The organism is Shewanella sp. SM87, assembly GCF_025653705.1.
GTDB classification, from domain to species: domain Bacteria; phylum Pseudomonadota; class Gammaproteobacteria; order Enterobacterales; family Shewanellaceae; genus Shewanella; species Shewanella oncorhynchi.
The window spans coordinates 1-57,671 of record NZ_JAKKSC010000025.1; the positions used below are offsets into that span (position 1 = coordinate 1).

The window sequence follows — 57,671 nt, forward strand, 5'->3', positions numbered from 1 at the left end:
CGAAAAGCCTTAGACAGAATACAGATACTTGATAAAGTTAAAGACTCAACAGAAAATCAGCTTTCCGAATTATTATTAACGTGGTCCAGAGATGGACACGGTAATAAACAGAATTTGCTTGGTGACAATAGCCTTGTGGAACCACCTGATCCCATCCCGAACTCAGAAGTGAAACGCAAACGCGCCGATGGTAGTGTGGGGTCTCCCCATGTGAGAGTAGGTCATCGCCAAGCGCCTAATTTAGGTTAATGTGTAGACGTTAAGCTAAAGGAGCGGTAGTTCAGTTGGTTAGAATACCGGCCTGTCACGCCGGGGGTCGCGGGTTCGAGTCCCGTCCGCTCCGCCAACATTAAGAGATAAGCCTCATCGAAAGATGAGGCTTTTTTCGTTATGGCGTCGTGGATAATTCGTGTCAGTGACGCACATGCTTCGGGCTCGAAGCATGTGGTTATCGTCATAGTCGGCCATCATGTAGATGACATCCTTATCAGAATATGAAATTTTTGTTTTAAAGCTAAACCAATTCTATTAATTAGCAAAATTTACCCATTCCCGAAAGCACAACTGAGTCATCCTCTTTAGCTCCTCAATGCATTCAGGCTATCGAGCATTACATAACAATATCGCCATACCTATTGAAACAACGATTTGCCAATGTGTGCTGCCTTGGCCATGACTACGTCTGCTCTATCGGATTCAATTTGATTCAAACGGTTGCTGTCTAATGGAACTAGGACGTGTTCCAGTAGTCGCCCAAAGCGATGCTACTTCATTTTCAAAACGATTGAGGGGAAAAGATAGATAAGCGCACAGATGCCGCAAGGTGCGCTTATGAAGGAGGACTACTGGTTATGCTCAGAATGTTTGCGATGGAGAACTTCAAGTAGTTCATCTTCGAGTTCGAAGCGTGTTTCCATGTTATGGGCGAGCTCAGATAGGTCTTTATCGAGTTGATATAATACGAAATCGTCTTGTGTTTCCGCATATTTATCGTTGAAATCTAATGCTGCATTTGTGGTTGGCGTTATCTTGGGCAATACTTGTTGCGCGAGCGTTTTGCTTGTTTCGCCATATTCACTGCAGGCATTAACGACTTTATCATAGACCTCGAAATGTCCTTCGGAGACATAGTCAACTAATAAGTCACAGAAAGATTTAACATGTTCGAACGAGGGAAGTGATTTTTCTGATTTACTGTAAGGAGGAAGCCCAGCAATTTGGCAGTAATGCACTAACAGTTTTCGACGGTTTTTTAGCCATTGATCAATAAGCTTATTTGAACCGCCCCACTTCTGTTCTGCTTTTTCGAGTTCTCTCAGCATGATGCATTCCATTTAAGTGCCAGCACATAACTCTAATGTAGGGACAAGTTGCTAATCGATCAACTCTTTTCATGCGAATTTGCGAGAATGACGAAATGGACAAACCAGCTGTTTCGTATCGAAAAATGCCAATAAAAAGCCCAACGATAGAAACCTATCGTTGGGCGAGTAAAGTTTATAGCAGGCTCGATGCGACGAGCTTCTTGATTGTTCTTGCTAGCGCAGACTTTTTATACCAAAGGCGGGGAACCGGCGCAACTTTTTTCTGTCTGAGTGTGACTTCGTTACGAATAAATGAGCAGTATGTTAGCTGGATAACATTTTCCGGTTTATGCGGTCAAATCGACGCCAATGATGGGGAATAGCTCACATAAATTTGCACATAAAGGTTACATTATTCGCGTAAATGCTAAACTACCGACCCAGCGGATCTCAATAAGACTAGGAACCAAGCCCAATGGCAGAATTAAAGAATGATCGTTATTTACGCGCCCTACTAAAAGAGCCTGTCGATGTGACCCCTGTGTGGATGATGCGTCAAGCTGGCCGTTATCTTCCTGAATATAAAGCCACTCGCGCTCAAGCGGGTGACTTCATGTCTTTGTGTAAAAATCATGAGCTTGCCTGTGAAGTCACGCTGCAACCTTTACGTCGTTATGATCTCGATGCGGCGATTTTGTTTTCCGATATCCTAACTGTGCCCGATGCTATGGGTTTAGGTTTGTATTTTGAGGCGGGTGAAGGCCCACGTTTTGAGCGCCCAACAGACACTATCGATGCGATCAAAAAGCTCTCAATTCCTGATCCAGAAGATGAGCTGGGTTATGTGATGAAAGCCGTTAGCACTATTCGCCGTGAACTTAATGGCGCAGTGCCGTTAATTGGCTTTTCTGGTTCACCTTGGACCTTAGCGACTTACATGGTTGAAGGTGGTTCGAGCAAAACCTTCGAAAAAATTAAGAAGATGGCTTACGCTGAGCCAATGGCATTACACATGCTGTTAGATAAATTAGCCGATTCAGTGATCTTATACCTGAATGCTCAAGTTGCTAACGGTGCGCAATCTTTGATGATATTTGACTCATGGGGCGGTGCGTTATCGCATTCTGCTTACCGTGAGTTCTCTTTGCGTTATATGCAGAAGATTATTGATGGTCTGACACGCTTTGCCGATGGCCGTAAAGTGCCTGTGACTCTGTTCACTAAAGGCGGTGGTTTGTGGCTAGAAGCGATGGCAGAAACTGGCTGTGATGCACTAGGTTTGGATTGGACGGTAGACATTGCCGATGCCCGTCGTCGTGTAGGCCATAAGGTTGCATTGCAAGGCAACATGGACCCATCCATGTTGTATGCGCCAATTCCACGTATCGAAGAGGAAGTTGGTCATATTCTAGCGGGTTATGGTGAAGGTACTGGCCATGTATTTAACCTAGGCCATGGTATTCATCAGCATGTCGATCCAGAACATGCTGGCGCCTTTATCAAGGCGGTTCATGCACAATCAAAGCAATACCATAAGTAATTTTTGGTTTGCGAAACAGGCCCGCTTGCGGGCCTGTTTTATATCCGACATTTGAATTTGATAGCGTTGGAGCTTCTGGCGAAGATATCTTTATGGATTAGCGTATGCGGTGGTTTCTATCGTCTGCGAGCTTAATGAGTCTTACTTTTAAACAACGACTTGAATTCCCTATATTCACATACTGATTATGTGTGAATTATCTTGATAAAAAAGTAAAATTTATAATCGTTTAATTTATAAATTTTAATTTAAATCAAAGGTATAAAATTGATTTAATTGCATGAAAATGTCTACTTTAGCAACGACTAAAGCGAAGTGATGTTTAATACTATTCGCAAATAAGATATGTTGCATGGCGCAGTGAAGGATTATGCAAGGCCGTCAATCAATTTAGTCATAACAAGCCGTGGTAAGAGATGCACATTGGCAAGAAAATAATGGTATTTATTGCGGGCTTTTGTCTCCCTGCGGTGGTAATTGTCTCCTATTGTCTTGGTTATTGGTACGACCATCGCGTCGAGCTATTACGTCAAGATAGTGCTAACCGTGAGCTTGCCAATATCCAGCAGCAGTTTCAAATTGATGTCGATCGCTTAACCTTTCTCACTAATATTTATGCCTTACCTTTGTCTCAATTAGATGAAGACCAACTTAAAAAGCTTGAATCCTCGTGGCGCGATAGCTCAATGTCAGCCAATCTGAGTTGGTATATTCTACGGCAGGGTGAATTGCACCCTTTTTTCCCCAATGAACGTCCCTTTGAGAATGATAAGTTACGAGAAATCGCCAGTGCTATTGTCAGTGCCGATAAGCCCAGTGTTGCTGGCGCTTATTTGATGGGCAAGTATGCTTATGTCGTTACTTCCGTGGCTTCTGCGCCCAATGAATCTGTGCTGCTGGTACGCCAACTGACTGATAAAGACTTACTGGAATATGCTCAGGCCTTATTGGTGACTAAGGTGAGCATGAGTCATTCTCGCGACGTTACGCCAACAGTTGATGGTGTGCACAGTGACGCGATTAACATTCCAAGCCTGCTAAAAGATAAGCCTGTCTACCTGCAAGTACTGTTTTCCGATGGTCCCTTTAGGGAGGTTAAATTTCAACTCGATTGGGTATCGCTTGGATTTATTCTCTTTGGTGTGTTTATTGTTGGTCTTGGTTATATTTGGCTGCGTTCGGGCTTACTCAAACCCTTTAAAAATCTGATGCATCAATTGGCGCTGGTCGATCCTATGTCCAGTGTCTATCAACCCGTTACAAGCGAGGGTAATGAAGAATTAGAAGTGCTCGCCAGCCGTGTTAATAGCTTGCTGGCAAGAATTTATCAGCAAAAAGAACGTGCGAAAATCACCTTAGAATCCATTGCTGAAGCGGTGATTTTGACCGATGTCGATGCCAACGTGATTTATATGAATCCGCGGGCCGAGTTGCTTCTCGATGTTGCTAGTTGCTATGCCATAGGTCAGAGCCTTGCGAGTCTGTTAAAGGCTGGGGAGCAGTTGAATCAGGCGGTTTTTACCTGCATTCGTCTCGAAGAATCAGCGCCGCAGGTCGAGAAAATCAAGCTATTAACTGCTTCGCCTCGGATTATGGAGCGCAGTATTAGCAATCTGCGCAATCACGATAAAGAAATTGTTGGTACTGTCGTGGTATTGCGGGATATCACTCAAGAAGAGTTGCTTAAACACCAGCTACAAAAAAGGGCAAATTTCGATAGCATTACAGGGCTGCTAAACCGTCAGGCATTTGATGAGCAGTTACCCCAATTTGCCGCCTCAGCTAAAACCATCGCCGTTTGTTACCTCGATTTGGAGCAATTCAAGTTGATTAACGACAGCTGTGGCCATACTGCAGGCGATCGTATGCTTGCTATGGTGGCCAAGGCAATGCAGGCTTGTCTTGGGCCACAGGAGCTATTGGCGCGCCTTGGTGGCGATGAGTTTGGGTTAGTGATTTGTAATCGCAGTGCCTTATCTGTGGCGCAATTACTGAAGCAAATGATCGCGCAAGTCTCCATGCAAGTGTTGAACGATAAAAACTGTAATTATAAAGTTGGTCTCAGCATAGGTGTCGCTTTTGGTCGTGCGCCCTATATTGATGCGCAAGAATTATTGAAAGACGCGGACATTGCCTGCATTGCCGCTAAAGCTAAGGGGGCTAATCAAATTCATTTTTACGATGATAAAGATAAAGAACTCACCTACCAAAGAAATGCGCCTAAGTGGGCGGTACGTATCGCGCAAGCGATTGAAGAAAACGAGTTGATCCTGTATTACCAACCGATCCGCGGACTAGGCAGTGGTCCGCAGCGACAACGAATGGAAATTCTGTTACGAATTCAAGAGCCCTGTGGCCGCATTTTGGCGCCTGCGCAGTTTATAGCCGCCGCAGAACGTTTTAAGTTGATGCCTGATATCGATAAAGAAGTCATCCGCAAAGCTTTTTTATGGTTGTCTTTGAACCCCGTGCTTTGGCCTGATCATTATATTTCGATCAACCTTTCGGGCAATAGTTTAGGTGCCGAAGGTATGGTGGAATATATCGCCCAGCAGCAACACATTTTTGATATTCCAAGCCAATGTATTTGTTTTGAAATTACTGAAACCACCGCGATCCAAAATCGCAATCGTGGTATGGAAATGTTGAAGCAGTTACGTAAACTCGGTTTTTCATTTGCACTGGATGATTTTGGCAGTGGTTTTGCCTCTTATGGTTATCTGCGTGAGCTGCCGGTGGATTATGTCAAAATCGACGGCTGTTTTATTAAGAACCTCGCCGTGAATGCTAAAGACTACGCCATCGTTAAATCGATTCAGGATGTTTGTCGGGTTATGGGAATCGAGACTGTTGCTGAATTTGTTGAGAATCAGGATATTATTGACAGGTTGTTGAGTATAGGCATTAACTATGCGCAAGGTTATGCGATAGGGCGCCCGCAACCCTTAGCTAATTATCGTGAGCAATACGAGATGAGGCTTGCACAACGCGCGTGAAGGATTGCGCTTTTAGCGTGATTATGCCAATTTAGCAAAAGGCGTAATTAACATAGCGATAACAAAGGAATGACTATGGATGGACTCACAGGCAAGGTCGTGATCATCACGGGTGCCTCAGAAGGTATTGGTCGGGCGCTCGCAGTGGCAATGGCGCGAATGGGCTGCCAACTGGTGCTCAGTGCGCGTAATGAAACACGTCTCGCCTCACTCGCTTTAGAAATCGCTAATTATGGTCCGCCTCCTTTTGTATTTGCCGCCGATGTCTCCAGCCCAGAACAGTGTGAAGCCTTAGTTGAAGCTGCAGTTGCGCATTATGGCCATCTCGATATTTTGATTAACAATGCTGGCATGACTATGTGGTCACGTTTTGATGAACTGACTCAGCTCTCGGTGCTTGAAGACATAATGCGGGTGAATTATCTTGGTCCTGCGTATTTAACCCATGCCGCGTTACCGCACTTGAAAGCCAGTAAAGGCCAAGTGGTGGTTGTGGCGTCAGTCGCTGGATTAACGGGCGTTCCTACTCGCAGCGGTTATGCCGCTTCTAAACATGCTGTGATTGGCTTTTTCGATTCTTTGCGGATTGAATTAGTGGATGACAATGTGGCCGTAACTGTCATTTGCCCCGATTTTGTGGTGTCACAAATTCACAAACGCGCCCTCGATGGTGCAGGTAATCCTTTAGGCAAGTCACCGATGCAAGAAGCTAAGATACTGACTGCTGAGCAATGCGCTAATATGATGTTGCCAGTGATTGCAACTCGAGGCCGTCAACTGATTACTTCACTTCGCGGTCGTTTGGGGCGTTGGCTTAAGCTGATCGCGCCAGGCTTAATCGACAAAATTGCCCGCAGGGCGATCGCCTCCGGGCACTAAAGTCTTTGCCACTACAAGCTATTTGCCACTCTTATTGAGATGCTTAATGATGGATTGTTCAGCTTCACTTTGAGTCGCTTTGTCCCCATCGATATCGATAGTCACAGTCGCGTTATGGCCCGTCATATCCTCTGCAATATGAAACCAATCTGGATGCCAGTAAAAGCTGGCTCCTTCTAGGGTTTGCCAGTTATGCACGCCTGATTTTTCACCTTGATAAATAAGATCTTTTATCGAATAACCCATATATTTACCCCATTAATTTCATGATTGTTAAAAATATAAGAAGCTAGATGGTGCACGTCATCTGAACCTAGGTATGTGCTTTACATCACATTTTCAGGCAAACATAAACCCCGCCAGAGCGAGGTTTATGAATAGAGTTAGTATCTTAGCGAGATTAAGATTTATTAGTGCAATTAAGGTTTAGCACACTGGGTTGGCGAACCCATGCCTTTCCACAGGGTTTTACCATCAGTGAGTGACAGGGGCACAAAGGTTAAACCTTGGCTCATATTGGCAGGTGGCAAGTCGGTTTCTAACTCATACATGCCCATGGGGATAGCCCCTGATGTGGCATTGGCGGCTGTTTGCGCGGCCGCAAGGCTTGAGTAGTGCAGGCCTAACATATCGAAATGGCTGCGCCAATCTTTGCCTGTGAGTTTACTCAAAGACACCAGCATAAAGTCGTTGCCCGGAATATCTTTCACCGTTTTGCCACCGTAGACACTATTGCCTTCAAACGAAAATTGGCTAAAGCCCAGTTTGCTACGATTCGCTTCCCAATCACTGGCGTTATTCGCATATTTACCGAAAATACGACTGTGTTGATACAGCAAGTTAAAGAGATTAAAGCCATTGTTCAGAGTGGTGCCGTCACTGAGAGTCATGCCGTGAGCCTTAAGCGCCATTTGGATGTAAAACGCCATGCGATAACCGTTATGCACAGCATAAGCATTGCTGGCCCAAGGCGCAGTGTATCTGTCTTCACCAGCATCGAGCACCTTACAATTGGCGCCAAACACTACGCGTTTACCACTGGTGTTTGTTGTACCTGCGGCATCGGACATAAACACATAAAAGAGATCCTTGTGGTTCATGTGACCATCGGTCACTGTGCCTGTATTGCCGTCGCGCAGATAATGGGTTTTCCACTTCACCACATAGGGGAAGATATTGTTGGAGTTTTCCCCTGCGCGGCTGCCATAACCTGCCCAGTTTTCATTATCACTTGCCGCAGCATATTGCACATTGAGACGGTTAGTTTGCAGATTGTGGCCTAACTCATGGTTATCACCCCAACCCGTTGGGTCGATATTCCATGCTGCGTCCCAAGGATTACCGCTACAACCTCCACCGCACTGGGCATTTTGGTCATAATTCGCGTGTTGAATGATAGTGCGGGTATGCAGACTATTATCGATACAGTCGTCGCCAAACAGTCCTTTGCAAGCCGCTAGCACATCGGCGGGTAAGGATTCACTTAAGCTCTTGCCTTGGCTCTTAAGTCCCGCAAGGGTGTAAACTCTGTTGATATGGTCATCGACAATACTTTTGAGTAGCGCGTTTACATCGGGCACATCCCCGCCGATGGCGTTTAAAAAGCGGTCGCGACGCAGATGCTGCTCGGCACCATCGGTACGCAAGTCCACATGGGGTAATTCGGTATTTTGGATGCGATCGTTAAAGGCTGCTATTTCTGCAGGGTTTGAAAAATCCATAATGGTCGGATGTTTAGCCACATGCTCAGCGTTGACTTCGACACTTAACGCGCCGCCATCAGTACTCGAAGTATCACCACTGATATACAGATAAATCGGCCCGCCGTAGGGGGAAGAAAATTCAAGACTTTGTCCTTGAGCTAAGCGCAGGCGTTGCTGCGCCAACTCCAATGGGCCGCGGTAGATTTTCTGCTCATAGGCACGGTTAGTATTGCGTCTGTGGTAGTTGAGTTTGATCTCCACATTCGCAGCGCTGCTATCGAGACGAGTCAGCTTAATGGTTTGTCCTGGCAGTGCATACCAGCCAGTGGTCGTCCATTGGCCTGCATAGGGCACGCTAATGGTTTTACGTTCAGTGACAGTCGCAGGATAAGCGTAGTGCGCATTGCTGCCCTTGCTGAGGTTAGCTCTGTCGGTAACATATTCACCTAAATCTGGCTGGGCTAAGTTATGGCTACGGGCATAGCTGACGGTCCAATCGGCAAACAGGGCCTGCTGCCACTGGGCGTATTCGCTGTAGGCTATGGGGTAGTCAATCTCGCTGCGATACTTATCGGCGAGCAGCAGTCCGGCCTTCATCAAGGGGAAGTCTGTTTTGGTAAACACATCGATAGCATGGGTATCTAAGGTTTCAGCATTGGCTCGATACCAATCGGCACCCGCCTTGAATGAGTCAACAAAGGCGGCAGCATTACAGCTCAAGTAATTACCGCCGCAGTCGTTGAGTACTGAGGTGTCGAAGCGGTCTTCGTTAAGCTTACCGAGCAAATTATTCACCTTGGCCAGGGCGGTGTCTTCGACCAAAATGTCGGTCACACTGAGGTTATTGGCATTGAGTTTTGACCAGTAATTGCCAGAGGTAGAAAGCCCCATCTCAAGGTAAAGTGGCGACAGTATTGGGCTTTCATTACGCCAGTAGTTAGAGAGCAACAAGGGAATTCTTGCCGCTTTGGCCTTAGCGATCGCGGCTTTTATGCCTGCAAAACCCAAGGACTGACGGTCTATGTCACTAATGATAATCAGATCCGGTTTCAGTGTGTTGATACAGTTGCTTAACTCGCTGTAGTCACAGGTATTTGCTGTATTAATGCTATGGGCTGCGGGGTAGTTGTTTGTGAGCCAAGTGCGGATCCCTTCATTATGGGGAAAGTACCAACTGTCAGCCTTGCTCGGCATTTGGGCGGTCACTATGCTGATGCCGTCGGTTTTATCGGCACCTTTGGTCAGCCAGCCTAAAAGATTTTTCAATAAAGTATCGGTTTGAGCCGAAGTGTTGACGGAAAACAGATTCCCCGCCATGGCCGCATATCTTTGCCCCTGTTGCTCGCCCGCCATCACTAACCCACGAACGGCGCTTGCCCCACTGCCATCGACATTTGATGGTAAGACAGTAAAAGTGTTCTCCGGCATAAAGCTCGAAAAGGTAATTGAGTCATGGGTTGGATGCCAAGAGATGCTGCTACCGACACCTTGATATAGCTGATTTATCTGGGCTTTACGTTTGATGTCGATATTAGCGAGTTCGGCGATGCTGAAATCAATTAACTCACTCGCACTGGCAAGCCTGTGGTCTTGGTGCTTAATGGCATTTTCGGCATTACTGATGAATGTCGGCGTGATAGTGCAATCGGCCGTCATGGCCGCAGTGGTGTAAGTCAGCACATTGAGCGTGCCACCACAGCCAGTAATGCCCTCAAGCGTAAAGCCGGTATCGGCAGTAACGCTAAAAATAGCGCTTTTGCCAGACTCCACTTTTTGGCTGCTTGGACTCAGTGCGCCACCTATTACCGATAGGCTGTTGGCGGTGTATTGTACCAGCGCGGGAGGTTGGACTGGCGGCTGAGTGGGTGGTGGTGTCGTGCCAGCATCTTCTGAGCCGCCACCGCATCCGCTAAGCTGTATGGCAATGGAGGCATAAAGTAGTCTAATCCTCATGGGGAGTCCTTGATCTTTGTGTATTTAACATTTGGTTGACATTGTATCTTGTCGCCCCTGTTTTCAATAGAATTAATTGCATAATTTTATTGAAAATCATGACGTTATATTTGGCACTTGTCAAAAAGCAGGCACAAAAAAACCGGCTTCTTGCCGGTTTTTTTAATAGAGATATTAATTAATCTTGCTGTTCACGTGCGATCGCGCGATAACCAATATCGGTACGGAAATACACATCATCCCAGTGGATTTCATCAACCAATTTATAGGCGGCTTTTTGCGCTTCGGTGACTGTGTTACCCAATGCCGTCGCACACAATACGCGACCGCCGTTGGTAACGACGTGGCCGTTTTTCATCTCAGTGCCCGCATGGAAAACTTTACCGTCGTTATCGCCAAGGCTGAGACCGTCAATCACATCAAATTTGCGATACTCATCTGGGTAACCGCCAGCGGCTAATACTACGCCCACGGCTGCGCGCTCGTCGTATTCAGCTGTCACTTTATCTAACTCGCCACGGGTGGCGGCTAAACACAGTTCCACTAAGTCAGACTTTAAACGCATCATGATGGGCTGAGTTTCTGGATCGCCAAAGCGGCAGTTGTACTCGAGCACTTTGGCACTGCCATCGGGTGATATCATCAAGCCAGCATACAAAAAGCCTGTGTAGATATTGCCTTCTGCCGCCATGCCATCAACCGTTGGGCGAATCACGTTTGCCACAGTCCAATCGTGTACCGCTTGGGTTACCACAGGTGCTGGCGAGTAAGCGCCCATACCACCCGTGTTTGGACCATAGTCGCCGTTATCGCGGGCTTTATGATCTTGGCTGGTTGCCATTGGCAGAATGTTTTTACCATCTACCATCACGATAAAGCTAGCTTCTTCGCCCTTGAGAAACTCTTCAATCACTACGCGTGAACCCGCTTCGCCAAACTTGTTACCGGCGAGCATGTCATCAATTGCGGCATCGGCTTCGGCTTGGTTTTGGGCGATGATCACGCCTTTTCCCGCGGCTAAACCGTCGGCTTTGATGACCACTGGATAACCTGTTGTGGCCGTTAATTCACGCACGAAGGCTTTGGCGTCGCTGATCTCAGTGCAGTTTTTGTAACCCGCCGTTGGAATATTGTGGCGGGCTAAAAAGTCTTTAGTGAAGGCTTTTGAACCTTCGAGCTGAGCTGCGGCCTTAGTTGGGCCAAAAATCGCTAAACCTGCGGCGTTGAAGGCATCGACGACACCGATCACGAGCGGCGCTTCAGGGCCGACTATGGTCAGTTCAATCTTATTGGTTTTGGCAAAACCCAGCAGGGCAGGAATGTCGGTGGCGCTGATCGCCAGATTCTCAACATTAGGTTCTAGGGCTGTGCCCGCATTGCCCGGTGCTACATAAACGGTATCAACTTGAGCCGATTGAGCGGCTTTCCAAGCTAGGGCATGTTCGCGGCCGCCGCCACCAATGATTAACACTTTCATGGTTAAAACTCCCACACATCGCAAAGGAAAAGGCCCTAATCGCTAGGGCCAAGTTTGATTTAAGTTGTTATCAATGACGGAAGTGGCGCATGCCTGTCATCACCATGGCCATGCCGTGCTCGTCTGCTGCTGCGATGATTTCAGCATCGCGCATTGAGCCACCCGGTTGGATGATGCAGCTAATGCCCGCAGCCGCTGCGGCATCGATACCGTCACGGAAGGGGAAGAAAGCATCGGATGCCATTACAGAGTTCACCACTTCTAAGCCTTCATCGGCGGCCTTGATGCCAGCGATTTTCGCGCTGTAAACGCGGCTCATTTGGCCTGCGCCGACACCGATAGTCATGCCGTCTTTGGCATAAACGATGGCGTTAGATTTAACGAACTTCGCCACTTTCCAGCAGAACATTAAGTCTTTCAGTTCGCTTGCAGTAGGTTGACGTTTAGAAACCACTTTGATGTCTTCTAAACCGACCATACCTTGATCGCGATCTTGCACTAGTAAGCCGCCGTTAACACGTTTGTAGTCTAAGGTTTGGGTCTTAGTGCTCCACTGACCACATTCCAATAAACGCACGTTGGTCTTCTTGGCAACCACATCGCGCGCCGCTTGGCTAACGCTTGGGGCGATAATCACTTCAACGAATTGACGCTCAACGATCGCACTCGCCGTCGCAGCATCTAATTCGCCGTTGAAGGCGATAATGCCACCGAAGGCTGAGGTTGGGTCAGTTTGATAAGCGCGGTTATAGGCATCGAGTAAGTCTTTACCTAAGGCCACACCACAGGGGTTAGCGTGTTTAACGATAACACAGGCGGGTTCCAAGAATTCTTTTACGCACTCAAGGGCGGCATCGGTATCGGCAATGTTGTTATAAGACAAGGCTTTGCCTTGCAACTGAATCGCGGTAGCCACAGAAGCTTCATCAATTTTAGTGTCAACATAGAAAGCCGCTGCTTGATGGCTGTTTTCGCCATAGCGTAAGTCTTGTTTCTTCACTAATTGGGTGTTGAAAGTGCGTGGGAACTTAGAATCAGCAAAGCATTCGTCCGTGCTGTGTGCAGGAACCATAGTGCCGAAGTAGTTGGCGATCATGCCATCGTAACCCGCAGTGTGCTCAAAGGCCGCAATCGCTAAGTCGAAACGCGTCGCATGGGTCGTGCTGCCATTGTTAGCCGTCATTTCTGCCAGTACGCGTGAGTAATCGGCGGCATTAACGACTATGGTAACGTCTTTGTGGTTTTTTGCCGCCGCGCGCACCATAGTTGGGCCGCCAATATCGATATTTTCGATAGCGTCTTCTAAGGTACAACCGGCTTTAGCCACAGTTTCAGCGAAGGGATAAAGGTTAACCACAACCAGATCGATGGCATTGATATTGTTATCGGTCATCACGCTTTCATCAAGACCGCGGCGCGCTAAAATGCCGCCGTGCACTTTAGGGTGCAGCGTCTTAACGCGACCGTCCATGATCTCAGGGTGTCCTGTGTAATCAGATACTTCGATAACAGGCACGCCATTATCTGCTAACAAGCGAGCGGTGCCGCCAGTTGATAACAATTCTACACCTTGGGCGTGAAGTGCTTTGGCGAACTCGAGAATTCCGGTTTTATCTGAAACGCTTAACAGCGCGCGACGAATGGGTCTGGCATTATTTGCAGCAGTCATTTGGGTACAGGGTCCAGTTATTTTAGTTTCAAGGATCTTTCGGAAAACAGAACAGCCTTAACGCTGTACTGCTTTCCAAAAGTCCCTTGGTCCTATTTTTACTTTATTAGCTAACTTTTTATCCCTTCGTCACAGCGCGCGTATTCTAGCGTAAAACTCGATTTACGGGTGTTTTTTCTGCGTGATTTCACAATATTCATATCAGAACAAAGCGGCATTGCCGTGTTGGCTTTCAGTAAAGTTAAAATTACCTCTTGACCTTGGAGTAGGCTCCAAGGTTTATACTTGCATTATTGAGTTGTATGCTGGAAATGATCCCTGAGTTGTGGGCTATTTCGCAAAGGATGAAGACATGTATCGTATTGGTGAATTGGCGGATTTATGTGAGGTGAAAGCCGACACGTTAAGATTCTACGAGAAGCACGGCCTACTCGCGCCTTCGAGCCGTACTGAGTCTGGCTATCGAGTATATACCGAGGCCGATGCTGCGCGATTACGCTTTATTTTACGGGCGAAAGCTGTGGGTTTTACCCTCAATGAAATCAGTGAATTGCTGTCAATTGAACTCGATAAATCTAACCGAGTCTGTGCCGATGTAAAAGGCATGGTTGATTGTAAATTGGCTCAAGTACAGGCCAAAATTGCTGAGCTGAATCATTTTCAAGCGAGTTTACAAAGCTTGTCTGATGCTTGCTGTGGTGGGCCACGTAGCGCCGAACATTGCTCTATTTTAGAGGCGTTGGAGTCCAGCACTGAGCGGGTACGCGTTGAGCATCACTCTCATAATGTAAATCAGTACCAAGCGCAGAATAATCACGGCAAAGCCATTTATGAAGAGTCAGGGAATTAATTATGTTACTGAAGAATTTTATTGATCTGTTTTTAGACTCGGCGCCTTGGTTGTTACTGGGCCTGATTTTAGCTGGGCTATTAAAAGTATTCGTGCCAATGGCGTGGATGCAAAAGCAGCTCGGTGGTCACGGTTTTAAAACCGTAGTGAAAGCGGCGCTGCTTGGCGCACCTTTACCTTTGTGTTCTTGTGGCGTTATTCCTGCGGCGGTAGGATTGCGCCGTTCTGGTGCCTCTAAAGCAGCAACGACTTCCTTTTTAGTGTCGACGCCAGAAACGGGCGTCGATTCAATCGCCGTTTCCTACGTGTTACTCGGCCCCTTTATGGCGATCGTCAGACCGATTGCAGCGATTACCAGTGCGATAGTGGCGGGCTTACTCGTTGGTCGCGATGATGACGATGGCAAGTCAGTGGTTAAGGTAGATACTCAATCAGATAAGCCATTAGAGGGTGAGGCGTCTTGCTGCGCTTCAAAATCAGTGGCTCAGCCAGAGATGGTAAAAGCCGAAGCGGTTAAAAGCTGCTGCTCATCGACTACGCCTACGATAACGCCCGTAAAGTCTTCCTGCTGTGGTAATGACAATGTTGATGCACCTGCAGCCGAGCCAAAGCCGAAGATCAAAATGACGCCTATGGCGGTGCCGAGCTTAATGGCGGGTTCTTCAAGTGTTATGGCTGTTGGCGGTCAAACCATGGGATCTGCTCAAACTATGGGTTCTGTGGTTAAGGTTAACGCTGTTAAAGTAGAAAGCGTGGGGTCATGTTGTGGCAGTCAAACCACAGAGCCAGAAACAATAGTGGTGGTGAAAAAAGGCGCTTGCTGTGGTGGCAGTGCTAAGGTTGCTGAGCAGGTTAGTGCTAACACTGCAGGCGATAGCTGCTGTGCGTCTACTCAAGATATGGCGACTGAATTTAAGTCGCAATCGGTACTAAGCCGTGTCGGAATTGGCCTTAAATATGCGGCAACGGATTTAGTGCGTGATACTACGCTGTGGCTGCTGGTGGGCTTATTTTTCGCAGCTCTGGTACAAACCTATGTGCCGGCTGACTTTTTGGCTAAATGGGGCGATGGCATTCTGGCTATGCTAGTGATGGTGCTCGTTTCTGTGCCTATGTATATTTGCGCGACCGCATCGACACCGATTGCCGCTGGATTATTACTGGCGGGAGTGTCACCGGGTGCTGTACTCGTGTTTATGATGGCAGGTCCGGCAACCAATATCGCGACTTTAGGCATAGTGGCTAAAGAGCTAGGTAAACGTGCGCTGTGGGGCTATCTTGGCGGTGTGATTGGCGTGGCTTTAGTGGCCGGTATGTTGGTCAATTATCTGGTTAATACCTTTGGTTTTGTGGTGATGCCACAAATTGGTGAAGAGCACCAAATGTTACCTCAATGGTTAGTGGCAAGCTCGGGCATATTGCTGGCGTTACTCATGGCAAAAGTGGTTTTTGAGAAGATCCCAAGAAGCTGGGTTCGCCGCAACGATTGCTGTTCTTAGTCGATTCATATTCTGCTAAGCAGTATCAAACAAATAAACATCCCAGTGTTGTTGCTAACACTGGGATTTTTTATGGGATTGATTTGCAAACTTATTAGTATTTGTTTGCTTTTTTAACGTCGATAAACGTAGGCGGCCTGTCTGCTTCAGCCTTGTTAATCAATTAGGATGTGAAGGAGCTTATCTCCGCCAAGGTTAAGTTGCGCCATTCTCCAACATCGACATCTAAGGTCACTGCGCCAATTTGCGCCCTGTGTAGGGCAACCACTTTATTGCCCACGGCGGCAAACATCCTTTTGACTTGATGAAACTTGCCTTCGGTGAGTGTGAGTAGCACGGTTTTTTCATCCACTTGCTGCAGTGTTGCTGGCAGAGTGAGGGCGGTTTCGCCCTGTAGATTTAGCCCTGCGGCAAACTTTGCGGCTATGGCTGCAGTCGCTTCGCTGTTGAGTGGATCTCGCAGTTGGACACGATAGATTTTTTCGCACTGATATTGAGGCGAGATAATATTAAACGACCAGCGGCCATCGTCAGTCAGTAGCACTAAGCCTGTGGTATCAGCATCTAGGCGGCCAACGATGTGCAGGTCAAATGCGCGATCGATATCGAGCAGATGAAATAGCGAAGGGTAGGCTCCATCCACATTTGAGCACAAGGTATTAGCAGGTTTGTGCAACATGATATAGCGAGATGGGCGTGGTGCTAGCGGCTTTCCATTAAGGCTGACAGTATTATTTTCATGCACTTGCATTGCGCAGTCTGTCACGATAGCGCCATTGACTGTGATTGAGCCGCTAAGAATGGTGACTCTTGCGGCTTTGCGATCAAGATCTGTGCTTTTACAGAGGAATTTATCGAGGCGCATAGTGAAATCTCAGGAAAAACAGTCAGCACAGGTGTTTAAGTAAGCTGCATTATCGCGACTTAGGGAGGATAAGCAACTGCCCTGTCTGAATGTTAAAACTGAGCGTACTGATTTTTAACGTTATGACCTTTGTGGATCATTTTGCTGTTCGTTTTGTATTGATTTGACTGCAGATGTTTTCTATTTGAGCCACTCGATGAGCATATCGTTCATTAAGTGGCTGATTATTGAGTCGCAGTGCAATGTATTTTATGGGACTTGTTAAGGCGAGGAAAAACTTGGCTTAGTGTTAATAAGTAATTGAGCAAAAATGTAAATACTGCTCAGAATACAACATATGCCTAAATACATGAGTAAGCCGAACTCCGTTTGGCCAAAACAGCTGGCAACTAATGGGCCTATTACTGACCCCACCGAATAGCTCAGTAGCATCACTTGAGTCGCTGAAACAATTTGGCTAGCAGGCAAGTCGTCACAAGCTAAGCTGATTGCAATCGGGTAAAGGGCAAAAGCGCTGGCGCCAAGCAAGAGAAATCCAATAATCAGCGTCATATTTGAATGCTGAGTGAGCAGTAATAATGCTGCGAGACCCAGTAGGCAAAAGCTTACTATCAAGCCACTTTTGTTAACTCGAGGAGATAAATAACTGACTAAAGGTTGTACCAGCATGCCACCCACTATGATGAGGGCCATAAATTGTCCTGTTTGCTGATCAAGCCCCATATCCAGTGCCACATAGATGGGAAGTAAACCATAGATAGGGCCAAGCAATAATCCAGAGACTAAACATCCCATAATGGCAGGCTGACTTAGGTTTTTTAGCGCAGACAATGACATTGATTGTTGTTCGCTTACCTGAGGTTGACCGCGTTTTACCAGTAGCGCGGGTAAACTTGCCGCGGCTAATAATCCCATGATCACTAGGTAAGGTAGATTGCCCTTTGTACCTAAATAATCAATGGCTAATTGTCCTAAGGCAGTGCCTCCATAAAGCGCTGTCATATAAAGTCCAAGCCGCTTAGCGCGTTGCTTTTGGGTATCGGCCATTAATAGCCATGATTCAACAACCACAAAAATCCCTGCAACCGCAAATCCCGCTATAAGTCGAGAGGCTAACCAGACTCCACTTTTGGGGATTAATATCATAGCGACAACACTGCAAAGAAGGATATTCAAAAAAAGGATAAAGGCTTTACTGTGGCCGATACGGGCAACAACAGGAGCAATACAAGGCGCCCCCAGTAATAAACCTAAATAAAAAATACTGGCCAGTAATGGAGCAAGTGAGGTGCTGAGTTCGAAAAAAGTGAGCGACAGTGGGATTAAGCTCATTAAGTAGCCTGATGCCAAAGCAAACAAACTTAACCCTGCTACGGGGACGAAAAGGCTGGGCTTTTGAGCCGACTGAGTTAAGGCAATTTTTTCCACGGCGGTTCCGAAAACAGACAAATATTATACGCTAGGCGGGGTTGCGGTCGCGACTTTAGGCTGGATCGCTGACAGGGTAAAGTGAGTTAGATTGACTGTGGTGGTGAATAATATTTGTGTTTACTATTCATGTAGATATTGGGTTTTCTATGTTGCCTTGTTGCAATACGTTTGTGTTGTTCGCTTGCTGTTCACTGCGTCGCAGTTTTAGTGCACATTCAACGATATCTAGATTCGATTTAGCGCTACACACATTCAATTTAGTGCCAAATTGGGGGAATAATACCTAATCCTACCAATGATCAGAAGGTATGATTAATTAGTTGATTATCACCTTGGTAGAAAGTGTGGCGTGATCTATATCTCAGTTTTAAACATTAATTAAATTACAACGTGGGCAAGGTTTTGTTCGATCTTTGTCCGTTTGAAATTTTAAAACAAAGGTGTCGATCAGAATTTGGTGATTATTGTCGCTAATCGGCCGTTTGTGCGTGCTATCTCAGCAATAAATGTTGTTGCCAAGTGATAAAGTTACAAAATAAACCGCTTTGCCAAGTGTGATCTATGCCCTAAATTTGCGTCAAAATAAAATGGTATTAAGGTTGTAACCATGTCTTTAACAGATTCAAGTACTGCTCCACCTAATAAAGCTCCCGTCAGTGAGGGGCTCGATAAGAAAAAAATGCTGATCCTAGTGGCTGATATTGTGCTGTTATTTGCACTTTATTACGGTTTACCTTTCGAGCAAGGGGTGAATACTGGGCTGGCCATTTTGTTCTTTGCAGCGATTCTTTGGCTGACCGAAGCGATTCATATCAGTATCACTGCGATTCTCGTTCCTATACTCGCCGTATTCTTTGGGGTGTTTGAAACCAAGGAGGCGATGAGTAACTTTGCCAATCCCATCATTTACTTATTCTTTGGTGGTTTCGTATTGGCTGCGGCCTTGCATCATCAAAAGATTGATACCCTGATAGCGCAAAAGCTGCTGCTAGCCTCTAAGGGCAAACTCAGTATCGCCTGTTTGATGCTGTTTGGAGTAACTGCGCTGCTATCGATGTGGATCAGCAATACCGCGACCACGGCGATGATGTTGCCATTGGCACTCGGGATTTTGCAGCAGCTCGACCGCGAAAAATACCACAGCACCTATGTATTCCTTCTGCTCGGTATTGCCTATTCAGCCAACATCGGCGGTATCGGTACTTTAGTGGGTAGCCCACCGAATGCGATTGCTGCGGCTCAAGTGGGCTTAAGTTTTAGTGATTGGCTGAAGTTTGGTATTCCAACCGTTATCCTCATGCTACCTATGATGTTGATTGCCTTGTATTGGTATTTTAAGCCTGATCTTTCTGCCAAATTCGATGTGAATGTTGAAGCTCAGAAGCTGACATTTCAGGGGAAATTTACTCTGCTTATCTTTCTGACTACCGTATGTTGCTGGATTTTCAGTGTGCCGTTAGCCAAGGCATTAGGTGGCATCACTCAGTTTGATACCGTAGTCGCCTTAGGTGCCGTCGTTTTACTCTCGGGTTTAGGCTTGGTCGGCTGGAAGAAAATTGAATCGACCACAGATTGGGGCGTACTCATATTGTTTGGTGGTGGTTTAACACTGAGCGCAGTACTAAAAACGACTGGCACCAGCGTATTTTTAGCTCACTGGATGACAGATATTTTCGGTAGCACTCACATGTCGTTGTTCGTCTTTGCTGTGATTGCTTTTGTGGTGATGTTGACTGAATTTGCCAGTAACACCGCCAGTGCTGCACTGTTAGTGCCTGTATTTGCTGCGATTGCTGAGGCATTAGGCATATCGCCTGTAATGTTATCTGTACTGATTGGTATTGCAGCTTCTTGCGCCTTTATGCTGCCGGTGGCGACACCGCCCAATGCTATCGTTTATGGTTCTGGCCATATCAAGCAATCGGAAATGGTGCGAGTGGGTATGATCATCAACTTTATCAGTATGATAGTCTTGGGTATTATCGCCCATACCTTCTGGGATATTTAACACTGATATAGTTCATGGCAACTTTGTGTTTCAACGTTGCCGCTATAATAGTATTCGCCTTATGAAGAGCATAGGGCGGATACGCATTTTTCCTAGCAGAGTCGTCGTACCGAGTTTTTGGGCTTAGTGTTTCGAAGCTTACTCTATGCTTATGTTTTGCACTTAATTTGAGGTTAAGTTGCGACTAAAAGTATTTGCGCTATAAATTGCTTGATGTTGATAACGTAGATAAAAGATTTCTTTTACGTTGATGATATCAATCTGTTCAATGTCATTTTTATATAATACGGGAGCGGTATCGCCTTCAGTGACAGTAACGGCTTGTAAAATAATAGGATTATCTGTCATGGCAAAAAACACTTCTGCTTGCTGTAAATTCTCTGAAAGATAAACATAAGCTGTCTGCGGCTCGGCAGAATTATGATCACTGCGAGTAAAGGCTATCCCTTGCTCGAATGGGCGAATGCATTGCTGAGTTTCATCGTTCCAAGTCCCTCCCTTGTCGAGACAAGTATCAATTGTGAGATATTGTTGTAAACCCCATCCTGTCACCACTAGCAAGAGCACTGCGCCCAGTAAGAACATTGCTTTTTTCAATTTTCGTTACCTTTACAAATTAGCTCGGCTGAGCGTTTGTATCTTAGCTCAATCCTCTTATTTATAGGCATTTAACCATTGGTTTAACGCTGAGGAGGGCAAAGCTCCGGCTTGCTGGGCGAGTATGTGGCCTTGTTTAAAAATCATTAAGGTTGGAATAGATCGAATGTTAAATTGAGCCGCGAGGGCTTGCTGTTCTTCAGTATTGATTTTACCGAAGCGAAATTGAGGTTCCCATGTCTTAGCTACTGCAGAAAATATGGGCGCAAAACTTTTACAGGGCCCACACCAGCTGGCCCAAAAGTCAACGACAAGGGGGAGCTCTGATTTATTGGCATGGTTGGCAAAGTTTGCGCTAGTGAGTTCAATCGGCGCAGCCGTAAAGACACTGAGCTTACATTTACCGCAAGTGGGTTGTTGGTTTAAACGCTCATCGGGAACGCGGTTTAACGTATCGCAATGGGGGCAGGCAATAATCATGGTAAAGCTCCAAAATAAAACGTTTATACGACTTATATATTGGGCTAACCGATAGTAATTTAAAGGGCGAGTGATGATGTTATCGCCCATGATGACTTTATTATTAAGGATTAAGCAGTGAACCGAGCCGCAGAAATGTTTAGATTGCGCCGACAAGCCCGCTTGTCGGTGATAAAATCCTGCGCAAAGTTGAATATCACGCCCTAAGTGCGAACAAGAAAAGAGAATGAATATATGACTGAATTAGAAGTAATCGATCTGCAAGTGGGCGAAGGAAAAGAAGCGGTAAAAGGTGCGCTGATCACCACCCAATATCGTGGATTTTTGCAGGATGGTACCCAATTCGATTCATCCTATGATCGTGGTCAGGCGTTTCAATGTGTAATTGGTACTGGCCGAGTCATTAAAGGCTGGGATCAAGGTATTATGGGGATGAAAGTGGGTGGCAAACGTAAGTTGTTAGTCCCAGCTCACTTAGCCTATGGCGAGCGCCAAGTGGGGGCTCATATCAAACCAAATTCTGATCTTACCTTTGAGATCGAATTGCTCGAAGTGCTGACTCGCGATTAAGCGTGACAGGACTGCGAGAGTCTGTGTAAGCTCGATTGAGCCAATATGATTCTGGCTCATCTTGCACTCTTCACTATGTTGCTTCGGCATAGGGTGATTTACACTAGACTCAATTTTCCCACTTAATGGAAAGAGATTTGTCGTGGCTTCGGATACTGCAGCAGAGTTAATTGCGCAACTTCAGGCTGAGATCGCTCAGCTAAAAAGTGAAAACGCTCATTTAGCAGCGTTGAATTATCGTGCCGAAGAAAAACTCTTTGCGGCCCTCGATGGTAATGGTTTATGTCTATGGGAACAGCATATTCCAAGCGGAAATTTAACCATATTTAACATGCGCTGGGGCGAAATGCTCGGGTTTAGTCCTGAAGAGTTTGCTGCCCATGTTGATATCTGGAAAAGTAAATTACACCCCGAAGATAAAGAATGGGTGATAAAAGCCTTTGAAGATCATGTGAATGGTCAAGCCGATTACTATCAAGCAGTTCACAGAATGCTACACAAAGATGGCAGCATAACCTGGGTGTCCGATCGTGGGCGTATTGTCGAGCGCTTAGCTGATGGAACACCATTGCGAATGATGGGCAGCCATATCGATATTACGCAAGAAAAGCGCTACGAAATAGATTTAGCCCGTTTAGCCCACAGTGATCCACTCACCAACTTAATGAATCGCCAAGCTATTGCCAAAGTATTCGATGAATCCTCGCAACCAGGTATTCACGGTGCGTTGTTTTTTATCGACCTTGATGGTTTTAAAGCGTTAAATGACCGTCACGGCCATAAGTTTGGTGACAGCCTGTTGATGCACGTTGCGCATACTTTGGTATCTCACGCCGGTGAATTTGCGCAGATCGCACGGTTAGGGGGTGACGAGTTTGTGATATTACTGCCGTCATTTGATCGTGAATCTTTAGGGGCGCTCGCACAATCATTGCTCGATGTTTATCGAGATAAATTCCTGCTAGAAGGTTGTGAAGTAGAGGTAGGCCTGAGTATCGGTATTGATATATTTGGCTATGGTGATAGTTTTGCCGAGAGTTGTGATCGCGCTGATGCCGCCATGTATCGCGTGAAACACCAAGGAAAGCATGGATATTGTTTTTATCAGTCGTCGGAATAATGATCCAAGCCTGCAGATCTTAGTAATACTTAATTTATATTTGATTACAGTGCCTTATTCGAACAAAAAACCACCTTTAATGGTGGTTTTTTGTTTTTAGCTTTTTAAGCTTAGTGTCATCAGCTTATGGAGTTACAAAATTAAATGGTTGATGGCAACTGACACAATAGTTTTCAGATTTTTTGTGTACATGGTGGCACTTACTGCAATCAGTTTCTGTGTCGAAGTGGCGATTTTTATGAGGATTGGTTGGTTTTACATCCGCCGTTTTTTCCGCTAATTTCTTAGTGTTGTGGCATTGTACACACTTGAGCATAGGGACGGCTTGTCGTTCTTCTGCACCATGGCAGCTTGCACATTTAAGCCCTTTCGCCATATGAGTTTGATCGAGTAAAGTACTCTCTTTAGCGAACGCGCTGCCAGCGAAAATACCCAAAATAATAGCCAATATAATTGTTAAGTTTTTCATTGTTTGATCCCATTATTCATTTCACAGGATGCCAAAATGTGAGGCATCCATTATTGATGACTATGTGTTCTATAGTTTTGCTACATATTTGCCAGCTAAATAGCCGAAGGTGTAGCAGCGACCTAAAGACAAGCCAAATACCGTTAATGGATAGTCAACGCCACCATAGAAACCTGCGCCTAGGTTACCAACAATGAATAAACCTGGAATTTCCTTACCATCGGCATCAAGTACTTGGTGGTTGTCGTTAACAAGAATTCCTGAACATAAAGTAGAAATACGCATACGACGGTGAATACCGTAAAACGGTGGTTTGAGTACTGGTACCATTTTGCTTTTAGGTTTACCGAAGTCCTCATCTTTACCTTTTTTGCACAGCTCGTTATAACGGCTAACGCTGGCAACAAAGGTTTTTGGATCGCACTCTAACTTCACAGCCAATTCTTCTAATGTGTTAGCTGAATGGGTGTTGATCAAAGAGGGAAATACTCCTGTTTTCTCACTAGGAACTTCAGGCATGTAAACTTTAAGCTCTTCAGGAGAATAGAGGTGTCCAGGCCAATCCTTCGCTTGCGTCATATAGTCAGAATCAAATACTTGTGAGTAATGCCCCGCATTCTGCTCATCTTTCAAGTAGTTATTCATTAGAGACATCTCAACCTTCTCATTCACAAAGCGCTCACCTTTACGGTTTACCGCTAAGAATGGCATGTCACACATGGATGCCGGGCCGGCATCGAAGTCGTGCAACATTTTGGTATGTCCAACAGGTTCAATAACGCCGCCAGCCCAATAGGCCATAGCAAAACCGTCACCGGTACGATCCATTTGTTTACGTTCGAAGTTTTTCAGTTCGGGGATGAAGAAGTCACACATGGCTTTGTTATTTTGATAGTCGCCAGAGGACAGAATTACACCTTTCTTCGCCATGTATTTGTGGTATTTACCATCACGAGTTTGAGCAATGACGCCGATGACTTTTCCTGACTCATCCTGGATTAATTGTTGTGCAGGAGTATTAAAGAAAAACTTAACGCCTGCTTTTTCTGCTGTTTTAGCTAATGCGCGCATAGCATCACCCGTGGTGTAGGGTTTAGGGCCGCAGAAAGAAGTGATAAAATTTAAACGGTCATCAGTATCAGCAATTCCGCGAATACCGTGCTGCACTTTGGTACCTTGGTCAACAATCTGGCCGCCACCTTGTTTAACTCTATCGATAACCCAAGTGACAGCTTCACCTGAATTGTAAGCCCATTGCTTAAGAAGACCGGGATGTGAACGGTGCGCGTTATCCGCCATTAAACGGCTAACTAAAGCTTCAATTGCTGATTTATCACTGTTTTTCAGGTCAATCCCAGAACCAGTGTTTCCTTGAGAGACTGGCATGGCTTGCTTTTGTAAACACGCAACGGTTGCACCACTTTCTCTGGCTGATAGTGCCGCAGGCACACCAGAAGCTCCTGCACCGACGACAACAACATCAAAGGTTTGGGTTGTTGCAATATCTTTATCAGCAATAGGTTTTGGCTTAGGTAGAAAATTGAGCGTTGCGCCGCCAATTTCGCCATATTCAGTGCCAACTTGAAGTGGTGCTGCACTCGCTGAAGCAATACCAAGACTTGCAAAGGCTAAGCCACCACTTCCCACTGCAGCTCGAGTTAGGAAACTTCTTCGAGATATACCATTTTGCAGGACGCTAGCAGTGTATTGATCGATTTCTTTCGGTTTCTGTGAATGCTCTTTACTCATTTTGATACTCCTTGGGTCCTCATTGCTAAGGTCGATATGACATCGTTAGCAACGACAATGGATCTGGCCATAACCGTATGTGATTTGTTTGCTTTAAAAACTAGAAGTGCAGTTGCGTGAAAGTGATTAAATTCTCATTCATTAACAACATACGTTTAAATGTATGACATATGACAATAAACCAAAAGAGGTATTAATTACATCTTTGCAGTGCTTCACAAAATGCTGGCATTTTGAGCGATGAATGTGATTATTCTTTTTAAAACAATCTAATATAGGACTTTATTGAATGAATAAGTTTGGCGACGTGGGAAATATGAGCGTCTGATTTTATGCATGTTTAAGTAGTTAACAAATAGGGACTATTTATAAATAAGCATGATTTGAGGTAGGCCACTTCAATATTGTTGAGGTGGCCTTTGGGCTTTAATGCCTTGGGTATTATTTAGGTGTTACACAGGTAAAATTGGCGGCATCTTCAACATTACCTATACCATTGTATTTTGCGAATTGGGGGTATGGGCAGAGGACCCGAGTTCTGCTTTTTGACCAATCACTGGGTAGTTCGGCATTTTCAGGGCGGACTGAAGCCGTGATGTTTTGGGGTTCGACTCCTTTTTCAACCCAGTCAACCAATGCGCGGATCATGTTAAATTTATCTGTGGTAGGACCGCTGCCGCAATGATTCATCCCAGGGATAAGGAATAAACGGGCGAAGGTTTCTGCGTGCCCAGCATTGGCCTCGGCTAATTCGTTATACCAGTTCACTGTATCATTGGCTGAAAATACGGGGTCAGATGTTCCATGGAACAACATCATCTTAGCGCCGCGATTTTTTATGACCGAAAGATCCGTTGGCTGGGGCGGTGTCATAAAGTCTATACCCGATTCGGAGTAAATCGAATCCGTGGCATAGATCCGTTGGGTATCCTCATCCATGCTAAATGATTGCACAAATTCCAAACTGGATTGTTCAGTTGCACCATTAAAGGGAGTTGGTGGCGAGCTAAAAATAAAACCAACGGCACCAGGGTCTCGATTGAGCGCCATGTTATATTCCCAGGAAGCCCAACCTGATGCGCCGATACCCGCATCATATGGGAAGTCAGTATAAATGGCTTCACCTGTCTTGCTGTTATGGGGCCCTGCCATGATATTGCCGAGTACCTGCTTTTGCTCTGCTGTTAAGCAGGTATTATCTCTGTCACTTGAACAGGTTGGAACATCACGTTCAAGGTCAAAGGTCTTTTGACAGGAATAGGTGTCGGTAATAATGCCATCGCTCACGCCGTCAAGGGCATCACACTGCTCGAGGACTTTTTGGGACACGAGGGAGAATTCTTCAGGGGTAATGGCGGTTTGTAGTGTGGCTAAAATATCAGGACCATCAAATTCAACCAGCTTTGAATACTCTTGAACACCATACATTTGCGCTACTGCAGCTTTAGGTAAGTTAAATCCAGGGTTGCCTACCAGAAAGCCATCGTACATATCGGCAAAACGACTGGCCGCGACCATAGTGTGTCTACCACCGTTAGAACAACCGGCAAAATATGATCTATCAGGTTGTTTACCATATGCTTTTTTTATTAAAGCTTTCGCCATTGGCGTTAACTCGGCCACAGCATTGTAACCATAGTCAAGCCTTGCTTGAGGATCTAAACCAAAGAAAGGGGTTGGTGCTGGATGCCCCATATCAGAACTTATCACAGCGAACCCTTCATTGAGGGCGGCAGAATCTGGGCCTGCGGAAAACACTAAGCGGCCAACCGCCTTAGCGATCGAACCGTCGAGGCCGCCATTGGCTTGATAATAGAATCGACCATTCCAGTTAGTGGGTAAACGCATTTCAAAGCCGATCGCATAGCGGGTTTCTCCCGCAATGCCAGTTCCCATCCTTTCATTCATATAACCCGTCACTAAACAATGTTCTGGTGCTCGGTAACGTTCAGTAGCACTATATTCAACATTGCCAGCCGCAATAATTTGTGAGTTCGTTATCACAGTATTTTTGAAATTATATTGTGAAGCAATTTCACTACATAGATTCAGTGTGGCGGGTGTGGCCGAGGCTAACTGTGGTAATGGGGTTTCGGCGTTATCGTTATTTCCACATCCGCTAAATAAAAAACATGACATAGCAACGGCTGGAATAAGTAAGAAATTCTTTGTTTCCATTTAATCTCAATCCTTAAGTCAAAGTGTTTACCGCAACTTTTACTTGGGTATGGGTAATTTTGCGGTACAAAAATTGGGTGTATCGAACAAGGCTGATACACCCATATAAGTTTTGGTGCAGGGGAGTTAAAACTGATGAACTATTTACCTAAGGCAAATTTATAAGTGACATATAAACGCAGATCATCAAGATCTTCAGCTTGATCAAAATCGACCATGGCATAACGCGCCTTAAGGCCTAGGCCCGATAATATGCCTGAAAATTTATAGGCGATTGAAAAGTTTGTTTCATTAAAATCTGACGCAGTCCCCTCTGGCACATCGTACTGCCCATAAAAGGCATAGGCTTCTAATCCACTCGCCCCTAATTTTTCAAAGTCATAGGCCAGCTTTAACGCGTTGACCTCTTCATTCGCCCGTGCAGATTGATATACCTGTTGAATGACCACTTTTTCATCGCCCCATGGGGTCAGCACTGTGTCATCCCCGGTTTTGGCGTACATATAAGTGAGATCTGCCCCCGCCAATTTGGCGCCTAGATGGAAGCCATATTGATAGGTATCGAGTGGGCCGCCGGTTTCTTCACCAGTGGCTTGTTGTGTTAAATAAGAGGGGGTTAAGTACAGATTAGTCGCACCTAACTGAGTGGATAATTTCACTTTGGCATAGGTTTGATTGAAAACATCTTCCATGCTGTAGTGCCAAAGATGGGCTTCAGTTTGGACTGTCTTAAAGGGCAATTGATATTTAGCACCTAGGGCATAAACTGGGTTATCGGCAACATCTGCCACAATACCCGCTCTTGCTAATTCGCTTTGTACCGCCTCTTTTACGGATACGAAGCTATTATCAGACCAGCCCATGGAATCTGTAATATAGAGTGCTGATAACGTTAGATTGTCAACACTCTTATTTTCTGCTGAAAAGCCGCGAAAAGTTCGTGGGATCGCACGAATGTCATGGGGATTCATCATTGGTGTGCGCAGTTCTTGTGCACCTAATTTGAATTGAGTATCCCACCAATTACCTTGGACAAAATACTCCTGTAAACGGTTGACGTTGTCATGATCGCCAGCGGCATCGCGAGCAACTAGGCCGTAGACATCATCTGAATCATTGGTCCAAATGGGATTTGCAGATGCGAAGCTGGTCCCAAAACTGAGGCCATTCACTTTTGCGGTATTGTAATAAAACAGTCCGCCAAATGACGTATCGTGTTTAGTGTTCGTCGTATTATCAAAGTCACGGGTAAAATCGAATAAGCGTAATTCCCCTTTTAACGTACCTTGGCTAAACATTTGATCAATGCTGGTATCTGCTGTAGCTGGAATCGCTAGCGTAGATAGCACAAGCAAAGATAAATAAGATTTTTTCATCATCATCTTCCCTATTATTAGTAAGCCCTGATCAGAATTGTCTGAGCTAGTTAAAGAAATTATGTTTAACATTCTTAGGTTAAATGTATGACGTATGACTAATGCCGACAACGAAGTTAAGATGAATATGAGAAACTAGTTACGAAATTCGCACAGATGTTACTTGGATCAACAAAGATGAATGTTTTTTAATCACTAATGTAGGAAAGATGAGAGTACTTTTTCTGCGTTAATGCGGTTTTATGCTAGTATGGCGACACTAAGCATATTTGGGATAATCAAGTGCATATCTTCAAGCCAATTAAGCAGATAAGAGCATCGAGTGAAGTCGGGCAGCAACTGAAAAATGCTATTTTAGACGGCGAATATAAGGCTGGCGATAAATTACCCTCTGAGCGCGAATTAATAGAATTATTTCAAGTTAGTCGCACTGTGGTGAGAGAGGCGATCAAGAGCCTCGAAGCAGGTGGATTAGTGGAGATTCGCCAAGGTGCAACAGGCGGCGCATTTGTTAAGCACTTAACCTTTGAACGTTTAAGTGATGCTTGCCAAGATTTATTTCTAATGGGGAAACTTTCTCTTCCTGAACTGTGTCAAGCACGCATGCTGATTGAGCCGCAAGTGGCTAGAATGGCTGCTAAAAATTGCACTCCAGAGCAAGCTAAAGCTTTGCAAGAGGCGAATAGTCATGAAAGTGACTCATTGGCTTATCCCGAAACTGTCATATTGCGATCTCAAGTACATTATTTGCTCGCTGAAATGTCTGGAAATCGCTTTTTAGAAGCGATCGTAAAATCCTTGTTGGTTTTATTAAGTAATCAAACGACTAAGTTTCAGCCACCGACTGATGAAATTCATCCTTTAGGCTTGCATGATGTCATTGTCGAAGCGGTTATCGCAAAAGATGGGGCGAAAGCTGAGGCCGAAATGTTTGCACACCTTGAGGATTTTAATCGGCGCCTAATAGAAATTGAGCGTAAATATATGGATAAACGCGCTTAAGGCAAAGAGCCGCAACCCCAAAGTTCAACCGCGGCTGTTTGTTTGTTGGGTAAGCCAATCCAATGACTCATGGCTTGGCATTCCACTTTTCCTGAGATTTGAGTGAAGCAAAGTTCAAAATCCCCTGCTTCGGGCGTGCGACCTAAGCGCAACACAGGCAAAATGGGCAGCTTGGGCTGATAATGCCAGCTGCCATTTTTAAGATAAGCATCATCTGGGATTTCCATTCCAGCACCCGTACCTTTCACTCTTGCTTCGACCAACACTAATCCTTGTGGCATGACGTTATAGTCTTCCTCCCAGCGAATTTTTTCTATGCTGTGGTTCCATGCCAAGGTGAAGTTGTCTGTGGGCTCTTGGGCCCACAGCGTGCCCGCTAGGCCTAAACACAGGCCTAGCATCTGTTTACCTTCAAAGACTGATTAACGACCAATAATCTCAAGAGCTTATCCTTGCTCTGCGAGACGTTTGAGTTTGCGTGCTCGCCAGCTGTGTTGCACGATAAATAGCAGCGCGAGCCCAAAGCCAATTTCATCACTCAACGGCGTAGCAAGAATTAAGCTAGCACCTGCAAGGAAGCCGATAACGCGTTCCCACCAGTAGAGTTTTTGTAATAGATATCCGGTAAAGATGACGCCCCAAATACCAATACCCACAGTCGCTTTTAGCAAGACAAACCCAGTGGCTAACCAGCTATCACCTTGAAGCATCAAAGCGGGATCGTAAACCGCCATAAAGGGGATCACAAAACCTGCAATGGCGATACGGATTGCCCAAAGGCTGATCTTAAGGCCTGATTCCTTAGCGATTGGCGCCGCGGCAAAACAGGCTAAGGCAACGGGAGGCGTGAGATCGGCCATGATGCCGAAATAAAATACAAACATATGCGACACAATCAGTGGCACACCGAGGTCGAGTAATGCGGGAGCGGCAATCGAGCTAGTAATAATGTAGTTAGGGATTGTGGGGATCCCCATGCCGAGTACTAGGCAAGTGACCATAGTTAACACGAGTGATAAGAACAAGTTATCTTGGCCAACGGCAAGAATATAGCTCGCGAAGGTCGAGGCAATTCCTGTCAGCGACACTATGCCGATAATCACACCGACTAAAGCGCAGGCGATACCCACAGGCACGGCATGACGGGCGCCTTCTACCAGTGCATGCAAGCAGATGGTGAGAGTATCTCTGCCGCCTTTAATAAACCAACAAATGGCGACTAATAAGGCGATAACCCCAAATACGACCCCGATCCCGAGTTGGAAGAAGCCAGCGCAAAGGATGCCAAGGGCAATCCAAAAGGCAATCCGCATCGCCATTGAGGAAAGCCGCAGTACTATGGCTGAGCCTAAAATTACTATCGATGTGAGGGCGAGTCCTACCATGCCTGAGAACAGCGGCGTTCTACCCGAAAACAGCAAGTAGACTAAAATAAACAAGGGGATAAGGAGATACCAACGCTCTTTAATTGCCGCCCATGGATTCGGGCACTGATCTTTAGGCAGGCCACAGAGATTGGCGCGTTTGGCTTCTAAATGCACCATCCAAAATACGGAGCAGAAATAAAGTAGCGCAGGGATCAATGCCGCTTTGGCTATCTCGATAAAGGGGACGTTAATGGTTTCGGCCATGATAAAGGCCACTGCGCCCATGATCGGCGGCATGATTTGGCTGCCCATACTCGATGTTGCCTCTACCCCGCCGGCGAAGGCAGGGCGATAACCGAATCGTTTCATGAGTGGAATGGTAAATTGGCCCGTTGTGACCACGTTGGCAACACCTGATCCTGTAATCGTCCCCATCAATGCCGATGACACTACTGCAACTTTTGCAGGACCGCCGAGCTTGTGGCCAAATAATCCCATAGCAAAGTCGGTAAATAAACGGATCATTCCGGCTTGTTCTAAAAAGGAGCCGAAGAGAATAAACAGGAATATATATGTCGCCGACACATAGGTTGGTGTGCCGTATAGCCCTTCGGTACCGAAGGCTAATTGATTGATGATCTGATCGAATCCATAGCCGCGGTGCATTAAGTCACCGGGTAAATATTGGCCAAATAAGCCATACATCAAAAAGATGCTACAGATGATAGGTAGCGCCCAGCCCATGACTCGGCGCGCTGCTTCAAACACTAATACGATCAAAGTGATACCTATCACTATATCCGCATCGGTCAGATCGCCTGAACGTTGAATTAAGTCGGCTTCGAAATACCACTGATAAGCCGCTGTGGCCATGCCAGCTAGACCGAGTAGCCAAGCGAGTGGCTGCCAAGGCTGAGATTTTCCTCTAGCGGGATAACTTAAAAAAACCACTAACAGTAAAAAGCCCACATGGGTGGCACGCAGTACTTGAGTCGAGACGGGATGAAAAGCGGCAGTGATGATTTGAAAAATAGAAAAAATTAAGGCTGTATAAAATAGAGCCTTGGGCCAATCGCCAGTATTTGCGCTGAGACCTTGTTGGGGATCACTCATATTATGCCTCACAGCATTAGACTACAGAGATGATATAAACGAGATGCCGTTATTCAACGGCATCTCAATTGCTTAGTTTGGAATAGGATGCACAGATATCAGTAAAATTTAGAGTGCACCAACTTCTTTGTAATAACGTTCTGCACCTGGGTGCAGTGGTATTGGCAGATTTTTCGTCGCTTTATCTACGCTGATGGTCTTCGCGGCGGAGTGCGCGTTACCGAGTCGGTCTAAGTGCTCGAACATGAGTTTTGTCATCTGATAGGCTAAATCATCCGATACACCGCTTTGAGTCACCAGCAAATTTTGAATGGCGACGGTAGAAACGTCGGTGGTTTGGCCTTCATAGGTCGATGCTGGGATCACGCCATGTTGATAGGCGGGATTGTTAATCTTAGCGATCACATCTTCTGGAATTTCAACAAAGTTGATTGCCATAGTCGCAGCTAAGTCACGGATAGCAGCCATGCCGAGACCGGAAGATTGTAAAGTGGCGTCTAATTGACGATTTTTGATTAGCTCAACGGATTCGGCATAGGGTAAAAACTCGACTTTCCCCATGTCTTCGTAGCTTAAACCCGCAGCCTTGAAAATCGATCTGGCATTGAGTTCTGTCCCTGATTTAGGGGCACCCACTGAGATGCGTTTTCCCTTTAAATCGGCCAAGGTTTTAATACCAGACTCTTTATTGGCGACGATTTGAATGTAGTTAGGATAAGCCGAGGCAAGTACTCGGATTTTATCCAGCGGCGTTTTAAAGCCTGCATCAATATCACCTTGATATGCTGCTGCGACTGAATCACCTAAAGCGAACGCTAATTCACCACGACCCGCTTGCAATAAATTGAGGTTTTCTACTGAGGCTTTAGTTGCTTGAACTGAGGTTTTAGAACCTTCGATTCCTGTGCCGTAGAGTTGCGACAGCGCAACGCCAATAGGGTAATACACACCACTGGTGCCGCCTGTGAGAATGTTGATAAAGGCGGGGGCAGCAGCCATAGCGGCAGCACTGAGTGTGAGAGTCACTGCTGCGCCGACGGCGACAAAACGTTTTTTGATTTTCATTATGAAATATCCTTATTTTTTATAGTGTTATGTAGGGTCTTTCGAGCGGTAAATACCGTAATCAGCTCAATATAACTACATAAAACCTGGAAAAGGTCAATTAGGCTATAGTCGATAGCTGCTACTTTTGTATCACAAAACTGAGATCTGAGACTGTTTTGAGCAAGGTTGTATTGTGAGGTAAAACTTGGTTGGTTCAATGAAGCGGGCAATAAAAAGGGCTAACCTAAGTTAACCCTATTTGTGTTATTAGAGGACAAACCTCCTAATAACAAGACACTATTTAGTGTTATCTAAGAAACCTTTAGTTGCGTTTTTCGCATGTTTTGCTGCTCTTTTCTCTTTAGGAGACATCAGCGGTTGTTTCTTCGATTCTTTACGGTTTTTTTGCTCTTTACTCATATAAAACTCCATGTACTCTTTGGTTATTCATCAGGCTAATCATGTAAGCCGTACTTAATTGAACCTATTCCATGACGTCCTGATTGAAGCGAAATTTTTATCTCGAATTACAACATTTTAAATTACAAATATCTAAAATCATTGATAATTATCTGTGAATTTATTTGCCTCAATGAGCGATTACAGCAAAATAATCTTATCACCGAATTCCGTACCATGATCCATCTATCACTTAGAATAATTAATGCTAATGCTAGCGTTAACCTGTATAAGAAATATGCGAACAAGGACACAGTACCTCTATTTTCGTCATTGTTTGTGGTTTTAGTGGGCCCTAATTGGAGGCTTAACTAAGTACCATATGCCTAACGTCGGCTCGATTTACCTAACATGCCACCTAATATACCGCGCAAAATTTGTTTACCTAATTGGCTGCCAACCGTGCGTGCCGCTTGTTTTGACAAGGTTTCCGCTAACCCTTGGCGACGCTTATTACCAAAAATGAGTTCACTGAACCAACCTTGTTCCTCAGCTTTTTGGCCCGTTTGCACATCACTTGCTGTGGATGTGGTGTCGCTGGTGGCGTTATCAACTCGTCTTTGGTTAAGGCGTTCGTAGGCTGATTCGCGGTTGATTAACTGATCGTATTTACCTCCAATCGGGCTTTGGGCACGGACTTGTTGTAACTCCTCACTTGTGGCGGGTCCCATGCGGCAACGTGGCGGTGCGATGAGTGCGCGCTCGACCATAGTTGGCACGCCTTTGTCGGCTAACATAGACACTAAGGCTTCACCTACAGCGAGCTGGGATATGACGTCGCTAACAACCAGTTTGGGGTTAGGCACAAAGGTTTCGGCGGCGGTTTTAACGGCCTTTTGATCCCTTGGCGTGTAAGCTCGCAGGGCATGTTGAATACGATTACCTAATTGTCCGAGAATTTCGCTTGGGACATCATCAGGAAATTGCGAGCAAAAATAAACGCCTACGCCTTTTGAGCGAATTAGGCGCATGATCTGTTCGACGCGTTTTAATAGACTCGGTGGGCAACCCTCAAAGAGTAAATGCGCCTCATCAATAAAAAACACTAGCTTAGGTTTTTCGGGATCGCCGACTTCGGGCAGATTCTCAAATAATTCTGAGAGTAGCCATAGTAAAAAACTTGAATATAAACGGGGTGTTAAAATCAGTTTGTTCGCTGCTAATAAATTGATAATGCCGCGCCCTTGCAAATTAGTGCGCATTAAATCTTCAAGCTGTAACGCGGGTTCACCAAAAAAGTCTTTGCCACCATCGCGCTCTAATCCTAGTACCGAGCGTTGAATTGCTGCGAGGGATTGGGCGCTGATTAAACCATATTTGGCGGAGATTTCTTTGCGTTCCTCGGCAACTAAGGCCAGCATGGCCCGCAGATCATCTAAGTCGAGCAGTAATAACCCTTGGTCGTCCGCTAGTTGAAAGACTATGTCTAAAATACCGCTCTGGGTGTCATTCAATTCTAAAATTCGGCCGAGTAAGGTCGGGCCCATTTCGCTGATGGTAGTACGCAGCGGGTGGCCTTGAACGCCCGCTAAATCCCATAACACTACAGGGTTGGCTTCGTTGTGATAATCTTCAATGCCAATTTGAGTTGCCCTTTGTAATAGCTTTTCACTTGGGGTGCCCGCCATCGCTAGACCCGAGATATCGCCTTTAACGTCTGTGATAAAAACCGGCACGCCTTGGCGTGAAAAACCTTCGGCAATACTCATCAGCGACACGGTTTTGCCTGTCCCTGTGGCACCGGCAATTAACCCATGGCGATTGGCATACTTAAGATTTAAGTGAACCTGTTGTTCACCTTTTCCTATTAATAGCGTATTCAAAGGCATTCCTTATGTTAACGGTAGGGCTTATATTGGAATCGTTGCAGCATCCTTATTTAAGCCACTGTGTATCTAATCCACTTTAGTGTCGTCGTTCATGCGTATAAAAATTCATCATTGAGTGTTGGCCTTAGCGTAATTTATGTCAACATGGGGCCTGAATAAGCTTGATATCACTTAGCAAAAATGTGTGATTGGCAATATGGGCGTTACCTATGAATGAGGTGTGTTATTTGGGTCATTCACTGAGGCGTGCTTGATGGTGAAATTCCCTTTGATTATGCTGCTCTTGTTCTTTACTGTGCTGACATCTGCCTGCACCGAATGAGTCTGTGGTGCAAGAACCTGTGTTGAATCTTATGAGCCTATGCGAGATAAACAGCGCTGTGTTAATGAGGCGGATAAAAGCCGTTATCAGTATGCAAAAGTAAAAGCAGTAGAAGAAAAGCAACGGCTGAAAATGGCCATAGAACAAGCCACTCAAAAATCGTTAATGTAGAAAGGATATCTATGAAAGGTGCGGGCGGAACACAGGGCGGGACGGGACAATTTTTTATGGGTCTTGCCATGATGTGTGGTGGATTTTATTTATTGTTCAATGCAATACAAGTGAGCTCTAGTTTTGGACTGGGCTATGGTTTATATCGAGTAAATGCCTTTGGGCAAGGCATGTCGATCACCACTGGCATGGTGATGCTACCGTTTATTATCGGCATTGTGATGGTGTTTTTTGACGCTAAGAGTAAGTTAGCTTGGCTGCTGAGTTTAGGTTCGCTAACGGCCTTGATTGTAGGGGTTATCAGCTCGATTCAATTCCACTTTAAATCTATGTCGGCCTTTGAACTTATCGTGATCCTCGTTTTGGCCTTTGGTGGTTTAGGATTGTTTTTACGTTCACTGAAAGACGCGCCCACAAGCGATACACAAGCGAAATAATCACTAGACTCTTAATCACTAGGCGCTAGAGTGCAAATACGAAATCAGAGTTGTGCATCTAAGCGACTTTAATAGCGGTTTAATGAAAGTTTTAACTACAGAGTGAAGGAATGCGATGCGCTGGCGTGACACTGACAGAAGCTCCAATATCGAAGACAGACGCGGCCAGCAAATGGCATCTGCGGGTGTGCCGAGTGCCTTGTTACTCAGGTTCTTGCCCTTTTTGCTGAGAACTAAACTTGGCCGCGTGGTGTTGCTCATCGGCGGCATTTATATTGCTTTTCAGTATTTTACCGGTGGTCTGTCACTCGACCCAAATACTCAATCTCATCTTAGCCAAGCTCAATCTAGTTCAACAACAGCGGTACAGGATGAAAATGCCCAGTTTGTGGCGGCCATTTTAGGCACCACAGAAACCGTTTGGGGCCAGTTACTCAAAGGGCAATATCGAGAGCCTAAGTTAGTGCTTTATCGCAATATGACCTCCACTGGCTGCGGTATGGGACAGGCGCAGTCTGGGCCCTTCTATTGCCCTGCCGATAGCAAGGTTTATATCGATCTTAGTTTTCTAGATGAACTTAAAACCTTAGGCGCACCCGGTGACTTTGCCTTTGCCTATGTGATTGCCCACGAGGTAGGCCACCATGTGCAAAATCTGCTGGGCACTAGCACTAAGGTGCGCCAAGCGCAGCAATCTGGCAGTAAAGTGCAGGCTAATCAATTGAGTGTCGCACTCGAATTACAGGCGGATTGTTACGCGGGTATTTGGGGGCATTATGTCAATCAACAACTTAACTTACTTGAAGCAGGCGATTTAGCGGAAGGCATTGCCGCCGCTAGTGCTGTGGGTGACGATCGTCTGCAAAAGATGGCGGGTCGCGCCGTACAGCCCGATGCTTTTACCCATGGCAGTTCGGCGCAGCGGGTGAAATGGTTTAAGACAGGGTTTGATTCGGGTAATCTCGCCAGTTGTAATACTTTTGCGGCGAAGTGATTTTGTGTGATATCTCAAATACGTACCGAACAGAAATGCAAGGATAACTGAGTGGCCTTTAACGATACCTTTAGATTGAGCAGCCACGCGGTTATCACTAATGCGCAGGGACAAGTGCTGTTGCTTAAGGCCAATTATGGTAATTTTGCTTGGGGTTTGCCCGGTGGCGCACTCGAGCCAGGTGAAACGATTCACGAGGCCTTAGTACGTGAATGCCAAGAGGAATTAGGCTTAAGTGTGCAGGTTAACTATTTGAGCGGCGTGTATTATCACAGCGCCTATCAATCCCAAGCCTTTATTTTTCGTTGCGAACTGCTATTGCTTGATGGGCCTGAGGTGGCAAAAGATGGGGCAGACGACGAGCCACTGCCGATCCACTTAAGCCACGAACACTCAGAGTTTGCCTTCCACGATATCGACACCCTTAGCGCGGTTCAGCAGCAAAGAATTAAAGATTGCCTCAATTTCAACGGGGTTGTGGTGAGTGCCAAGTTCTAATGCTTTGCCAGTAAACCGCCGGCCGTTAATCGGCTTGGGTTTGCGTGAGTAAGGTTTCTAAGCAGTGTTCCTTGATACCGTAATAGGCTTTAATGTCAGCAATTTGCGCGAGGATTGCGGCGCTGTCTTTCTGATTATGTTGTGGCTTTTTAACGGCCAAAATCATCTTATTCTTATTGGTATGTTCTAGGCTGATAAATTCAAACACCTTAGTCGCATAACCGTTGGCTTCCAAAAATAGCGCACGTAATGAATCCGTCACCATTTCAGCCTGTTGGCCCATGTGCACCCCATATTGCAGCATAGGTTTAAACAATTCTGGGCTGTGCATCTGCGGTCGAATTTGTTTATGGCAGCAAGGTGAACACATGATGATGTCGGCATTGGCGCGAATACCATAATGAATCGCATAGTCAGTGGCGATATCGCAGGCGTGCAGGGCGATCATCACATCGGTTTGCTTAGGCGCATGGGTTCTCACATCGCCGCAGACAAACGACAATCCTTGATGATCCAGCGTTGCCGCGGTTTCATTACATAAATCGGCCAAGGCTTGGCGTAATTCCACCCCAGTCACCTGCGCATCATTGTGAAGGCTGTGGCGCAGGTAGTCATGGATTGCAAAGGTGAGATAACCTTTACCTGAACCAAAATCGACCACATTGATCGGTTGGTCATTCTTGTGGGGTGAGGCTTCGAGCGCTTGGCTGAAAACCTCAATAAACTTATTGATTTGCTTCCATTTGCGCGACATCGCAGGGATAAGATTATGTTGGCTATCAGTCACCCCGAGCTGAGTCAGGAAGGGACGTTCGATATCCACAAAACGCTTTTTCTCACGGTCATGTTCTAACGGCGCCGCGACGGCTTGTTTAACGTTATGTGTGCTGATTTGTACTTTGCCTTTTTTGCTGATTTCCAGCTGAACGTCTGCCTGCGCCGTGGCTAAGTGCGCGCTCTTAAAATCGCTACCGAGTAACAGTTTTATGCTGGCTAAGCCTTCGTCATAACTCAGGTTTTTAGTGATGTGATTCGTCTGGTGCTGATACACAAACGACAGCACAGGCTCATTTTGCAAACTGATCGGCCGAATCGTAATGCGCTGCAGGCTTTTATCTGCCCCTCGGTACTTACTCAATAATAGTTTTATCAGACTATTCTTCGCCAAGCTGTCAGCCAAAAGCTGGTAAAAATCATCAAAAGAATTAAGCGCTGAATGGGACATGATTGTTTCCGAAAAAGTAACCAAGAAAAACAGGGTGAGTATTCTAACCGCGATCCGCCGCTACCTAAAGTTATTCTCACCGAGAAGGGGGTTTGGGGCAGAGCTCCGCTGCTGATCTATCTGTTGAAATTCGTAATCTTGTGTAGGTTTTTGGCAAGCGGGATTTTGTCCCAACTCTTGTTTGAATTATTTAATCAAAGTCAAAGTCAACGTCAACGTCGTGGGGCTTCACCCCACACCCGACCAAGGAGGACTGCTCGTCCTATCCTCCTTGGATGCTCCATGACGCCCCCAACGGAGTTGAAAGCCCCTTGTGCTCATTGCCAAATTTGCTATCGCTTCCGAAGGATGCGTCCCTGCACCTGCGAAAGCTAGCTCGCCATCCATGGCGAGACTCACGCAATTTGTCTATTCGCCCTGCGGCAACTCCGAGGGGATGGCGTATTCCTTTGATTGTTGAGTTGTCTGTTGGCCACTTAAAGCATTGAAGAGTTGTGGATGTCTTGTTTCACCGTTAAAGTGTTAAACTCATTGGTTATTTAACTAAGCGTGCCGTCATGATGCACTTCATTCCCAAAAGCATAATATGATAACAAGAACCCTATTTTTTATAGCGCTAATTCTATCAACAGCAGTAAACGCTTCAGAGAACTCTCAGACAACATTAAAATCGGCAGACGAACTTGTCACAGTAGAACAACTTTCAATACAGCTTAAAGAGCTTACAGCAAAGCTTGAGGCTGTATCTAAAGATAATACTGAGCTTAAAAATTCTATTATTCCAAATATTGAGGAAGCCAAAAAGCAAGTTACTCAAATTAACCGGAAAAATACAGAGATAGCTCAATATCTTAAAGAACAAAAAGTTAACTATGAATCGCTTGAAAAGAGAGATGTCGATTTACATCTTTTTATGGACTCACCTGACAAACCCGCGTGGATTAATTTTGGGGCGGCGATAGTTAGTATCGTAGGCTCGATTGGACTCTCACTCTATTTTCTTCATCGGACTCTACGAAGAGAAACAGATAAGCAGGTTGAACAAATCGAAATAGATGCAAGTAAGCGTATGGAAGAACATCTCGAACTTCTTAAAACTCAAGAGAAACAACATAATGATTCATTAGAAAGCAAAATTCAACTTGCTAAAAATGAACAGAAAGAACGTCACAAAGTCGTAATTGACGAATTTCGTCAAAAGTGGATTAACACCTTTCGAGATGAAGCTAGTAGTTATGTCAGAGTCGCAATTCAACTACTCTATTTCTATAAAATCGAGAAAGATATGCTTGAGATAGTTAAACATTTGAAAAGTGCTGAAAGACGGTGCGCTGTGTTTCGAGCTAAATTCCGTGAAGAAAATAGCGGATTGCCGCGAATCCTCTCTGAAGAAAACAATAATGATTATAGAGAATTAATGATTTACGAGAGGCAAGCAAGAGAATATTTTGACAGTGTCAAATCCACGTATGCAGAGCTTAAGAAACTTGAATCTGAACTAATTGAAAAGACTGTTAAGATTAGTTTTATGCTTAACCCAGATAAAGATGCAAACAGTTTAAATGATAAAGCTTTTGATAATAAGATTTTAGGATTAGTTACCTTTATAAATAATGCATTTATCTCAGAGGAAAGGGTATATCAAGCTCTTACAAACGAATCTCGTATCAAAGAAAAACTCGCAGAGTTTCAGCGCATCGTACCCTTAATGCTCAAAGCTGAATGGGATCGAGTGCAGAGAAAACAGCAGTAGTAAAAAATGATGAGACTATAAAATTTTCTGTGCAGGAATTAACGAGCCATCTATCTTTAAATTTACAGAGTGTATGCTCGTAAGAAAGGGTTCAGATTACTATCGGGGTTGGTAAGATTAAGCACTGTCATGGAAGTGACCGTTGACGGCATGGATGCCGTCGTCGAGCCCTCAGGGATGAGTTAATGGCGTGTCACTGGAATGACAGTGCTTAATCGCTGAAACAGAATGATGAACACCCTCTCTATGAGTCATTAATACAGCCTTGTATTTGTTCAATTCCTACCCTAAAAACAAAGTTCTGTTACCGAAAAGCTGGATTCCCGCCCACAAGCATTGCGTGAATGACAGTGCTTAATCAATGTAGTTCGACATCAGTGCAAATCAAGGTGCGGCATCATGTCATTCGTCTTGTGGCCCTTGTCTAGTGGATCAAACGCGCAGGCGGGTTTTCTTCTGTTATAATGCCTCCTCGATTTTTTGGAGGCGAGAATGGACGTATCTTCTTTACTAGACGGCCTGAATGATAAGCAGCGCGAGGCTGTCGCGGCACCGCAATCTAGCATGTTAGTGTTGGCGGGCGCGGGCAGTGGTAAAACTCGGGTGTTGACCCACCGCATTGCGTGGCTGATGCAGGTTGAACAGCAGAGTCCTTACTCGATTCTTGCGGTGACGTTTACCAATAAAGCTGCGGCTGAGATGCGCGAGCGAGTTGAAAAAGTCGCTGGCACCAATATGGGCCGCATGTGGATTGGGACTTTCCACGGCTTGGCGCATCGCTTGTTACGCACTCACTTCCAAGATGCGGGTTTACCGCAAAGCTTCCAAATCCTCGATTCAGACGATCAAGTACGTTTGATCAAACGTATTCTTAAAAGCCTGAATTTGGATGAGAAACAATATCCTCCACGCCAAGCTCAGGGTTATATCAATGGTAAAAAAGACCAAGGATTACGTCCTAAACATATCGATGCGGGCGGTTTTCCGCTTGAGCAAAATCTGTTAAAAATCTATCAGGTTTACCAAGAGTCCTGTGACCGCGCGGGTTTAGTCGATTTTGCCGAAATCCTATTACGTGCCCATGAGTTATGGCTCAATAAACCGCACTTGTTGGCCCATTATCAAGACAGATTTAAGCATATTTTGGTGGACGAGTTCCAAGATACCAACGCGATCCAATATGCGTGGATCCGTGTGCTTGCTGGTCAAACTGCCAATGTGATGATAGTCGGTGATGACGACCAATCGATTTACGGTTGGCGTGGTGCTCAGGTTGAAAACCTACATAGATTCTTAAAAGATTTTCCGACGGCGACCACGATTCGCCTCGAACAAAACTATCGCTCTAAGGGCAATATTCTTAAAGCGTCCAACGCCTTAATCGCCAATAACCCAGAGCGTATGGGTAAAGAGTTGTGGACGGATGAAGCCGATGGCGATCCGATTTCGCTTTATTGCGCCTTTAATGAAATGGACGAGGCGCGCTTTATAGTCGGTCGAATTAATGATTGGCACGAAAAGGGCGGCAACCTCAGTGATTGTGCGATTTTATATCGTTCTAACGCTCAATCGCGGGTATTGGAAGAAGCCTTATTACACAAAGGCTTAGCCTATCGCATTTACGGCGGTTTACGCTTCTTCGAACGCCAAGAAATTAAAGATGCCATGGGTTACCTGCGGCTGATTAATAACAAAGACGACGATGCGGCGTTTGAGCGTGTAGTTAACACGCCGCCCCGTGGCATTGGCGATCGCACTTTGGATATTTTGCGCTCCACGGCGCGCCAGCATGAATTAACCCTGTGGCAGGCGAGTGTGCGTTTGCTCGACGAGAAAGTGCTTGCGGGCCGCGCGGCAAATTCTGTGCGTGGTTTCATGGACTTAATCATGACACTGCGTGAAGACACTCAAGATATGGTGCTGTATCGCATGGCCGATACTGTGATCCAAGCCTCGGGCCTTAAGGCTATGTATGAAGCCGAAAAGGGTGAAAAAGCCCACGCTAGAATCGAAAACTTAGAAGAACTCGTCACGGCGGCGCGTACTTTTGAGCTGCCAGAAGAGCTGGAGGATATGGGAGAACTTAACGGTTTCCTATCCCACGCGGCGCTCGAAGCAGGCGAAGGCCAAGCCGATGCCTTTACCGATGCGGTGCAGCTAATGACGCTGCATTCTGCCAAAGGGTTAGAGTTCACTATGGTGTTCATGGCGGGTGTCGAAGAAGGGATCTTCCCGAGTAAAATGGCGCTCGAAGAGGGCGATAGACTCGATGAAGAACGCCGTCTCTGCTATGTGGGCATGACCCGTGCCATGGAAAAACTCTACATAACCTATGCGGAATCGCGGCGCATTTATGGCCGCGAAGATTACGCTCGGCCGTCGCGTTTTATCAAAGAGATCCCGCCGCAATATGTGGATGAAATCCGTCTTAAGGCGCAGGTTTCAACGCCGATGGCGAATAATCGTTTTAGCGCCCCAAAATCGGCTGCGACAAACGATACAGGCTTTAACGTCGGCCAACGAGTCAATCACCCTAAATTTGGTGAAGGTAAAGTGACCAACTTTGAGGGCAGCGGTGCCCAAGGGCGAGTACAAGTGAGCTTTACTGACTTTGGCAGCAAGTGGTTAGTGGTGGCTTACGCTCGGTTAGAGGCGCTTTAATACCAGCCCTGAACGCGATGAATGTCAGCTTTTTATGACACGCTTTCAGGGCGTAAATTCGCATCGGGAGAAGCATGGGTATATGATGCTAATCCTGAAACCGAGTGGAAACTTGAGGGTATTGGGAGTACCTAGTTAATGAATTTAAAGCAGAAGTGGGATGTGTATTCCCGTCTTACTCGAATCGACCGTCCCATAGGTACGCTATTGCTGATGTGGCCATGCTTGATGGCGCTGATGTTAGCGGCGGGTGGTATGCCCGATCTTAAGGTATTGATCATCTTTATTATTGGCGTGGTAATCATGCGTGCCTGTGGCTGCATTATTAACGACTATGCCGATCGCGATCTCGACTCTTTTGTGGAACGCACTAAATCTCGGCCGCTGGCCAGTGGCGAAATCAGCACTAAAGAAGCCTTGATACTGTTCGTCATTTTAGGTTTATCTGCTTTTGGTTTGGTCTTATTACTCAATGGATTAGTGGTTAAATTATCCGTTGTTGGTATTATCCTCACTATCATTTATCCCTTCACTAAACGCATCACCAATATGCCGCAGATGTTTCTAGGCGTGGTGTGGAGTTGGTCTATCCCTATGGCTTACGCCGCGCAGACGGGTGAAGTACCCATCGAGGCTTGGTGGTTATTTGCGGCCAATTGGTTTTGGACTGTCGCCTACGATACCATGTATGCCATGGTCGATAGGGATGATGATTTAAAGGTGGGCATTAAATCTACTGCAATTTTGTTCGGTAAATATGACCGCCAAATCATAGGTTTATTTCAGCTTGCTGCGCTGGCTTGTTTTATCGCCGCCGGTTGGAGCGCCGATCGTGGTTTACTCTATGGCCTAGGTTTACTGACTTTTGTCGGTTTTAGTACTTACCAGCAAATGCTGATCTTTGATCGCGAACGAGCCCCTTGTTTTAAAGCGTTTCTCAATAACAATTGGGCAGGACTCGCATTATTTGTTGGGCTGGGCGCCGATTATTTAGTTTAGTGAACATCATTTTGGCTGAGGAAGATCCTGATGGATCATCCACTGATTCTGTGGCGCTAATATTTGTTCTAAATCAATCTGGTGGATGTTGTCTTGGGAGATGACCTTGATAACTGGGCTCACTCTGTGGGGATAAGGCGCACCTTCGAGTGCGCGTATTGCGAGATCGATGGCAATTCGAGCCTGCAATACTGGCGAGTCGCTGACCGTCGCGAGTAACTGTTTTTTCTGCACTAATTCTATGGTCTGTGCATTCGAGTAGAATGCGATGACTATTCCCGTTTTATTCCTACGTCCGTCTAAATAGCGCGCCGCGAAAGTGGCGGCAACTGCATTGGCGATCACATAATCTACACTTTGTTTAGTAAGCACTTTTCGCACTAAATCAGCTTGAATAAATAACTCCGTAGTGCCAAACCCTCCTTCAATTGTGTCGAACTCTTGTTTGGTTGCCGCCCGCCTAAATCCTTGTTCCGCCGCCATAACCCAAGAAGCGTCCTTAGGCCCTGGAAACCAAGCAACTTTAAGTTTCGCAGGCGCTTTATCGACAGGGTCTCGTTGCTGCGATGCAATATACTCAATCGCTGCCGCAGACATATCTTCAAAGCTGACTAAGGAGCGACTCGTGAGTTTGTCGGTCGCGATACCATTCACTAAATCAATAACAGGAATGCCCGCAGCAGAGAGTTGTTCGATATCCGCAATCAGTCCATCAGCCGTATTCGCAGCAATAATATAGGCTTGAGCTTTGAGGGCTTGGCAATCATAGAGTTGTTGTTTTTGTTGCTCAATATTGTCATATCCTCCAGCATCATAAATGCCGAGAGTTACACCTTGGCGTTCGGATTCCTGCGATAACCCAAAGGCGACGCCCCACCAATATTGGTCTTTACCATGGGGAAGTAAGGCACAGATCCGCCATGGTTTATTGGCTTGAGTAAGTGGTGTGTATGCCGTTTTTTTGCCATCAGCAATCACATCGGCGGGATACCAAGTTGCCTGCACTGCAAAGGCGAAAATATAGAGGATTAAGGTGAGGCAAATCCTGAGGGAGTAAGCGAAGAATGCAGTAAAGTGCATAGGATCATCATGTTAAGTTAACAATAGATTAAGCATAGATGAATGATCCATAGTTGCTAAGTCGATGCTAAATAAAGCTGATTTATTCTTAATAACCAGTGCCATGAAGTGTTATGGCACTTTTATGATGGGCTGCAGAGTGGTTGAAATTGTAGGGGCGTATTACATTAGCAGGCTTTACGCTTTGACTTGTTCACTGAATGCTTAAGTTTACATTTCACGCTTAAGGCTTAATTGCCACAGCTGGTTTTTGCCATAGTGCTTAGTCTATAGTCATTGGCTTATAGTGGTTTTTTAGGATCAATTTCATGCTTAGGTAACAAGGAATCGTTATGTTTATTCCGTCAGGATTTGCACGGGTTAGTCCGTATATGATGATCGCTGATGCCGATAGTTTAGTGGTTTTTTTACAGCAAGCCTTTGATGCTAAAGCGCTACATATTTCCCGTCGGGCTGATGGCAAAATAGCTAATGCACAGATGCAAATCGGCGACTGTTTATTTATGTTGAGTGAGGCGAGTGAAGCTTTTACGCCTATGCCCGCATCCTATTATTTATATGTGGAAAATGCCGATAAAACGGTGGCTCAGGCACTCGCCGCTGCGGGTGAGTTAGTGATGGAAGTGGCGAATATGCCCTATGGCGATCGCCAAGGTGGAGTGCGGGATCCCGTGGGCAATCTGTGGTGGATCTCCCAGCGTTTAGCCGCAGGGCCATATCAGGATTGAGCATCAAGTGATAACAAGTCAAAGGAGGTGATGTATGCCGTGCCAGTTAACCCGATTATTTGGAATCGAATTACCAATTATTCAAGCGCCGATGGCGGGTGTTCAGGGCAGTGCCTTAGCGATAGCTGTGTCGCAAGTGGGGGCGTTGGGATCTTTGCCCTGCGCCATGTTATCCCTCGAAGCCTTAGATACCGCCTTGACACATATTCGCACCCAGACGACTAAGCCCATCAATGTAAACTTCTTTTGTTATCACGAACCTGAACCGCAAGCAGCGAAACAAGCCGCATGGCTTAATCAACTCGCGCCTTATTTTTCTGAGTTGGGTGTCAATCCTGATAGCCAAACCGTGGGGGCACAACGCGCGCCATATACCAGCACCCAGGCTGCAGTGTTAGCTAAATTTAAACCTGAGGTGGTGAGTTTTCATTTTGGCTTACCGAATGAAGATTTGTTGCTGGAGATAAAGTCTTGGGGTTCAAAAATCATTTCGACAGCGACAACTGTAGAAGAAGCCCTATGGCTTGAAGCGCGTGGTGCGGATGCCATTATTGCGCAGGGTTTAGAGGCCGGAGGTCACAGGGGGCATTTTTTATCCGATGATTTAACCAAGCAGTTAGGCACTTTTAGTCTATTGCCGCAAATCATTGCCGCCGTTGATATTCCTGTTATTGCAGCGGGTGGCATAGTCGATGCAAAGACAGTGCGCTCTGCTATGGCGATGGGCGCTTCGGCGGTGCAAGTGGGGACTGCATACTTACTCTGTCCCGAATGTACCACCAGTGATATTCACCGTGCCGCCCTGCAAAGTGAGGCCGCGCAGCATACGGCTCTGACTAACTTATTCACTGGTCGACCCGCCCGTGGAATTATGAATCGTTTTATGGCAGAGCTTGGCCCCATCAATAATACCGCACCGGATTTTCCGCTCGCCTCAAGCGCCGTCGCAGTATTGCGAAGCGCCGCTGAACAACAAGGATTTGGTGATTTTAGCCCACTTTGGTGTGGCCAAAATGCAACAGGCTGTCAGGCGATTCCCGCCGCAGAGCTGACGAGGCAATTGGCGTTAGGTTTGATGGTTTAATGCTCAGTTTGAGCGTTTTTAAGCCAGCATTGTATTCATGGTTTTATCCATTATGTTATTGATAAGCCAAGCTAATTTTTTGGGTTTTCACTATCGCATAGGCTTGGCTAGATCAACTGACAAGGATGTTAAATGCTAAAAATTCGACTAAGACGCCCAGCTAAATATCGAATTTATTTTCTCATTTTGATGATTATTGTGTATTGGCTTGGGTTTAATTTACTGCCAGAATAGTTAACGCAAACAAGTGAGCAGTTGTCCTTGGCACTCGTCAGTGCGCTATATTTTGTGTTGTTACCTCTGCTCTATTGGTATTGGATTATCAAAATTGGTGCGCAAAAAAACTGGAGAATATTGGTTATTCTAAGTTTGAGCAGCCTCATGGCTCGCCTTAGCTACCCTCCTCAAATAGCAGAGTATTTCGAGTTTGTCGCTTGGCTGCGTTTCCCTATTATAGCGATATTGTTGCTCATCGAATTGTACTTGATGGTGAGTATTATTAAGGGATTGTGGCAGGCGAGGAAGGCTTCAGGCGATCCAAGATTAGCGATCATTGCTCAGTATGCTGAAACAGTGGAGCAAGAGAAGGGGGATGAGGCGAATGAACTTAGAACACTTAACATTAAGGGTGCAGCAAACACTGATTTTCCAAAGAATCAAATGCTTGACGATAAAAAGCTGACCTTAGGTTTAATACTCGCCACTGAACCCGCGAGCTGGTATTACGCTATTCCTTATTTTTCCCGTCGCCACCCTTTATCCATCACTCAGCTTAAGTTGCTCAGTGCCCAGCCTTGGCATGCATTAGTCATCATAATGTGTTTAATCGCTGCTGCCACTGTGAGTTACACACTAGTCGATAATATGAGTCATATTGCTGCCGTATTCGTTTCTGGTTTGATCTTGTATTCAGTGGTATTAATTGCTGCCAATTACCGTATCAGTCGTTATTACTCCCTGTATCAAAGGGAAGGTAAGCTCATTATCAATAATGGTCTCTGGGGTTTTATGTCGATCGATTTAACCCAGATAAGTGAACTGAAATTGGGAACATTTTTGACTCATGTACAGCCACAGCAAATGGGGGGGAAATCGGTAGGTGATTCAACTGCAATCAATGCAACAGAAATATTGACGATAGGCCGCGGTGATACCGCGAATGTGCAGCTGATTTTTAAGCGGCCCCAAACTTATTATGGCGGCATGGGACAATTGCCTGAGCCGTTAACTGTGATCAATTTAGTAGTGGATGAACCCCAAGTGTTAGCTGATGCATTGGGCATACTCCAAAATTACAAAAAAGTTTCTTAGAATAGATTTATAACCATGAAATCATATGCTAATTAGATGATTTATCGACCAATCTGAGTTAGTCTGCTTAGCGTTTATAAGAGTGTATTTGCGCGCTCAATGTGGCGTATAGCCTATTGTTTATTCATCTAAGTTTTTGGGAGCCGTACCACTATGACGCCGATTTTCAGTAATGCCGCTATTGGCCGTAGTTTGTTGGTTTTGCTCTTGTGTGCTGGCGTATTCTTTTTTATCGATTTTTTAGTGCCCGCCTTAGCTGCATTGATTGTGTGTTTTTCAAGTTGGCCTCTCTATCAAAAACTATTGGTAAAATGCGGTGGTCGCTCGGCGTTGGCAGCAACCATTGCCCTATGTTGTATTGTGCTCGGGCTGATTATTCCGCTGGTGTTTGTATTTTCCTATGCGTTACAAGAGATTAGAACTTGGGTTGATTGGTTGGTGTTTACTAACCAACACGGTTCGCCCGTGCCCTTGTGGATCAAAGATTTACCTTGGATGGGTGAATGGTTAACCCTGCAATGGCAGCAGTTTATTGGTGAACCCCATGAATTAGGCCAAATTATCAGTGCCATTAGTGGCCAGAATTTGAGTGGCATTTCCCGTTGGGTGCTGCAATTGGGTTGGAATACTTTAGGGTTGTTATTGACCTTACTTTTTATGCTGATCACTTTGTTTTTCCTGTATAAAGATGGTCCGCAAGTGGCTAAACAGTTGGATATCGTGGGTGAGCGAGTGCTGCCTGCTCGCTGGCATAGTTTTTCCCGTGTGGTGCCTGCAACAGTCAGTTCTACCGTGATAGGTATGACGCTTATCGCAATTGGTGAGGGCATAGTGCTGGGGATTGCCTATTGGATTGCGGGAGTACCTTCGGCCGTGGCTTTTGGGGTGTTAACCGCCTTTATGGCCTTGGTTCCCGGCGGCGCGCCAACCATGTTTACCTTGATTTCACTCTACCTTGTCGGCACTGGCGATATGACGGCGGGGGTCGGCTTGTTTCTTTGGGGCAGCATAGAGTTGTTTATTGTCGATAAAACCTTAAGGCCTAATCTTGTCGGTGGGCCGATTAAATTGCCTTTCTTACCGACTTTTTTCGGTTTGATCGGCGGCGTAAAAACCATGGGTTTTGTCGGTTTGTTTGTTGGTCCAGTATTGATGGCCCTGCTGGTGGCCATTTGGCGTGAGTGGTTAAGGGAAGAGCCCGAAACGATACCATTGGATAAACAGGCAGATAGATAGTCGCTAAAGCTTCATTTCTCTAAGGTATTTTTGCGCTCATCGGTGTAAAACCACCAGGGTTTAGGATCTTCACCTGCCATAAAACGGGTGATGGAGATAAACACATCGAGCATACAGGGGTCGTGTCTCTGGCCCGTTTTGTCGCACAGCGTTTGATACAGCTCGTAGGGGTTTCTATCTAACAGCTGCTCAGGCTTATCTATGCCGAGCAAACGTAAATCCGCCGCACAGGCTTTGCCAATATTGGGTAAATCAGTCAATTGCTTAACCTCGGCACGCATGACTTTTGCTGGATTCATACGGATTGCCTCGTTAAAACACACGCTGAAAAGTCATTACTGCTGGATAATCGCTTAGGCGAGATAATTGCCTTGGCGAAATAAGAGCCTGCAAATAACAGGCTCTTAAAAAAAGCTATAAAATCTAGGCTTTAACCAGTGTAGTCAGATCCGCTGGGCGGTAGTAAACCGATTTTAGTACCTTGCCTTGGCGAACCACTTTACCTGCCATTTCCACATCTTTAGCACATTTGGCTATGATGAAATCACCTTGCTGACTACCGACAATTTCAACACCTTGCTTGGCATAGAAGGCAATGGTCTCGGCCAGTTCTTGCTCGTTACGGCACACTTTACTCATATTGCTCGAGTGGACTTCATCCCAGCAGCTAATAAAGTCGATTTCACGGTTTTGAGCCACGCAAAGCAACAAGTCAATCAGGTAACTGATTTCGAGTCTGTCCGTCATTGCTTGCGCGCCTAAGTGCACTAGACGGCCCATTAACACGTATACAGAATCGACTATGGCATCGGCCTGTTCGATACGGCTATCGGCTTCTGCAAGTTCAGTTAACTCCTCAATAATCAGTGAAGTATGTAAGGTATCGGCCTTGTCATCTAAAGAATCAACATCATTAACGGGCAAGTCGAAGGTGCTACGAAACTCACTGATATCACGATATAAGTGGTCATAAATAGGTTGAGTTAAGCGGGTGAGTTTCATCTGATTTGCCTTGAAATAAAGAGTTTGGCGGCAATTTTAAAGAAATGCGTCGCAGAATACAAAGATGGGGCAGAGATAAAAATACCCGCAGCCAAATAGGCGGCAGCGGGTTTCGGCAAATTTTGGCGGATGACCGAATGGAGAAATATATTGTGAGCCTGTGTTACTTGGTGATTATTGGCCGTATTTTGCAATCAGTTGATCAAGATAAGGGCCAACGTCTTTATCAGCCCAATCGAGATATCCCCGCACAAAACCGACAAGATTACCTTTAGCATCAAAAATATAACTGGCGGGTACGACATTCGCGGGAATGATTTGTTCTATGTTTTGCTCCGGGTCAAGCCAAGTGGCATAGCCGCTAAAGCCATGTTGGTTAAGAAAAGGGCGTACATCTTTAGATTCTTCATCGATAGAGATTGGAATGATGGCGATATTCTTCCCTTGATACTGCTGCTTAAGCTTTTGGAGTTCTGGAATTTCCCTTAAACAGGGTGCACACCAGGTTGCCCAAAGATTGACTAAAACCAATTTTCCTTGGTGCTGTTTTAGGGTTTGGGTTTGTCCTGATTCATCAATAAAGGGAACTTCTGGTACGCCGCGTGCGTGCTGCATTTCTATAAAACCAGTCATCACAAGGGGCTTAGGGAGGGGCTCTCCTGTACTGTAGAGTTTATTGTCTAGTGAGTGGGCTGAGCTGCTATTAGAAAACAGACCCAAACACGCGAGTAGAACAAAGGGAAAATAGTGTAATTTCATCTGGTTATCCTTTACTTTTAAATAGTCGTTTGTGTTTTTCTACGGGTTACCAATGCGAGACACAACCCAACACCAAGCACTAATAACAGCAGTGGCCCAAACCAAAGTGCGAAGGTGGAGGTATTAAATTCAGGTTGATAACGGATTTTTTGACCATAGCGTTGCACCATAAAATCGATAATCTCATCTTGGCTTTGCCCCTGTTCCAGCATCGAGAATATTTGTGCTTTGAGCTCGTGGGCGATTGGCGCCTGTGATTCAAATAGGCTTTGATTCGTCGCCATAGGGCAACGCAGCACTTTACTGATATCTATTGCCTGTTGCTGGTAGGAAAGGCTTGATATGGGCTGAGCTTGCGCTACGGATAAGCATGGGATCCCTATCCCACATAAGGTGATAGGGAGCAGTAAGACTAAAAAGCGCAATATTGGATTCATTAGGCAAGTGTCTCCTGTGGTTTGTGATGGGATAGGTTACCTAAGGTTGTTAAATCAGCTTGGTAGCTAAAATGGCGAGTAGGCCAAGCGGCAATCGCCCCACCTAGCATCATTAATAGCGCACCAAGCCAGATCCAACTCGCAAGGGGTTTATAGCTGATACGGATAAGGTATTCGCTGTCACTTAATTGCAGCCCCATAGACACATAAATATCCCGCCAGAATCCATGTTCGATACCCGCGTGGGACATTTCCATCCCATTGCTTTTAAAGGTTTGGCGTTGCGGCCTAACGTAACCGAGGATCACTTCATCATTCGCACCATCGCGGATACTGATATTGGCTTGGATTGCCGTAAAGCTGTTGGTTTCGACATTCTCAGTGCTTTCATACACTAAGATATAACCCGCCAACGGTTTACCTTGGCCAGGGCCCATTCTGAGGAGGGCTTCCTGTTCAAAAAAGGAGATGGATGTTGCACCAATAATAGTGATAGCCACCCCAAAGTGGGCGAATAGCATGGCTATAAACCCTTGTTTTGATGTTTTAACGGGAGGATTTAAGCCGTGCTCATTGCGGTTTTGGGTTAATTGACGGGCATATATTCGTCTACCTAATCCTGAGGCTGCCAATATCGTGAGCAATAAACACACCAGCAACCAAAGTGCTGCGGCAGTGCCAAGGAGTAAAAATAAGCTACTGCCCGAGGCGGCCTGTAAGCTTACCCAGCCAGCGACGGCTAATATCACTAGGCTAGGAATGAGCAGGGAAGTAATACGAGTCTTTGAGGCATTTTGCCATTGCGCTATTTGCCATTGCACTAAGGGCGCAATGCCCATTAAAAGGACAAGCAAGAAAGTGAGGGGGACAAATATAGCGTTGAAATAAGGGGCACCCACTGAAAGTGTACCTAAATCGAGTAGCTCATAGATCAAAGGGTAAAATGTACCGAGTAATACGGAAAACGCTGCTACGACTAAGATAACGATCCCGAGCAGTAACAGCGTTTCCTTACTGAAAAGCGCGAAAGTCACATCCGCTTTTAAATGGTGGGCTTTGAGTGCAAAAATGAGTAACGCAGCCCCAACAAAAATCACTAATAAGCAGAGGATTGACATACCACGGGTCGGATCGGCAGCAAAGGCATGTACCGATTGCACTATGCCGGAACGCACCAAAAAGCTGCCGAGTAAACTGAGTGAGAATGCCAATAAGCACAGCAGTAAAGTCGTGAGTTTAAAGCCATGAGTACGTTGAGTGAGAATGAGGGAATGTACTAATGCTGTTGCCACAAGCCAAGGAATAAAGGAGGCGTTTTCTACCGGATCCCAAAACCACCAACCACCCCAACCCAGTTCGTTATAGGCCCACCAAGATCCAAAGGCATTGCCGCCCGTTAGAAACACCCACGCTAATAATACCCAAGGTCGTAAATAGTTAATTTGACGAGTATTAAAACCACCACCGAGCAGTGATGCTAACGCTGCGGCAAAGCAAACTGTGAGGCCAACATAACCAAGAAAGAGCATGGGCGGATGCAGTATGAGTCCTATGTCTTGCAAAATGGGGTTAAGATCTCGCCCTTCAATCGGAATGTTAGGTAATAAGCGGGCAAAGGGATTAGAGGTAAAGAGTAAAAATAAGTTAAAACCAAGGATTACTAATGCCAAAATGGCCAACAGCCTCGCAAAATACAGGGCGTCTTGGTATTTATCGCTGGCCTTATCTTGAGTGCAATCCGCCATTTTTATGCGATAACTGATGATCGCGCCCCAAAGTGCAATCGCAAATATCCAAAACAGCATTGACCCTTCGTGGCTGCCCCAAACGGCGGCCACTTTATAACCCAAGGCTAATTGGCTATTCGAGTGGTTTGCGACATAAGCAACAGAAAAATCATCAGTCATAAAGCAATAAATTAAGCAAAGAAGTGAAACAAATACTGAGGTAAATATGGCTCTAAAGAGTATCGGGCTTAATCCCACTAGATAGGCATTATTCTGCTTAACACCGATTAAAGGTAGTGCTGCAGAAAATAATGCCAATACGCTACTGATGATCAGTAATATATGTCCAATTTCTGGAAGCATAGTTGTCATTTATTATGCCTTAGAATAATGTGGTCGCGGTAATATGGTGTTAACAGTTAACTATTTTACCTATGTGGTTTTAACTGGCTGAATTTTTATTCGATTCGCTCAAAAACTTGAATTATTTTATTGTGATTTTAAATGTACATATAATTTTTTTCGTAGTAAAAGTCAGTTTAATCACAAGATTTAATCACTGTTGATTTTAAGATTAGTCGAGTTTTGCATTTAATAATGTGATCTTATCCGTTATTAAATTATTCCTTTTTACTCTTGATGTTTTTTGAAAAGTAAAATGCATTTTTAGTTTTTTTTATAACTGAAATGTGCTTTTTAACTTCTAAAAAACAAATGGCATTAATTTTGTAAGTTATTGTATTTTATTTGTTTTAGTTGATTTCATTCATCTTGATTTATCAGCGCAAATTTAGTGTGCTCTAGCTCTGATTTTTAATGGTTTTTTGCCTCCACCATGCTGTAACTGGTCAATTGTTTATGTCGTTCAGTGAGCAATTAGGTTCAGTAGAAAATAAAAAACTAATGATAATTAGGAGTGAATGATGAAACGATGGAAATCCAAAATAGCACTCAGCGTGCTGTTTTGTTTAGGTACTATCATCAGTGTGGCCGGAATAGCATCCGATGCTAAACCGGGCGAGGTAAAGCCTGGCTATGGTAATAAACAAATGAGTGCGGAAGCTCAGGGAATTATGGCTAATCCCGATCTAACACTAGAATCCCGTGGTGTAAGAACACTGCAGGATTATATTGTTCAGGAAAAAGAGTTGTTTGATTTTCTTTTTGAAAATCATCCGGTATTTAAATATGCCGAGCAAGGTCGTTTAAAAGGAACCTATAAGGTCAGTGACCGTGGTGAAGAATACTTACACGGTGGTGATAGCCAAAAATATAGCCAACATCAAGAGGGCAATCGCCCTATGGCATTGCAATATCGCCTCGGTGCCAAGTCGATTTTGGATTTCCCAAATAAGTTTGTTGGTCCTGAAAAATGTGGTGAGTGCCACGGCCCACAATATGAAAAGTGGAAACGTTCACGCCATTCAAAAACCTTACGTTTTCCGGGGAGTCATCCCGAAGTCGATAACGATTTAAACAAAACCATGTATGGCACTAAGGATACTTCTATCCTGCCAGACGGCATTACCCCTGATGCAATTTATGCGACGGTGGGAACACCAAGAACCAAATACGGCTTTATCGATAGCTACTTAGTACGCGGTACTTTCCATGTGAAAGACGGTTTACTCAAAGATGGTACTGGCACTATGGTCGCCGGTGGTAACCAATTCTCCCGTGGTTGGGCTGAATGGTTAACCCCTGAAATGGCGAAGAAAATTCAGAAAGTTATTCCTGAATTTCCAACTAAAATGGAAGATTTTGGCGCGAGTGGTTCACACCAATGGGGTATGAGCTCCTATGGTGCTAAATACGAGAAGGAATTCTTATTCCAACCTGCGAGTTCCTATTGCGAAATGTGCCACACCTTTAAGTTTGATTTTAAAACTAAAGATGAGTTTTTTGCAGCCCTTGGTAATCCTAAAGAGCTCCAAAAACATACAGTGTCACTCGGTATTACCTGTGAAGAGTGCCATGGCGCAGGTGGTCATTTAGACGGCGGTATCGGTGGTGGTATGCCTTCTAACTGTGAGCGTTGTCACCAGCGTTTTAACTTCGTAGAAGAACTTGCGCAAACCCCACAGGGTAAAGAAAAACTGGAATATGCCTTTAACGTGAAGATGAAATCTTCGTGCCCATCTTGTGGTACAGAAGGTTCGCAAATGTTTGCCTCATCTCACTACGATAAGGGTATGCGTTGTTCTACCTGTCATGATCCACACGAAGTGACTGATGGTGATTGGAAATCCGGTATTACTAAACCAAAACTCATCAAAGAATGTACCGATTGCCATACGGCACAGGCTGAAATTGCGAGTAATACCAAGACCCACAGTAAACAAACTTGTCAAAGCTGTCATATGCCAAACATGGGTAGTTGTGAAAACTTCACTGCGATCCAGTTCCCTGATATGGCCGGTTTCGACAACGTTCGTAAGTCGCACATGTGGAAAATCGATGTCGATCCATTGCGTAAGACGCTTAACCCACCTGAAGGTAAGTCTCGCGACTCATCCACTAAGGGCTGGACTGTGGCGAAGGACGAAAATGGCCATAACTACCTCGATCTGATGTGGACCTGTGCTCGTACTTCCGCTTCTGATCACGATGTAGTGGATAACAAAGGTTGCCATAGCCAATTTCAATCTAAGTTGGGTGAGGGTCTGCACTTTAAAGATCAACAGCAAATCTACGGCAAAGTTCAGAAGTGGCAAAAACCAGTGAAAGAAACCTATGCCAAAGTAGAAAAAGCCCTTATTAGCATCGATAAGTCCCCCAATATGGCGAAGTTATCGGTAGAAGATAAGACGCAAGTGCTGTTGTTGACCGATAAAGCTCAAGATGTCCTCAAGCTGATTAAAGCCGATGGTTCATGGGGTGTTCATGGTGCGCGTTACTCACAAAAACGCTTAGATGCCGCCTTGACCTATGTGACCCAAGCCCAAGCCATTATTGATGGTAATGCGCTGAGTGCGAAGAAAATATAATTTAACTTGAGTCCTAGTTATCCCCGACACCTTTGGGTGTCGGGGAATATGAGAGCCTAATTATGCATAACATGCTTCGTCAAAGTGTAAGCCGAATATTGATGGTGTTGGCCTTAGGCGTGACTGCTATGCCAGTCATCGCCGGTGGTGGCTCAGAAATGTCTGAAGTGCCCTATAACGAAATCCAATTAAATCCCATTTCGATGATGGAAGCGGAAACCTTAGTCGGCAAACAAGGCGTTTATTTTTTCGACGTAAATACACTGGAGATATGGGCAGAAGGTTTTATCCCCGGAGCAGTTTTTTTCAATGTTCAGAATTGGAGAGAGTTACTTCCAAAGAATAAAGATGCAGTCATGGTGTTTTACTGCGCTAACCGCCTTTGCACCAGCAGCAATATGGCGGCGAGAGAAACCATGAAGCTAGGTTACACAGGTGTGCGTCATATGGCCGATGGTATTTATGGCTGGCGTATGTCGGGTCGAGTAACAGAAAAACCTTAGTAACACACAGGACCGATGTTTTATCGGTTTGGTTTGCAGGGCCAAAAGGCGAAACCCACAGGGTTAACATTGTAGAGAACATAAAATGAAAACACGTATGCCAACTTCTTTTATCCCCAAAAGCATCACAGTGGCGACCTGCGCCGCATTATTTGTTTCGGTAGCCAGTTTTGCCGCCACAAGTCTGAAAACCGATGCAGATAAAACCTCCTACAGCATTGGCGCTT

47 protein-coding genes, 1 tRNA gene and 1 rRNA gene (1 of these 49 running past the window's edge) are annotated in these 57,671 nt (G+C 45.4%); 24 read left to right on the top strand and 25 right to left on the bottom strand.

Going from position 1 to position 57,671, the window contains the following annotated elements; genetic code table 11:
• Window positions 1-117: 117 nt before the first annotated feature.
• A 5S ribosomal RNA gene (gene rrf / locus L5M11_RS17480) occupies window positions 118-233 on the top strand.
• A gap of 36 nt (window positions 234-269) precedes the next feature.
• A tRNA-Asp gene (locus tag L5M11_RS17485) sits at window positions 270-346 on the top strand.
• A gap of 496 nt (window positions 347-842) precedes the next feature.
• Here L5M11_RS17485 and rsd read toward each other — a convergent pair.
• On the bottom strand, window positions 843-1,322 hold the full coding sequence (gene rsd, locus L5M11_RS17490) for a sigma D regulator (RefSeq protein WP_263192849.1): 480 nt from the start codon (window positions 1,320-1,322) through the stop codon (window positions 843-845).
• 457 nt (window positions 1,323-1,779) lie between these two features.
• On the opposite strand from rsd, the gene hemE reads away from it, so the two are divergent.
• From hemE to L5M11_RS17505, 3 genes are all read left to right on the top strand, one after another.
• A complete protein-coding gene (hemE, locus tag L5M11_RS17495; protein WP_006079904.1) occupies window positions 1,780-2,844 on the top strand; it encodes a uroporphyrinogen decarboxylase in 1,065 nt (354 codons plus the stop codon).
• Window positions 2,845-3,260: 416 nt separating this feature from the next.
• Complete coding sequence (locus L5M11_RS17500) at window positions 3,261-5,840, top strand: putative bifunctional diguanylate cyclase/phosphodiesterase (RefSeq protein WP_263192850.1); 2,580 nt, start codon at window positions 3,261-3,263, stop codon at window positions 5,838-5,840.
• 75 nt (window positions 5,841-5,915) lie between these two features.
• Window positions 5,916-6,719 (top strand): SDR family oxidoreductase, encoded by an 804-nt coding sequence (locus tag L5M11_RS17505; protein WP_113941707.1) that lies wholly within the window; start codon window positions 5,916-5,918, stop codon window positions 6,717-6,719.
• A gap of 18 nt (window positions 6,720-6,737) precedes the next feature.
• Here L5M11_RS17505 and L5M11_RS17510 read toward each other — a convergent pair whose 3' ends face one another.
• From L5M11_RS17510 to purH, 4 genes are all read right to left on the bottom strand, one after another.
• Window positions 6,738-6,965 carry a hypothetical protein gene (locus tag L5M11_RS17510; RefSeq protein ID WP_105250390.1) on the bottom strand — a complete coding sequence of 76 codons (228 nt, stop codon included), beginning with the start codon at window positions 6,963-6,965 and terminating at the stop codon, window positions 6,738-6,740.
• Between the two features lie 173 nt (window positions 6,966-7,138).
• On the bottom strand, window positions 7,139-10,375 hold the full coding sequence (locus tag L5M11_RS17515) for an ImpA family metalloprotease (RefSeq protein ID WP_263192851.1): 3,237 nt from the start codon (window positions 10,373-10,375) through the stop codon (window positions 7,139-7,141).
• Window positions 10,376-10,553: 178 nt separating this feature from the next.
• Window positions 10,554-11,852, bottom strand: coding sequence for a phosphoribosylamine--glycine ligase (gene purD, locus L5M11_RS17520; protein WP_263186549.1), 1,299 nt, complete (start codon window positions 11,850-11,852; stop codon window positions 10,554-10,556).
• 70 nt (window positions 11,853-11,922) lie between these two features.
• Window positions 11,923-13,521, bottom strand: a complete 1,599-nt coding sequence (gene purH, locus L5M11_RS17525) for a bifunctional phosphoribosylaminoimidazolecarboxamide formyltransferase/IMP cyclohydrolase (protein ID WP_263186548.1) — start codon at window positions 13,519-13,521, stop codon at window positions 11,923-11,925.
• Between the two features lie 352 nt (window positions 13,522-13,873).
• On the opposite strand from purH, the gene zntR reads away from it, so the two are divergent.
• Window positions 13,874-14,371, top strand: coding sequence for a Zn(2+)-responsive transcriptional regulator (gene zntR / locus L5M11_RS17530; protein ID WP_263171890.1), 498 nt, complete (start codon window positions 13,874-13,876; stop codon window positions 14,369-14,371).
• Window positions 14,372-14,373: 2 nt separating this feature from the next.
• Window positions 14,374-15,870, top strand: coding sequence for a permease (locus L5M11_RS17535; RefSeq protein ID WP_263192852.1), 1,497 nt, complete (start codon window positions 14,374-14,376; stop codon window positions 15,868-15,870).
• 163 nt (window positions 15,871-16,033) lie between these two features.
• Here L5M11_RS17535 and L5M11_RS17540 read toward each other — a convergent pair whose 3' ends face one another.
• A complete protein-coding gene (locus L5M11_RS17540; RefSeq protein WP_263186545.1) occupies window positions 16,034-16,735 on the bottom strand; it encodes a pseudouridine synthase in 702 nt (233 codons plus the stop codon).
• Window positions 16,736-16,996: 261 nt separating this feature from the next.
• A complete protein-coding gene (locus L5M11_RS17545) occupies window positions 16,997-18,163 on the bottom strand; it encodes an MFS transporter (protein WP_263179994.1) in 1,167 nt (388 codons plus the stop codon).
• 610 nt (window positions 18,164-18,773) lie between these two features.
• On the opposite strand from L5M11_RS17545, the gene L5M11_RS17550 reads away from it, so the two are divergent.
• A complete protein-coding gene (locus L5M11_RS17550; RefSeq protein WP_263186544.1) occupies window positions 18,774-20,174 on the top strand; it encodes a DASS family sodium-coupled anion symporter in 1,401 nt (466 codons plus the stop codon).
• 162 nt (window positions 20,175-20,336) lie between these two features.
• Here the strand turns inward: L5M11_RS17550 and L5M11_RS17555 are convergent, their stop codons facing one another.
• Together L5M11_RS17555 and trxC are read right to left on the bottom strand one after the other, a co-directional pair.
• Window positions 20,337-20,771, bottom strand: a complete 435-nt coding sequence (locus tag L5M11_RS17555) for a hypothetical protein (protein ID WP_263186543.1) — start codon at window positions 20,769-20,771, stop codon at window positions 20,337-20,339.
• 57 nt (window positions 20,772-20,828) lie between these two features.
• Window positions 20,829-21,251 (bottom strand): thioredoxin TrxC, encoded by a 423-nt coding sequence (trxC, locus tag L5M11_RS17560; RefSeq protein ID WP_263192853.1) that lies wholly within the window; start codon window positions 21,249-21,251, stop codon window positions 20,829-20,831.
• A 234-nt stretch (window positions 21,252-21,485) separates the two neighbouring features.
• Between trxC and L5M11_RS17565 the strand changes: the two genes are divergently transcribed.
• Entirely contained in the window at window positions 21,486-21,821 is a 336-nt protein-coding gene (locus tag L5M11_RS17565) for an FKBP-type peptidyl-prolyl cis-trans isomerase (protein WP_011845636.1), read from the top strand.
• Window positions 21,822-21,963: 142 nt separating this feature from the next.
• On the top strand, window positions 21,964-22,941 hold the full coding sequence (locus tag L5M11_RS17570) for a sensor domain-containing diguanylate cyclase (protein ID WP_263186541.1): 978 nt from the start codon (window positions 21,964-21,966) through the stop codon (window positions 22,939-22,941).
• A 124-nt stretch (window positions 22,942-23,065) separates the two neighbouring features.
• Here the strand turns inward: L5M11_RS17570 and L5M11_RS17575 are convergent, their stop codons facing one another.
• The 4 genes from L5M11_RS17575 to L5M11_RS17590 all read right to left on the bottom strand — a co-directional run bounded on the left by L5M11_RS17575 (window position 23,066) and on the right by L5M11_RS17590 (window position 28,716).
• Entirely contained in the window at window positions 23,066-23,410 is a 345-nt protein-coding gene (locus tag L5M11_RS17575; RefSeq protein ID WP_105250378.1) for a cytochrome c3 family protein, read from the bottom strand.
• Between the two features lie 69 nt (window positions 23,411-23,479).
• Window positions 23,480-25,159, bottom strand: a complete 1,680-nt coding sequence (locus L5M11_RS17580; RefSeq protein ID WP_263186539.1) for an FAD-binding protein — start codon at window positions 25,157-25,159, stop codon at window positions 23,480-23,482.
• Between the two features lie 441 nt (window positions 25,160-25,600).
• Window positions 25,601-27,337, bottom strand: a complete 1,737-nt coding sequence (locus L5M11_RS17585; protein WP_263186538.1) for a tannase/feruloyl esterase family alpha/beta hydrolase — start codon at window positions 27,335-27,337, stop codon at window positions 25,601-25,603.
• Between the two features lie 140 nt (window positions 27,338-27,477).
• On the bottom strand, window positions 27,478-28,716 hold the full coding sequence (locus L5M11_RS17590) for an OprD family porin (RefSeq protein WP_263163738.1): 1,239 nt from the start codon (window positions 28,714-28,716) through the stop codon (window positions 27,478-27,480).
• Between the two features lie 279 nt (window positions 28,717-28,995).
• On the opposite strand from L5M11_RS17590, the gene L5M11_RS17595 reads away from it, so the two are divergent.
• Window positions 28,996-29,715 carry a FadR/GntR family transcriptional regulator gene (locus L5M11_RS17595; RefSeq protein ID WP_113939236.1) on the top strand — a complete coding sequence of 240 codons (720 nt, stop codon included), beginning with the start codon at window positions 28,996-28,998 and terminating at the stop codon, window positions 29,713-29,715.
• Here L5M11_RS17595 and L5M11_RS17600 read toward each other — a convergent pair.
• The 5 genes from L5M11_RS17600 to L5M11_RS17620 all read right to left on the bottom strand — a co-directional run bounded on the left by L5M11_RS17600 (window position 29,712) and on the right by L5M11_RS17620 (window position 35,524).
• A complete protein-coding gene (locus tag L5M11_RS17600) occupies window positions 29,712-30,116 on the bottom strand; it encodes a DUF1850 domain-containing protein (RefSeq protein ID WP_263186537.1) in 405 nt (134 codons plus the stop codon). The two genes, L5M11_RS17595 and L5M11_RS17600, sit on opposite strands and share 4 nt — an antisense overlap.
• Window positions 30,117-30,161: 45 nt before the next feature.
• Window positions 30,162-32,195 carry a TRAP transporter permease gene (locus tag L5M11_RS17605; protein ID WP_131524216.1) on the bottom strand — a complete coding sequence of 678 codons (2,034 nt, stop codon included), beginning with the start codon at window positions 32,193-32,195 and terminating at the stop codon, window positions 30,162-30,164.
• Window positions 32,196-32,303: 108 nt separating this feature from the next.
• Complete coding sequence (locus tag L5M11_RS17610) at window positions 32,304-33,260, bottom strand: TAXI family TRAP transporter solute-binding subunit (RefSeq protein ID WP_105250372.1); 957 nt, start codon at window positions 33,258-33,260, stop codon at window positions 32,304-32,306.
• A 279-nt stretch (window positions 33,261-33,539) separates the two neighbouring features.
• The gene (locus L5M11_RS17615; RefSeq protein WP_105250371.1) at window positions 33,540-33,662 is read right to left on the bottom strand and encodes a hypothetical protein; all 123 of its coding nucleotides are present in this window, start codon (window positions 33,660-33,662) and stop codon (window positions 33,540-33,542) included.
• Window positions 33,663-34,027: 365 nt separating this feature from the next.
• On the bottom strand, window positions 34,028-35,524 hold the full coding sequence (locus tag L5M11_RS17620) for a DUF853 domain-containing protein (RefSeq protein WP_263186536.1): 1,497 nt from the start codon (window positions 35,522-35,524) through the stop codon (window positions 34,028-34,030).
• A gap of 510 nt (window positions 35,525-36,034) precedes the next feature.
• Between L5M11_RS17620 and L5M11_RS17625 the strand changes: the two genes are divergently transcribed.
• The 3 genes from L5M11_RS17625 to L5M11_RS17635 all read left to right on the top strand — a co-directional run bounded on the left by L5M11_RS17625 (window position 36,035) and on the right by L5M11_RS17635 (window position 37,952).
• Window positions 36,035-36,460: a hypothetical protein gene (locus tag L5M11_RS17625; protein ID WP_006084327.1), complete on the top strand. Its 426-nt coding sequence runs from the start codon at window positions 36,035-36,037 to the stop codon at window positions 36,458-36,460.
• Window positions 36,461-36,575: 115 nt separating this feature from the next.
• Window positions 36,576-37,454 carry a neutral zinc metallopeptidase gene (locus tag L5M11_RS17630; RefSeq protein WP_263192854.1) on the top strand — a complete coding sequence of 293 codons (879 nt, stop codon included), beginning with the start codon at window positions 36,576-36,578 and terminating at the stop codon, window positions 37,452-37,454.
• A gap of 51 nt (window positions 37,455-37,505) precedes the next feature.
• The gene (locus L5M11_RS17635; protein ID WP_263192855.1) at window positions 37,506-37,952 is read left to right on the top strand and encodes an NUDIX hydrolase; all 447 of its coding nucleotides are present in this window, start codon (window positions 37,506-37,508) and stop codon (window positions 37,950-37,952) included.
• Window positions 37,953-37,977: 25 nt separating this feature from the next.
• Here L5M11_RS17635 and L5M11_RS17640 read toward each other — a convergent pair whose 3' ends face one another.
• Complete coding sequence (locus tag L5M11_RS17640) at window positions 37,978-39,177, bottom strand: class I SAM-dependent methyltransferase (RefSeq protein WP_263192856.1); 1,200 nt, start codon at window positions 39,175-39,177, stop codon at window positions 37,978-37,980.
• 586 nt (window positions 39,178-39,763) lie between these two features.
• On the opposite strand from L5M11_RS17640, the gene L5M11_RS17645 reads away from it, so the two are divergent.
• The 3 genes from L5M11_RS17645 to ubiA all read left to right on the top strand — a co-directional run bounded on the left by L5M11_RS17645 (window position 39,764) and on the right by ubiA (window position 44,590).
• Window positions 39,764-40,930 carry a hypothetical protein gene (locus L5M11_RS17645; RefSeq protein WP_263143161.1) on the top strand — a complete coding sequence of 389 codons (1,167 nt, stop codon included), beginning with the start codon at window positions 39,764-39,766 and terminating at the stop codon, window positions 40,928-40,930.
• Between the two features lie 492 nt (window positions 40,931-41,422).
• Window positions 41,423-43,591, top strand: a complete 2,169-nt coding sequence (gene uvrD / locus L5M11_RS17650; protein ID WP_263163726.1) for a DNA helicase II — start codon at window positions 41,423-41,425, stop codon at window positions 43,589-43,591.
• 138 nt (window positions 43,592-43,729) lie between these two features.
• Window positions 43,730-44,590 (top strand): 4-hydroxybenzoate octaprenyltransferase, encoded by an 861-nt coding sequence (gene ubiA / locus L5M11_RS17655; protein WP_105250362.1) that lies wholly within the window; start codon window positions 43,730-43,732, stop codon window positions 44,588-44,590.
• 6 nt (window positions 44,591-44,596) lie between these two features.
• On the opposite strand, the gene torT is transcribed toward ubiA, so the two are convergent.
• On the bottom strand, window positions 44,597-45,670 hold the full coding sequence (gene torT / locus L5M11_RS17660; protein ID WP_263192858.1) for a TMAO reductase system periplasmic protein TorT: 1,074 nt from the start codon (window positions 45,668-45,670) through the stop codon (window positions 44,597-44,599).
• 332 nt (window positions 45,671-46,002) lie between these two features.
• On the opposite strand from torT, the gene L5M11_RS17665 reads away from it, so the two are divergent.
• The 4 genes from L5M11_RS17665 to L5M11_RS17680 all read left to right on the top strand — a co-directional run bounded on the left by L5M11_RS17665 (window position 46,003) and on the right by L5M11_RS17680 (window position 50,029).
• On the top strand, window positions 46,003-46,398 hold the full coding sequence (locus L5M11_RS17665) for a VOC family protein (RefSeq protein WP_131524224.1): 396 nt from the start codon (window positions 46,003-46,005) through the stop codon (window positions 46,396-46,398).
• A 34-nt stretch (window positions 46,399-46,432) separates the two neighbouring features.
• Complete coding sequence (locus L5M11_RS17670) at window positions 46,433-47,482, top strand: NAD(P)H-dependent flavin oxidoreductase (RefSeq protein WP_131524225.1); 1,050 nt, start codon at window positions 46,433-46,435, stop codon at window positions 47,480-47,482.
• 381 nt (window positions 47,483-47,863) lie between these two features.
• Window positions 47,864-48,793 (top strand): hypothetical protein, encoded by a 930-nt coding sequence (locus L5M11_RS17675; protein ID WP_263192859.1) that lies wholly within the window; start codon window positions 47,864-47,866, stop codon window positions 48,791-48,793.
• 153 nt (window positions 48,794-48,946) lie between these two features.
• Entirely contained in the window at window positions 48,947-50,029 is a 1,083-nt protein-coding gene (locus tag L5M11_RS17680) for an AI-2E family transporter (protein WP_263192861.1), read from the top strand.
• 11 nt (window positions 50,030-50,040) lie between these two features.
• On the opposite strand, the gene L5M11_RS17685 is transcribed toward L5M11_RS17680, so the two are convergent.
• The 5 genes from L5M11_RS17685 to L5M11_RS17705 all read right to left on the bottom strand — a co-directional run bounded on the left by L5M11_RS17685 (window position 50,041) and on the right by L5M11_RS17705 (window position 54,326).
• Window positions 50,041-50,328, bottom strand: coding sequence for a helix-hairpin-helix domain-containing protein (locus L5M11_RS17685; protein ID WP_219250997.1), 288 nt, complete (start codon window positions 50,326-50,328; stop codon window positions 50,041-50,043).
• A 124-nt stretch (window positions 50,329-50,452) separates the two neighbouring features.
• A complete protein-coding gene (locus tag L5M11_RS17690; protein WP_105250355.1) occupies window positions 50,453-51,031 on the bottom strand; it encodes a nucleoside triphosphate pyrophosphohydrolase family protein in 579 nt (192 codons plus the stop codon).
• A gap of 174 nt (window positions 51,032-51,205) precedes the next feature.
• On the bottom strand, window positions 51,206-51,790 hold the full coding sequence (locus L5M11_RS17695; protein WP_263192864.1) for a TlpA family protein disulfide reductase: 585 nt from the start codon (window positions 51,788-51,790) through the stop codon (window positions 51,206-51,208).
• Between the two features lie 17 nt (window positions 51,791-51,807).
• Complete coding sequence (locus L5M11_RS17700) at window positions 51,808-52,227, bottom strand: cytochrome c-type biogenesis protein CcmH (protein ID WP_263192866.1); 420 nt, start codon at window positions 52,225-52,227, stop codon at window positions 51,808-51,810.
• Entirely contained in the window at window positions 52,227-54,326 is a 2,100-nt protein-coding gene (locus tag L5M11_RS17705) for a heme lyase CcmF/NrfE family subunit (protein WP_263192867.1), read from the bottom strand. Before L5M11_RS17705 ends, L5M11_RS17700 begins: the two co-directional genes overlap by 1 nt.
• Window positions 54,327-54,877: 551 nt before the next feature.
• Between L5M11_RS17705 and sirA the strand changes: the two genes are divergently transcribed.
• The 3 genes from sirA to L5M11_RS17720 all read left to right on the top strand — a co-directional run.
• Window positions 54,878-56,941: a dissimilatory sulfite reductase SirA gene (gene sirA / locus L5M11_RS17710; protein ID WP_263192868.1), complete on the top strand. Its 2,064-nt coding sequence runs from the start codon at window positions 54,878-54,880 to the stop codon at window positions 56,939-56,941.
• Between the two features lie 62 nt (window positions 56,942-57,003).
• A complete protein-coding gene (locus L5M11_RS17715) occupies window positions 57,004-57,444 on the top strand; it encodes a rhodanese-like domain-containing protein (protein ID WP_028761786.1) in 441 nt (146 codons plus the stop codon).
• 85 nt (window positions 57,445-57,529) lie between these two features.
• Window positions 57,530-57,671 carry the start of an FKBP-type peptidyl-prolyl cis-trans isomerase gene (locus L5M11_RS17720; RefSeq protein ID WP_263192869.1) on the top strand. The gene runs 641 nt beyond the window's last position, so only the first 142 of its 783 coding nucleotides appear in the window; the start codon lies at window positions 57,530-57,532; its stop codon lies off the right edge, out of view.

What these genes read in the sequence shown, in the direction of transcription:
- rsd (WP_263192849.1), bottom strand. Translation starts at nt 1,322, where the DNA reads ATGCTGAGAGAACTCGAAAAAGCAGAACAGAAGTGGGGCGGTTCAAAT.
- hemE (WP_006079904.1), top strand. Translation starts at nt 1,780, where the DNA reads ATGGCAGAATTAAAGAATGATCGTTATTTACGCGCCCTACTAAAAGAG.
- L5M11_RS17500 (WP_263192850.1), top strand. Translation starts at nt 3,261, where the DNA reads ATGCACATTGGCAAGAAAATAATGGTATTTATTGCGGGCTTTTGTCTC.
- L5M11_RS17505 (WP_113941707.1), top strand. Translation starts at nt 5,916, where the DNA reads ATGGATGGACTCACAGGCAAGGTCGTGATCATCACGGGTGCCTCAGAA.
- L5M11_RS17510 (WP_105250390.1), bottom strand. Translation starts at nt 6,965, where the DNA reads ATGGGTTATTCGATAAAAGATCTTATTTATCAAGGTGAAAAATCAGGC.
- L5M11_RS17515 (WP_263192851.1), bottom strand. Translation starts at nt 10,375, where the DNA reads ATGAGGATTAGACTACTTTATGCCTCCATTGCCATACAGCTTAGCGGA.
- purD (WP_263186549.1), bottom strand. Translation starts at nt 11,852, where the DNA reads ATGAAAGTGTTAATCATTGGTGGCGGCGGCCGCGAACATGCCCTAGCT.
- purH (WP_263186548.1), bottom strand. Translation starts at nt 13,521, where the DNA reads ATGACTGCTGCAAATAATGCCAGACCCATTCGTCGCGCGCTGTTAAGC.
- zntR (WP_263171890.1), top strand. Translation starts at nt 13,874, where the DNA reads ATGTATCGTATTGGTGAATTGGCGGATTTATGTGAGGTGAAAGCCGAC.
- L5M11_RS17535 (WP_263192852.1), top strand. Translation starts at nt 14,374, where the DNA reads ATGTTACTGAAGAATTTTATTGATCTGTTTTTAGACTCGGCGCCTTGG.
- L5M11_RS17540 (WP_263186545.1), bottom strand. Translation starts at nt 16,735, where the DNA reads ATGCGCCTCGATAAATTCCTCTGTAAAAGCACAGATCTTGATCGCAAA.
- L5M11_RS17550 (WP_263186544.1), top strand. Translation starts at nt 18,774, where the DNA reads ATGTCTTTAACAGATTCAAGTACTGCTCCACCTAATAAAGCTCCCGTC.
- trxC (WP_263192853.1), bottom strand. Translation starts at nt 21,251, where the DNA reads ATGATTATTGCCTGCCCCCATTGCGATACGTTAAACCGCGTTCCCGAT.
- L5M11_RS17565 (WP_011845636.1), top strand. Translation starts at nt 21,486, where the DNA reads ATGACTGAATTAGAAGTAATCGATCTGCAAGTGGGCGAAGGAAAAGAA.
- L5M11_RS17575 (WP_105250378.1), bottom strand. Translation starts at nt 23,410, where the DNA reads ATGAAAAACTTAACAATTATATTGGCTATTATTTTGGGTATTTTCGCT.
- L5M11_RS17580 (WP_263186539.1), bottom strand. Translation starts at nt 25,159, where the DNA reads ATGAGTAAAGAGCATTCACAGAAACCGAAAGAAATCGATCAATACACT.
- L5M11_RS17585 (WP_263186538.1), bottom strand. Translation starts at nt 27,337, where the DNA reads ATGGAAACAAAGAATTTCTTACTTATTCCAGCCGTTGCTATGTCATGT.
- L5M11_RS17590 (WP_263163738.1), bottom strand. Translation starts at nt 28,716, where the DNA reads ATGATGAAAAAATCTTATTTATCTTTGCTTGTGCTATCTACGCTAGCG.
- L5M11_RS17600 (WP_263186537.1), bottom strand. Translation starts at nt 30,116, where the DNA reads ATGCTAGGCCTGTGTTTAGGCCTAGCGGGCACGCTGTGGGCCCAAGAG.
- L5M11_RS17605 (WP_131524216.1), bottom strand. Translation starts at nt 32,195, where the DNA reads ATGAGTGATCCCCAACAAGGTCTCAGCGCAAATACTGGCGATTGGCCC.
- L5M11_RS17610 (WP_105250372.1), bottom strand. Translation starts at nt 33,260, where the DNA reads ATGAAAATCAAAAAACGTTTTGTCGCCGTCGGCGCAGCAGTGACTCTC.
- L5M11_RS17615 (WP_105250371.1), bottom strand. Translation starts at nt 33,662, where the DNA reads ATGAGTAAAGAGCAAAAAAACCGTAAAGAATCGAAGAAACAACCGCTG.
- L5M11_RS17625 (WP_006084327.1), top strand. Translation starts at nt 36,035, where the DNA reads ATGAAAGGTGCGGGCGGAACACAGGGCGGGACGGGACAATTTTTTATG.
- L5M11_RS17630 (WP_263192854.1), top strand. Translation starts at nt 36,576, where the DNA reads ATGCGCTGGCGTGACACTGACAGAAGCTCCAATATCGAAGACAGACGC.
- L5M11_RS17640 (WP_263192856.1), bottom strand. Translation starts at nt 39,177, where the DNA reads ATGTCCCATTCAGCGCTTAATTCTTTTGATGATTTTTACCAGCTTTTG.
- L5M11_RS17645 (WP_263143161.1), top strand. Translation starts at nt 39,764, where the DNA reads ATGATAACAAGAACCCTATTTTTTATAGCGCTAATTCTATCAACAGCA.
- uvrD (WP_263163726.1), top strand. Translation starts at nt 41,423, where the DNA reads ATGGACGTATCTTCTTTACTAGACGGCCTGAATGATAAGCAGCGCGAG.
- ubiA (WP_105250362.1), top strand. Translation starts at nt 43,730, where the DNA reads ATGAATTTAAAGCAGAAGTGGGATGTGTATTCCCGTCTTACTCGAATC.
- torT (WP_263192858.1), bottom strand. Translation starts at nt 45,670, where the DNA reads ATGCACTTTACTGCATTCTTCGCTTACTCCCTCAGGATTTGCCTCACC.
- L5M11_RS17665 (WP_131524224.1), top strand. Translation starts at nt 46,003, where the DNA reads ATGTTTATTCCGTCAGGATTTGCACGGGTTAGTCCGTATATGATGATC.
- L5M11_RS17670 (WP_131524225.1), top strand. Translation starts at nt 46,433, where the DNA reads ATGCCGTGCCAGTTAACCCGATTATTTGGAATCGAATTACCAATTATT.
- L5M11_RS17675 (WP_263192859.1), top strand. Translation starts at nt 47,864, where the DNA reads ATGGCTCGCCTTAGCTACCCTCCTCAAATAGCAGAGTATTTCGAGTTT.
- L5M11_RS17680 (WP_263192861.1), top strand. Translation starts at nt 48,947, where the DNA reads ATGACGCCGATTTTCAGTAATGCCGCTATTGGCCGTAGTTTGTTGGTT.
- L5M11_RS17685 (WP_219250997.1), bottom strand. Translation starts at nt 50,328, where the DNA reads ATGAATCCAGCAAAAGTCATGCGTGCCGAGGTTAAGCAATTGACTGAT.
- L5M11_RS17690 (WP_105250355.1), bottom strand. Translation starts at nt 51,031, where the DNA reads ATGAAACTCACCCGCTTAACTCAACCTATTTATGACCACTTATATCGT.
- L5M11_RS17695 (WP_263192864.1), bottom strand. Translation starts at nt 51,790, where the DNA reads ATGAAATTACACTATTTTCCCTTTGTTCTACTCGCGTGTTTGGGTCTG.
- L5M11_RS17700 (WP_263192866.1), bottom strand. Translation starts at nt 52,227, where the DNA reads ATGAATCCAATATTGCGCTTTTTAGTCTTACTGCTCCCTATCACCTTA.
- L5M11_RS17705 (WP_263192867.1), bottom strand. Translation starts at nt 54,326, where the DNA reads ATGACAACTATGCTTCCAGAAATTGGACATATATTACTGATCATCAGT.
- sirA (WP_263192868.1), top strand. Translation starts at nt 54,878, where the DNA reads ATGAAACGATGGAAATCCAAAATAGCACTCAGCGTGCTGTTTTGTTTA.
- L5M11_RS17715 (WP_028761786.1), top strand. Translation starts at nt 57,004, where the DNA reads ATGCATAACATGCTTCGTCAAAGTGTAAGCCGAATATTGATGGTGTTG.